This is a genomic window from Pseudomonas poae, from assembly GCF_001439785.1.
In the GTDB taxonomy this organism is placed as follows: Bacteria; Pseudomonadota; Gammaproteobacteria; order Pseudomonadales; family Pseudomonadaceae; genus Aquipseudomonas; species Aquipseudomonas poae.
Genome location: NZ_JYLI01000009.1, coordinates 56255 through 112054 on the forward strand (window position 1 = coordinate 56255; position 55800 = coordinate 112054).

57 protein-coding genes (2 of these 57 only partly in view) are annotated in these 55800 nt (G+C 59.1%); 25 read left to right on the plus strand and 32 right to left on the minus strand.

Annotated elements, in window-relative coordinates; all coding sequences use genetic code 11:
• Positions 1 to 717 carry the end of an ATP-binding cassette domain-containing protein gene (locus TU75_RS12520; RefSeq protein ID WP_003234038.1) on the plus strand. The gene continues 1206 nt to the left of window position 1, outside the view, so 717 of the gene's 1923 nt are visible here — the last part of the coding sequence; its start codon lies off the left edge, out of view; it ends in the stop codon at positions 715 to 717.
• Positions 718 to 804: 87 nt separating this feature from the next.
• Here TU75_RS12520 and TU75_RS12525 read toward each other — a convergent pair whose 3' ends face one another.
• Positions 805 to 1245, minus strand: coding sequence for a universal stress protein (locus TU75_RS12525; protein WP_003234040.1), 441 nt, complete (start codon positions 1243 to 1245; stop codon positions 805 to 807).
• Between the two features lie 106 nt (positions 1246 to 1351).
• On the opposite strand from TU75_RS12525, the gene TU75_RS12530 reads away from it, so the two are divergent.
• From TU75_RS12530 to TU75_RS12560, 7 genes are all read left to right on the plus strand, one after another.
• Positions 1352 to 1789: a hypothetical protein gene (locus tag TU75_RS12530; RefSeq protein ID WP_015371521.1), complete on the plus strand. Its 438-nt coding sequence runs from the start codon at positions 1352 to 1354 to the stop codon at positions 1787 to 1789.
• Between the two features lie 480 nt (positions 1790 to 2269).
• Entirely contained in the window at positions 2270 to 4417 is a 2148-nt protein-coding gene (gene fadB, locus TU75_RS12535; protein WP_060549100.1) for a fatty acid oxidation complex subunit alpha FadB, read from the plus strand.
• A 29-nt stretch (positions 4418 to 4446) separates the two neighbouring features.
• The gene (gene fadA / locus TU75_RS12540; RefSeq protein WP_003234046.1) at positions 4447 to 5622 is read left to right on the plus strand and encodes an acetyl-CoA C-acyltransferase FadA; all 1176 of its coding nucleotides are present in this window, start codon (positions 4447 to 4449) and stop codon (positions 5620 to 5622) included.
• A 97-nt stretch (positions 5623 to 5719) separates the two neighbouring features.
• A complete protein-coding gene (locus TU75_RS12545; RefSeq protein ID WP_003234048.1) occupies positions 5720 to 5956 on the plus strand; it encodes a DUF1653 domain-containing protein in 237 nt (78 codons plus the stop codon).
• Positions 5957 to 6070: 114 nt separating this feature from the next.
• Positions 6071 to 8692, plus strand: a complete 2622-nt coding sequence (topA, locus tag TU75_RS12550) for a type I DNA topoisomerase (protein ID WP_003234049.1) — start codon at positions 6071 to 6073, stop codon at positions 8690 to 8692.
• A 115-nt stretch (positions 8693 to 8807) separates the two neighbouring features.
• On the plus strand, positions 8808 to 9329 hold the full coding sequence (locus tag TU75_RS12555) for a DUF6586 family protein (RefSeq protein WP_060549101.1): 522 nt from the start codon (positions 8808 to 8810) through the stop codon (positions 9327 to 9329).
• A gap of 383 nt (positions 9330 to 9712) precedes the next feature.
• A complete protein-coding gene (locus TU75_RS12560; protein ID WP_003234053.1) occupies positions 9713 to 9946 on the plus strand; it encodes a hypothetical protein in 234 nt (77 codons plus the stop codon).
• A gap of 57 nt (positions 9947 to 10003) precedes the next feature.
• Here the strand turns inward: TU75_RS12560 and sulA are convergent, their stop codons facing one another.
• The gene (gene sulA / locus TU75_RS12565) at positions 10004 to 10477 is read right to left on the minus strand and encodes an SOS-induced cell division inhibitor SulA (protein ID WP_003234054.1); all 474 of its coding nucleotides are present in this window, start codon (positions 10475 to 10477) and stop codon (positions 10004 to 10006) included.
• Between the two features lie 8 nt (positions 10478 to 10485).
• Positions 10486 to 11094: a transcriptional repressor LexA gene (gene lexA / locus TU75_RS12570; RefSeq protein ID WP_003172575.1), complete on the minus strand. Its 609-nt coding sequence runs from the start codon at positions 11092 to 11094 to the stop codon at positions 10486 to 10488.
• Positions 11095 to 11357: 263 nt separating this feature from the next.
• Here lexA and TU75_RS12575 point away from each other — a divergent pair, with 263 nt between their 5' ends.
• Both TU75_RS12575 and nagZ read left to right on the plus strand, forming a co-directional pair.
• Positions 11358 to 12065, plus strand: a complete 708-nt coding sequence (locus TU75_RS12575; protein WP_060549102.1) for a TetR/AcrR family transcriptional regulator — start codon at positions 11358 to 11360, stop codon at positions 12063 to 12065.
• A 135-nt stretch (positions 12066 to 12200) separates the two neighbouring features.
• Positions 12201 to 13211 (plus strand): beta-N-acetylhexosaminidase, encoded by a 1011-nt coding sequence (gene nagZ / locus TU75_RS12580; protein ID WP_060549103.1) that lies wholly within the window; start codon positions 12201 to 12203, stop codon positions 13209 to 13211.
• Positions 13212 to 13534: 323 nt separating this feature from the next.
• On the opposite strand, the gene TU75_RS12585 is transcribed toward nagZ, so the two are convergent.
• Genes TU75_RS12585 through mfd form a run of 3 tightly spaced genes read right to left on the minus strand, consistent with a single transcriptional unit; the run spans position 13535 to position 20277 of the window.
• On the minus strand, positions 13535 to 16240 hold the full coding sequence (locus TU75_RS12585; protein WP_060549104.1) for a DEAD/DEAH box helicase: 2706 nt from the start codon (positions 16238 to 16240) through the stop codon (positions 13535 to 13537).
• Between the two features lie 9 nt (positions 16241 to 16249).
• Positions 16250 to 16816 carry a CsiV family protein gene (locus TU75_RS12590; RefSeq protein WP_060549105.1) on the minus strand — a complete coding sequence of 189 codons (567 nt, stop codon included), beginning with the start codon at positions 16814 to 16816 and terminating at the stop codon, positions 16250 to 16252.
• An 11-nt stretch (positions 16817 to 16827) separates the two neighbouring features.
• Complete coding sequence (mfd, locus tag TU75_RS12595; protein ID WP_003234064.1) at positions 16828 to 20277, minus strand: transcription-repair coupling factor; 3450 nt, start codon at positions 20275 to 20277, stop codon at positions 16828 to 16830.
• Between the two features lie 340 nt (positions 20278 to 20617).
• On the opposite strand from mfd, the gene TU75_RS12600 reads away from it, so the two are divergent.
• Positions 20618 to 22081, plus strand: a complete 1464-nt coding sequence (locus TU75_RS12600) for a glyceraldehyde-3-phosphate dehydrogenase (RefSeq protein ID WP_041931434.1) — start codon at positions 20618 to 20620, stop codon at positions 22079 to 22081.
• Between the two features lie 160 nt (positions 22082 to 22241).
• Here the strand turns inward: TU75_RS12600 and TU75_RS12605 are convergent, their stop codons facing one another.
• A complete protein-coding gene (locus tag TU75_RS12605; RefSeq protein WP_060549106.1) occupies positions 22242 to 22775 on the minus strand; it encodes a chalcone isomerase family protein in 534 nt (177 codons plus the stop codon).
• Between the two features lie 214 nt (positions 22776 to 22989).
• Between TU75_RS12605 and sthA the strand changes: the two genes are divergently transcribed.
• The gene (gene sthA / locus TU75_RS12610) at positions 22990 to 24384 is read left to right on the plus strand and encodes a Si-specific NAD(P)(+) transhydrogenase (RefSeq protein ID WP_003235170.1); all 1395 of its coding nucleotides are present in this window, start codon (positions 22990 to 22992) and stop codon (positions 24382 to 24384) included.
• 42 nt (positions 24385 to 24426) lie between these two features.
• Here sthA and TU75_RS12615 read toward each other — a convergent pair whose 3' ends face one another.
• The gene (locus tag TU75_RS12615) at positions 24427 to 25149 is read right to left on the minus strand and encodes a glycerophosphodiester phosphodiesterase (protein ID WP_015371529.1); all 723 of its coding nucleotides are present in this window, start codon (positions 25147 to 25149) and stop codon (positions 24427 to 24429) included.
• A gap of 44 nt (positions 25150 to 25193) precedes the next feature.
• Positions 25194 to 25772 (minus strand): PilZ domain-containing protein, encoded by a 579-nt coding sequence (locus TU75_RS12620; RefSeq protein WP_015371530.1) that lies wholly within the window; start codon positions 25770 to 25772, stop codon positions 25194 to 25196.
• 94 nt (positions 25773 to 25866) lie between these two features.
• Here TU75_RS12620 and TU75_RS12625 point away from each other — a divergent pair, with 94 nt between their 5' ends.
• From TU75_RS12625 to queF, 5 genes are all read left to right on the plus strand, one after another.
• Positions 25867 to 27117, plus strand: coding sequence for a lipoprotein-releasing ABC transporter permease subunit (locus tag TU75_RS12625; RefSeq protein ID WP_060549107.1), 1251 nt, complete (start codon positions 25867 to 25869; stop codon positions 27115 to 27117).
• A 7-nt stretch (positions 27118 to 27124) separates the two neighbouring features.
• A complete protein-coding gene (gene lolD, locus TU75_RS12630; RefSeq protein WP_167325114.1) occupies positions 27125 to 27808 on the plus strand; it encodes a lipoprotein-releasing ABC transporter ATP-binding protein LolD in 684 nt (227 codons plus the stop codon).
• Between the two features lie 62 nt (positions 27809 to 27870).
• Positions 27871 to 29115, plus strand: coding sequence for a lipoprotein-releasing ABC transporter permease subunit (locus tag TU75_RS12635; RefSeq protein ID WP_060549108.1), 1245 nt, complete (start codon positions 27871 to 27873; stop codon positions 29113 to 29115).
• Positions 29116 to 29139: 24 nt separating this feature from the next.
• Complete coding sequence (gene copI, locus TU75_RS12640) at positions 29140 to 29652, plus strand: copper-resistant cuproprotein CopI (protein ID WP_060549109.1); 513 nt, start codon at positions 29140 to 29142, stop codon at positions 29650 to 29652.
• 66 nt (positions 29653 to 29718) lie between these two features.
• A complete protein-coding gene (queF, locus tag TU75_RS12645) occupies positions 29719 to 30549 on the plus strand; it encodes an NADPH-dependent 7-cyano-7-deazaguanine reductase QueF (protein ID WP_015371531.1) in 831 nt (276 codons plus the stop codon).
• A gap of 52 nt (positions 30550 to 30601) precedes the next feature.
• On the opposite strand, the gene TU75_RS12650 is transcribed toward queF, so the two are convergent.
• Both TU75_RS12650 and pcrP read right to left on the minus strand, forming a co-directional pair.
• Positions 30602 to 30868, minus strand: coding sequence for a DUF4404 family protein (locus TU75_RS12650; protein ID WP_060549110.1), 267 nt, complete (start codon positions 30866 to 30868; stop codon positions 30602 to 30604).
• Between the two features lie 110 nt (positions 30869 to 30978).
• Complete coding sequence (gene pcrP, locus TU75_RS12655; protein WP_060549111.1) at positions 30979 to 31587, minus strand: HAD superfamily inactivated hydrolase PcrP; 609 nt, start codon at positions 31585 to 31587, stop codon at positions 30979 to 30981.
• 195 nt (positions 31588 to 31782) lie between these two features.
• Here pcrP and TU75_RS12660 point away from each other — a divergent pair, with 195 nt between their 5' ends.
• The gene (locus tag TU75_RS12660; RefSeq protein WP_003235188.1) at positions 31783 to 32472 is read left to right on the plus strand and encodes an MlaA family lipoprotein; all 690 of its coding nucleotides are present in this window, start codon (positions 31783 to 31785) and stop codon (positions 32470 to 32472) included.
• Positions 32473 to 32532: 60 nt separating this feature from the next.
• Here TU75_RS12660 and TU75_RS12665 read toward each other — a convergent pair whose 3' ends face one another.
• Positions 32533 to 32829: a PilZ domain-containing protein gene (locus TU75_RS12665; protein ID WP_003235190.1), complete on the minus strand. Its 297-nt coding sequence runs from the start codon at positions 32827 to 32829 to the stop codon at positions 32533 to 32535.
• Positions 32830 to 33106: 277 nt separating this feature from the next.
• On the opposite strand from TU75_RS12665, the gene rssB reads away from it, so the two are divergent.
• Positions 33107 to 34288: a two-component system response regulator RssB gene (gene rssB, locus TU75_RS12670; protein WP_003235192.1), complete on the plus strand. Its 1182-nt coding sequence runs from the start codon at positions 33107 to 33109 to the stop codon at positions 34286 to 34288.
• Positions 34288 to 34770 (plus strand): anti-sigma factor antagonist RssC, encoded by a 483-nt coding sequence (gene rssC, locus TU75_RS12675; RefSeq protein WP_060549112.1) that lies wholly within the window; start codon positions 34288 to 34290, stop codon positions 34768 to 34770. Before rssB ends, rssC begins: the two co-directional genes overlap by 1 nt.
• Positions 34771 to 34878: 108 nt before the next feature.
• On the opposite strand, the gene tal is transcribed toward rssC, so the two are convergent.
• Together tal and dusA are read right to left on the minus strand one after the other, a co-directional pair.
• Positions 34879 to 35805 (minus strand): transaldolase, encoded by a 927-nt coding sequence (gene tal / locus TU75_RS12680; protein WP_003235196.1) that lies wholly within the window; start codon positions 35803 to 35805, stop codon positions 34879 to 34881.
• Positions 35806 to 36053: 248 nt separating this feature from the next.
• Positions 36054 to 37064, minus strand: a complete 1011-nt coding sequence (dusA, locus tag TU75_RS12685; protein WP_060549113.1) for a tRNA dihydrouridine(20/20a) synthase DusA — start codon at positions 37062 to 37064, stop codon at positions 36054 to 36056.
• 103 nt (positions 37065 to 37167) lie between these two features.
• Here dusA and TU75_RS12690 point away from each other — a divergent pair, with 103 nt between their 5' ends.
• Entirely contained in the window at positions 37168 to 38319 is a 1152-nt protein-coding gene (locus TU75_RS12690; RefSeq protein WP_060549114.1) for a site-specific integrase, read from the plus strand.
• Here the strand turns inward: TU75_RS12690 and TU75_RS12695 are convergent.
• The 9 genes from TU75_RS12695 to TU75_RS12735 form a co-directional block, all read right to left on the minus strand.
• On the minus strand, positions 38294 to 38569 hold the full coding sequence (locus TU75_RS12695; protein WP_060549115.1) for a pyocin activator PrtN family protein: 276 nt from the start codon (positions 38567 to 38569) through the stop codon (positions 38294 to 38296). The two genes, TU75_RS12690 and TU75_RS12695, sit on opposite strands and share 26 nt — an antisense overlap.
• A 217-nt stretch (positions 38570 to 38786) precedes the next feature.
• Positions 38787 to 39053, minus strand: a complete 267-nt coding sequence (locus TU75_RS12700) for a hypothetical protein (protein WP_060549116.1) — start codon at positions 39051 to 39053, stop codon at positions 38787 to 38789.
• A gap of 58 nt (positions 39054 to 39111) precedes the next feature.
• Positions 39112 to 39423 carry a hypothetical protein gene (locus TU75_RS12705; protein WP_060549117.1) on the minus strand — a complete coding sequence of 104 codons (312 nt, stop codon included), beginning with the start codon at positions 39421 to 39423 and terminating at the stop codon, positions 39112 to 39114.
• A gap of 62 nt (positions 39424 to 39485) precedes the next feature.
• Positions 39486 to 42284: a toprim domain-containing protein gene (locus TU75_RS12710; RefSeq protein WP_173664762.1), complete on the minus strand. Its 2799-nt coding sequence runs from the start codon at positions 42282 to 42284 to the stop codon at positions 39486 to 39488.
• An 11-nt stretch (positions 42285 to 42295) separates the two neighbouring features.
• The gene (locus TU75_RS12715) at positions 42296 to 42541 is read right to left on the minus strand and encodes a hypothetical protein (RefSeq protein WP_020302910.1); all 246 of its coding nucleotides are present in this window, start codon (positions 42539 to 42541) and stop codon (positions 42296 to 42298) included.
• 70 nt (positions 42542 to 42611) lie between these two features.
• Positions 42612 to 42986 (minus strand): hypothetical protein, encoded by a 375-nt coding sequence (locus TU75_RS12720; RefSeq protein ID WP_060549119.1) that lies wholly within the window; start codon positions 42984 to 42986, stop codon positions 42612 to 42614.
• Positions 42983 to 43285, minus strand: a complete 303-nt coding sequence (locus tag TU75_RS26525) for an ogr/Delta-like zinc finger family protein (RefSeq protein ID WP_082630389.1) — start codon at positions 43283 to 43285, stop codon at positions 42983 to 42985. The genes TU75_RS12720 and TU75_RS26525 overlap by 4 nt, the downstream gene beginning before the upstream one ends.
• Positions 43282 to 43755 (minus strand): YmfL family putative regulatory protein, encoded by a 474-nt coding sequence (locus TU75_RS12730; protein ID WP_014717543.1) that lies wholly within the window; start codon positions 43753 to 43755, stop codon positions 43282 to 43284. The genes TU75_RS26525 and TU75_RS12730 overlap by 4 nt, the downstream gene beginning before the upstream one ends.
• 40 nt (positions 43756 to 43795) lie before the next feature.
• Positions 43796 to 44044: a helix-turn-helix domain-containing protein gene (locus tag TU75_RS12735; protein WP_044483570.1), complete on the minus strand. Its 249-nt coding sequence runs from the start codon at positions 44042 to 44044 to the stop codon at positions 43796 to 43798.
• Positions 44045 to 44082: 38 nt separating this feature from the next.
• Between TU75_RS12735 and TU75_RS12740 the strand changes: the two genes are divergently transcribed.
• The 4 genes from TU75_RS12740 to TU75_RS12750 all read left to right on the plus strand — a co-directional run bounded on the left by TU75_RS12740 (position 44083) and on the right by TU75_RS12750 (position 46956).
• Entirely contained in the window at positions 44083 to 44553 is a 471-nt protein-coding gene (locus TU75_RS12740; RefSeq protein WP_014717545.1) for a helix-turn-helix domain-containing protein, read from the plus strand.
• Positions 44554 to 44861: 308 nt separating this feature from the next.
• A complete protein-coding gene (locus tag TU75_RS12745; RefSeq protein ID WP_141719192.1) occupies positions 44862 to 45935 on the plus strand; it encodes a hypothetical protein in 1074 nt (357 codons plus the stop codon).
• Positions 45932 to 46330 carry a hypothetical protein gene (locus TU75_RS27330; RefSeq protein WP_141719191.1) on the plus strand — a complete coding sequence of 133 codons (399 nt, stop codon included), beginning with the start codon at positions 45932 to 45934 and terminating at the stop codon, positions 46328 to 46330. Before TU75_RS12745 ends, TU75_RS27330 begins: the two co-directional genes overlap by 4 nt.
• On the plus strand, positions 46327 to 46956 hold the full coding sequence (locus TU75_RS12750) for a hypothetical protein (RefSeq protein ID WP_060549122.1): 630 nt from the start codon (positions 46327 to 46329) through the stop codon (positions 46954 to 46956). The genes TU75_RS27330 and TU75_RS12750 overlap by 4 nt, the downstream gene beginning before the upstream one ends.
• 14 nt (positions 46957 to 46970) lie before the next feature.
• Here TU75_RS12750 and TU75_RS12755 read toward each other — a convergent pair whose 3' ends face one another.
• From TU75_RS12755 to TU75_RS12790, 9 genes are all read right to left on the minus strand, one after another.
• Positions 46971 to 48233, minus strand: coding sequence for a phage late control D family protein (locus TU75_RS12755; protein ID WP_060549123.1), 1263 nt, complete (start codon positions 48231 to 48233; stop codon positions 46971 to 46973).
• A complete protein-coding gene (locus TU75_RS12760) occupies positions 48230 to 48670 on the minus strand; it encodes a phage tail protein (protein ID WP_020302917.1) in 441 nt (146 codons plus the stop codon). The genes TU75_RS12755 and TU75_RS12760 overlap by 4 nt, the downstream gene beginning before the upstream one ends.
• 5 nt (positions 48671 to 48675) lie before the next feature.
• A complete protein-coding gene (locus tag TU75_RS12765; RefSeq protein WP_060549124.1) occupies positions 48676 to 52113 on the minus strand; it encodes a phage tail tape measure protein in 3438 nt (1145 codons plus the stop codon).
• Positions 52103 to 52222 carry a GpE family phage tail protein gene (locus TU75_RS26530; RefSeq protein ID WP_082430453.1) on the minus strand — a complete coding sequence of 40 codons (120 nt, stop codon included), beginning with the start codon at positions 52220 to 52222 and terminating at the stop codon, positions 52103 to 52105. The genes TU75_RS12765 and TU75_RS26530 overlap by 11 nt, the downstream gene beginning before the upstream one ends.
• An 8-nt stretch (positions 52223 to 52230) precedes the next feature.
• Positions 52231 to 52566 carry a phage tail assembly protein gene (locus tag TU75_RS12770; RefSeq protein WP_060549125.1) on the minus strand — a complete coding sequence of 112 codons (336 nt, stop codon included), beginning with the start codon at positions 52564 to 52566 and terminating at the stop codon, positions 52231 to 52233.
• A 50-nt stretch (positions 52567 to 52616) separates the two neighbouring features.
• Positions 52617 to 53132 carry a phage major tail tube protein gene (locus TU75_RS12775; protein ID WP_060549126.1) on the minus strand — a complete coding sequence of 172 codons (516 nt, stop codon included), beginning with the start codon at positions 53130 to 53132 and terminating at the stop codon, positions 52617 to 52619.
• 57 nt (positions 53133 to 53189) lie between these two features.
• Positions 53190 to 54359, minus strand: a complete 1170-nt coding sequence (locus TU75_RS12780) for a phage tail sheath protein (protein WP_060549127.1) — start codon at positions 54357 to 54359, stop codon at positions 53190 to 53192.
• A 109-nt stretch (positions 54360 to 54468) separates the two neighbouring features.
• Positions 54469 to 54846, minus strand: a complete 378-nt coding sequence (locus TU75_RS12785; RefSeq protein WP_060549128.1) for a hypothetical protein — start codon at positions 54844 to 54846, stop codon at positions 54469 to 54471.
• Between the two features lie 8 nt (positions 54847 to 54854).
• Positions 54855 to 55800 carry the 3' portion of a phage tail protein gene (locus tag TU75_RS12790; RefSeq protein WP_060549129.1) on the minus strand. It continues 938 nt past the right edge of the window, so only the last 946 of its 1884 coding nucleotides appear in the window; the start codon falls outside the window, past its right edge; its stop codon occupies positions 54855 to 54857.

Genomic DNA, 55800 nt, shown 5'->3' on the forward strand with positions numbered 1-55800 from the left:
GCCGAAGGCCGCGACTTTATCGACATCGACGGCCAGAGTCGCCACGTGCTGAGCTACCTCGGCGATTTCCTGTTCAGCCCCCAGCGTGCGCGCACGCCGGTCAAGGCCTTGTCCGGTGGTGAGCGTGCCCGCCTGTTGCTGGCCAAGCTGTTCAGCAAGCCGGCCAACCTGCTGGTGCTCGACGAACCGACCAACGACCTCGACGTGGAAACCCTCGAACTGCTGGAAGAAGTGCTGCTGACCTTCAACGGCACCGTGCTGATGGTCAGCCACGACCGGGCCTTCCTTGACAACGTGGTCACCAGCACTCTGGTCTTCGAAGGTGAAGGCAAGGTGCGTGAATACGTCGGTGGTTACCAGGACTGGCTGCGCCAGGGCGGTTCGCCGCGTTTGCTGGGCGTGACCGAGAGCAAGTCCGGCAAGGCCGACCTGACCTCCGCCGTGGTTGCACCGGTGGCGGCTGCACCTGCGCCCGCCCAGGACGCAGCGCCAGCGGCCAAGAAGAAACTCAGCTACAAGCTGCAGCGCGAGCTGGAAGCCTTGCCGGGGGAGATCGAGGCCAAGGAACAACAGATCGCCGCAGTCGAGGCAGACATGGCTGACGCGGGTTTCTACCTGCGCCCGGCAGCAGAGACCGCCAAGGTCATCGCCTCCCTGGAGACGTTGAACCAGGAGTTGGAAGTGCTGGTTGAGCGTTGGGCCGAGCTGGATGCCTGATTGATCGGCAGGCACTAAAAAACCCGGTGTTCATCTGATGAATACCGGGTTTTTCATATATGGGAATACAGTGGATCTTCAGTGTTCCTAAGCGCTTTTTACCAATTTCACGGCCAATACGTCGCAAGGCGCACCGTGCAGCACGTCATTGGCGGTAGAGCCCAGCAGCAACGCCAACCCATGACGACCATGACTGCCCACCACGATCAGGTCACAGTTGTGTTCCTTGGCCAGGTGGTGGATTTCCTGGCGCGGCTGGCCGTAGGTGAGGTGGGAGTTTTCCTTGGTTACCTCAGGGTACTTGAGGATCAATCGCTCAAGGCGCTCCTTGGCCTGGTCGAACTGTTGTTGTTGCAGCTGGGACAAGTCCATCGGCACGTCGCCACCAAAGGCCATGGCCATGGGCTCGACGATGTGCACCAGTGACAGTTTGGCATTGCTGGCGACGGCGAATGCGCGGGCGCGCTTGATGACTGGATCGCACTCTTCGGTCAGGTCGACGGCGACCAGGATATGTTCGTAGGACATGGGGCGTTCCTCCAGGGGACTGCGATAAGTTCAGTATGGCTGCTTTCAAGCGGATGCGGTTGCGTCAGGTCAAATCCGCTCATCTGGAAATTCGGGGGTACTTCATATGACGGTCTGGATAGTGGTGTCAATCCTTCTGGTGGTTCTTAGCCCCCTGGCATGGCTGCGCCCGTCGCGTCAGCAGAGCGGGCGCATGGCCCTGCGCATGGAGGCGCGACGCATCGGCCTGGCCATGCAACTGGCGCCGCAGGCGTGGCCGCACTGGCTCAAGCACGAGCCGCCAAGCCCTTGCGCACAATATTGCCGGCCACGACGCGCCGGTGCGCAGGCGGCGTGGAGCTACTGGCAGCTCGAGCCCGGCGTGTGGGTCAACCAATGGCGCGAGGTCTGCGGGGATGAGGCCTTGCTGGCGCACTTTGCAAAGCTGCCGGCCAATGTCTACAAGGTCGAGGCCGACAAGCAGATGATCGCCGTTTACTGGGGCGAGAAGGGCGAGGCGAGCGTACTCAAGGACATTGACGCACTGCTCAAGGCGCTGGCCTGAAACCCTCGCAATAAAAAGCCCGACAGTCATCATCGGGCTGGAGTTGGCCAGGCAGGCCGGTAATTCCGTTTGTCGCGTCGGATATTCATCCTGACGCAGTAAGGTACTCGCTAGCCTAGCGGGCTATCTGATTCTGTACAGCCCTTTCCCGTAATCTCTGTCTTATTGATTCAGTGAATAATTGAATATTCCCTCTGAGCAGGGCTAGGGTTGTGGTTCTGAAATGACTGGAAAGTCGCGTTTTTCCTAGCCTTTGGAGCGATTGACAATTGCCCGGAATTGGATGAAGGTGGCGTACCCAAATCAAACGGGCGTATGAATTGAGTGTTTGTCTGTCAGATGCTTCATACATAACCCCGACTATCGCATTGGCGGGTGTGCCTGGCGGATGGGCGTGAACATTGAGCAAAGCCTCAATGTCCAACCCTAGGCCAGCGTCCAGTGTGTACTGTTCAGCTTCCATATCGTGGAGATCAGTTGATGATTTACGAAGGTAAAGCCATCACGGTTAAGGCTCTTGAAAGTGGCATCGTCGAATTGAAATTCGACCTCAAGGGTGAGTCCGTCAACAAGTTCAACCGTCTAACCCTGAATGAACTGCGTCAGGCCGTAGACACCCTCAAAGCGGATGCTTCGGTCAAGGGCGTGATCGTCTCCAGCGGCAAGGACGTGTTTATCGTCGGCGCTGACATCACCGAATTCGTCGACAACTTCAAGCTGCCCGATGCGGAGCTTGTGGCCGGCAACCTCGAAGCCAACAAGATTTTCAGCGATTTTGAAGACCTCAACGTACCCACCGTTGCCGCGATTAATGGCATCGCGCTGGGCGGCGGCCTGGAAATGTGCCTGGCGGCAGATTTTCGCGTGATGTCGGCCACCGCCAAAGTCGGCCTGCCCGAAGTCAAGCTGGGCATCTACCCAGGCTTCGGTGGCACCGTGCGCCTGCCGCGCCTGATCGGTGCCGACAACGCCATCGAGTGGATCGCCGCCGGCAAGGAAAACAACGCTGAAGACGCCCTGAAAGTCGGTGCCGTCGATGCCGTGGTTGCCCCGGACAAGCTGGCTGAAGCTGCACTGAACCTGATCAAGGGCGCCATCAGCGGCGAATTTGACTACAAGGCCAAGCGTCAGCCGAAGCTGGAAAAACTCAAGCTCAACGCCATCGAGCAAATGATGTCGTTCGAAACCGCCAAAGGTTTCGTGGCAGGTCAGGCCGGCCCGAACTACCCGGCACCGGTTGAAGCGATCAAGACCATCCAGAAAGCCGCGAACTTCGGTCGCGACAAAGCTCTGGAAGTGGAAGCGGCTGGCTTCGTCAAACTGGCGAAGACCTCGGCGGCCCAGAGCCTGATCGGCCTGTTCCTGAACGATCAGGAGCTGAAGAAAAAGGCCAAGGCCTACGACGAGATCGCCAAGGACGTGAAACAGGCCGCTGTGCTCGGCGCCGGGATCATGGGCGGCGGTATCGCCTATCAGTCGGCGTCCAAGGGCACGCCGATCCTGATGAAAGACATCAACGAACACGGTATCGAGCAAGGCCTGGCGGAAGCCGCCAAGCTGCTGGTCGGCCGCGTGGACAAAGGTCGCATGACCGCCGCGAAAATGGCTGAAGTGCTTAACGGCATTCGTCCCACGCTGTCCTACGGTGACTTCGGTCACGTCGATCTGGTGGTCGAAGCCGTCGTTGAAAATCCAAAGGTCAAGCAGGCCGTACTGGCCGAAGTGGAAGCTCAGGTCAAGGACGACACGATCCTGGCCTCCAACACCTCGACCATTTCCATCTCGCTACTGGCTCAGGCCCTCAAGCGTCCGGAAAACTTCGTCGGCATGCACTTCTTCAACCCGGTGCACATGATGCCGCTGGTGGAAGTGATTCGTGGCGAGAAGTCCAGCGAGCTGGCGGTTGCCACCACCGTGGCCTATGCCAAGAAAATGGGCAAGAATCCGATTGTGGTCAATGACTGCCCGGGCTTCCTGGTCAACCGCGTGCTGTTCCCGTACTTCGGTGGTTTCGCCAAGCTGGTCAGCGCTGGCGTGGACTTTGTGCGCATCGACAAAGTGATGGAAAAATTCGGCTGGCCCATGGGCCCGGCGTACCTGATGGACGTGGTCGGCATCGACACCGGCCACCACGGTCGCGACGTGATGGCTGAAGGCTTCCCGGACCGCATGAAAGACGACCGCCGTTCGGCGATCGACGCGCTCTACGAGGCCAAGCGCCTGGGCCAGAAGAACGGCAAGGGCTTCTACGCCTACGAGGCCGACAAGAAGGGCAAGCAGAAGAAAGTGGCCGACCCGTCGGTGCACGAAGTGCTGGCGCCGGTCATCTACGAGCAGCGTGAGGTGTCCGACGAGGACATCGTCAACTGGATGATGATCGCCCTGTGCCTGGAAACCGTGCGTTGCCTGGAAGACGGCATCGTCGAAACCGCCGCCGAAGCCGACATGGGCCTGGTGTACGGCATTGGTTTCCCTCCGTTCCGTGGCGGTGCGTTGCGTTACATCGACTCGATCGGTGTGGCCGAGTTCGTTGCCCTGGCTGACAAATACGCTGAGCTGGGCCCGCTGTACCACCCGACCGCGAAGCTGCGTGAGATGGCCAAAAATGGCCAGAGCTTCTTCGGTTAAGCGCCCCGGACACTAGAGCGAGACTATTTATGAGCTTGAATCCAAGAGACGTCGTGATTGTCGACTTCGGTCGCACCCCGATGGGCCGCTCCAAGGGCGGCATGCACCGCAACACCCGCGCCGAGGACATGTCGGCGCACTTGATCAGCAAATTGCTGGAACGCAACGTCAAGGTTGATCCGAACGAAGTCGAAGACGTGATCTGGGGCTGCGTCAACCAGACCCTGGAGCAGGGCTGGAACATCGCGCGCATGGCCTCGTTGATGACCCAGATCCCGCACACTGCAGCGGGCCAGACCGTGAGCCGCCTGTGCGGTTCGTCGATGAGCGCGCTGCACACCGCCGCGCAGGCGATCATGACCGGCAACGGTGATGTGTTCGTGGTCGGCGGCGTGGAGCACATGGGCCACGTGAGCATGATGCACGGCGTCGATCCCAACCCGCACATGTCGCTGTACGCGGCAAAAGCATCGGGCATGATGGGCCTCACCGCAGAAATGCTCGGCAAGATGCACGGCATCACTCGCGAAGCCCAGGATGCGTTCGGCCTGCGTTCCCACCAACTCGCCCACAAGGCGACCGTGGAAGGCAAGTTCAAGGATGAAATCATCCCGATGAACGGCTACGACGAGAACGGTTTCCTCAAACTGTTCGACTACGACGAAACCATCCGTCCGGATACCACCCTGGAAAGCCTGGCGGCCTTGAAGCCGGCGTTCAATCCCAAGGGCGGCACCGTGACGGCCGGTACCTCGTCGCAAATCACCGATGGTGCTTCGTGCATGATCGTGATGTCCGCGCAGCGTGCCCAGGACCTGGGTATTCAGCCGATGGCGGTTATTCGCTCGATGGCTGTAGCGGGTGTGGACCCTGCGATCATGGGCTATGGTCCGGTTCCGGCCACGCAAAAAGCCTTGAAGCGTGCAGGCCTGACCATCGCCGATATCGACTTCTTCGAGCTCAACGAAGCTTTCGCCGCACAGGCCCTGCCGGTGCTGAAAGATTTGAAAGTACTCGACAAGATGAACGAGAAGGTTAACCTGCACGGCGGCGCAATTGCCCTGGGTCACCCGTTTGGTTGCTCCGGTGCACGTATCTCCGGTACTTTGCTTAACGTGATGAAGCAGAATGGCGGCAACCTGGGCGTTGCAACCATGTGCATTGGTCTTGGCCAAGGCATCTCCACCGTCTTCGAACGCGTCTAAGCGTTGCTTGGCGGAACGCCGGGGCCCAGTGCCCCGGTTTTTGTTTTTTGGCGTTTTGTAATATTTTTTTTAACGAATTTTGTGAGGGGGCCGCAGCATGAAAGTCGAGCCAGGGCTCTACCAGCATTATAAAGGTCCGCAATACCGGGTTTTCAGCGTGGCGTGCCACTCTGAAACCGAAGAACAAGTGGTGTTTTACCAAGCACTGTATGGCGATTACGGCTTTTGGGTGCGTCCCTTGAGCATGTTCCTGGAGTCCGTCGAGGTTGACGGCGAGCAGGTCCCGCGCTTTGCTTTGGTGCAGGCCGAACCCAGTCTTTTTTCAGGGCAATAACGGCAGGTCGCGCAGAATGCTGCGCTTGACCTCACCTTGTCGCCACTATATATAGCGTTGCCGCGTCAGGCGCCAACTGCCTTTCACTTCTCGAATTCAGGAATTTTCCGATCCATGGGCAAATCGCTGGTCATTGTGGAATCCCCGGCTAAGGCCAAGACCATCAACAAGTACTTGGGCAACGAGTACGTGGTGAAGTCGAGTATCGGCCATATCCGAGACCTGCCCACCAGCGGTTCGGCTAGCGCCAGCAAGGAGCCTGCCGCCAAGCGCGGCAAGGCCGCCGCGGGCGAAGGTCCGGTACTCACGCCAAAAGAGAAAGCGCGCAAGCAGCTGGTCTCGCGCATGGGTGTGGACCCGGATCATGGCTGGAAGGCCAAGTACGAAATCCTTCCGGGCAAGGAAAAGGTCATCGAAGAGCTGCGCCGGCTCGCCAAGGATGCTGACACCATCTATCTCGCGACGGACTTGGACCGCGAAGGGGAAGCCATTGCCTGGCACCTGCGCGAAGCCATCGGCGGTGACGACAGCCGCTACAAGCGAGTGGTGTTCAACGAAATCACCAAGAAAGCCATCCAGGAAGCGTTTTCCAGGCCGGGCGAGCTGGACATTGACCGCGTCAACGCACAGCAGGCGCGTCGTTTCCTTGATCGTGTGGTGGGTTACATGGTTTCGCCGCTGCTGTGGGCGAAGATTGCCCGTGGTCTGTCCGCCGGCCGGGTGCAATCGGTAGCGGTCAAACTGGTGGTGGAGCGTGAGCGCGAGATTCGTGCGTTCAACCCCGAAGAGTACTGGGAAGTCCACGCGGACCTCGGCACCGCCAAGGGCAACAATGTGCGCTTTGAAGTCGCCCGTGAAAAAGGCGAGGCGTTCAAGCCGCTGAACGAAGCCCAGGCCATGGCCGCGCTGGAGAAGCTCAAGGCTTCCAGCTACAGCATCGTCAAACGTGAAGACAAGCCGACCAGCAGCAAGCCGTCCGCGCCGTTCATCACTTCCACCCTGCAGCAGGCCGCCAGCAACCGCCTGGGCTTCGGTGTGAAGAAAACCATGATGATGGCCCAGCGTTTGTACGAAGCCGGCTACATCACCTACATGCGTACCGACTCCACCAACCTGTCCCAGGACGCGGTGGCAATGGCACGTACTTATATCGAGAGCGAATTCGGCAAGAAGTACCTGCCGGAGAAACCGAACGTCTACAGCAGCAAGGAAGGCGCCCAGGAGGCTCACGAAGCGATTCGTCCTTCCGACGCCAACACTGAGCCAAGCAAGCTGAGCGGCATGGAACGCGATGCCGAGCGTCTGTACGAGCTGATCTGGCGTCAGTTCCTGGCGTGCCAGATGCTGCCGGCGCAGTACCTGTCCACCACGGTGAGCGTGGGTGCTGGCGACTTCGAGCTGCGTGCCAAGGGCCGTATCCTCAAGTTTGACGGCTACACCCGCGTGATGCCGCAAATCGCCAAGCCCGGCGATGACGATGTACTGCCGGACATGGCTCAGGGCGATACGCTGAAGCTGATCAAGCTCGACCCGTCCCAGCACTTCACCAAGCCACCGGCCCGTTATTCGGAAGCCAGCCTGGTCAAGGAGATGGAAAAACGTGGCATCGGTCGTCCTTCGACCTACGCGGCAATCATCTCCACCATCCAGGACCGTGGTTACGTGGCGCTGCACAACCGTCGTTTCTATTCGGAAAAGATGGGCGACATCGTCACCGAGCGTCTGTCCGAGAGCTTCTCCAACCTCATGGACTACGGCTTCACCGCCGGCATGGAAGAGAACCTCGATGACGTGGCCCAGGGCGAGCGCGACTGGAAGAACGTGCTGGACGAGTTCTACGGCGACTTCAAGAAGAAGCTCGAGGTGGCCGAAAGCCCAGACACCGGCATGCGCGCCAATCAGCCAGTGATGACCGATATTCCGTGCCTGACCTGCGGCCGGCCGATGCAGATTCGTACGGCGTCCACTGGCGTGTTCCTTGGCTGCTCGGGCTACAGCCTGCCGCCCAAAGAGCGCTGCAAGGCCACCGTCAACCTGGTGCCGGGCGATGAAATCGCCGCCGATGACGAGGGTGAATCCGAGTCGCTGGTACTGCGTGGCAAGCATCGCTGCCCGATTTGCAGCACCGCAATGGACGCTTACCTGCTGGATGAGAAGCACAAGTTGCACATCTGCGGTAACAACCCGGACTGCAACGGTTACGAGATCGAAGAGGGTACTTACCGCATCAAAGGCTACGAAGGGCCAAGCCTGGAATGCGACAAGTGCGGCAGTGAAATGCAGCTCAAGACCGGCCGTTTCGGCAAGTTCTTCGGTTGCACCAACCCAACCTGCAAGAACACCCGCAAGCTGCTCAAGAGCGGTGATGCCGCGCCACCGAAGATGGACCCGGTGAAGATGCCCGAGCTCAAGTGCGAGAAGGTCAACGACACCTACATTCTGCGCGACGGTGCCTCGGGGCTGTTCCTGGCTGCGAGCCAGTTCCCGAAAAACCGCGAGACCCGTGCACCGCTGGTGCTGGAAATCGTGCCGCACAAGGACGAAATCGATCCCAAGTACCACTTCCTGTGTGAAGCGCCGAAGAAGGACCCGGATGGTCGCCCAGCCGTGATCCGCTACAGCCGCAAAACCAAGGAACAGTACGTGCAGACCGAAGTGGACGGCAAGCCGACTGGCTGGAAAGCCTTCTACGACGGCGGCAAGTGGAAGGTGGAAGACAAGCGCCAGGGCGCTTGATTCGCTAGTCTGTTAAGGTTGAAAGCCGTCTGTATAGACGGCTTTTGCTTTTTGTAGGAGCGCGTTTGCTCCCGCACTGTCAGCGTCAGGCCTATTCGTTGTGGAGATTGCCGTCATGGCCAACGAACTCTATACCCGTACCAACCAGAAAATTTACTTCGCGGGTTTGTCTCTGGAGGCCCTCGGCCGTGCCGAGCAAGGCAAGGAGATGAATGCTATCGCGCTGGTCCAGGCGGGGCGGGAAGCCGCCTTGTTTCATCTGTATGGTGCTTTGCTGGGGCTGTGCCATGAAATAGCCGGGTACTACCGCCTGCCACAGGCCGGTGCGCCCCGTGCTGAACTGATCATGACCCGAGAAGTGCTGGAGAGCATGGCTATTCCCGAGCTGGCCGAGCTGGTGGAAATGGCCCAGAGCCCGGACAGCTGGATAGCACGCTTGCTCAAGGCCCATGCCGATATGTTCCAGCCGCCGCGTGTGCCTCACGTGCCCAAGGGGGATGTGACACAGCCTTTGATTGTGGCGGTTTCGCTGGAAGACGATGAGCCCAAGCCGTTGAGCCGCGAGGAGTTGGAAAGCTGGCGCCAGGAGTTGAAGGAGCTGGCGTTGCGCTTTCGCGAAGGGTTGAACGAGTGCTGAAACGGCGTCACTGATGCTTACAGATCAAAGCCGTGGGAGATTCCAGCGCCGTCGCGCAGCAAACTGGAGTCTCTGTGGCTAGGGGTTTTTTTGTGTCTATCGGGCTTTTTGTGGCGAGCGGGCTTGCCCCGCGTTGGGGTGCGAAGCGCCCCCACTCCAGCAAAACGCGGTGTACCTGATACGGCTCAGCACCTGGTTTTGGGGCTGCTGCGCAGCCCAGCGCGGGGCAAGCCCGCTCGCCACAGGTGTGTAGTTGCCTGAAATAGCTCATGCTTTTGCACTAAAGCGCCATTCATCAAGCCGTAAAGAAACCTCTTCAGATCCACAGCGACGTCGAGTGGATGACTGATATAATCGCGGCCTTTCGTGGAGAACAAACTTTTATGCCGACGTCCTTTCTGGAAATTGTTGAACTGCCTGACGGCCGCATTGAGCTGCGCCGGGCTGAGGACGAGGGTTCTCTGGTTATTCTGGACTTTTCCGAGGACGCCAAGGCGTTCCTGCAAGGTCAGCACGTGGAAGTGGCGAAAGCCATGTTGAGCGTAGGTGTGCAGATGGCCGGTCGCCTGGCTGAAGGCGAGCCGGAGAAAGACGATGGCCCGAAGGTGCTTCACTGAATCATTGCCAAGGTTAAGGGATTTGTTGTGACAATCCCGCTTGCCACAGAGCCCTGTTTATCCCAGTCGAATATTCAAACTCTGCGCATCTCCCGTGCGAGCAGCACTGATCAGTTGCTGCTTGGCCGTCGCGTTCAAAGGATTCAACCAGCTCACCACCGTATGGCTACGGCCCAGGCGTAACGCTTCGCAGGTTAACTGCTGTGCGCTTTGCAGGCCGCGTGGCTGCAGTAACAGGATACGCTCGCGGTTAAGGCCGGCGTCCCGCAGCCAAGCCTGGGTAAGGCTGGCGGGCGGGGCGATCAACGTCAACCAGCGCGCGTCCTGCTCGTCGCTTAATTCCCGAAGAATAGGCGCCAGCAGGTTCAGGCAGTTCCCGGCAGCACCACGCAACGACAATTCACTGAACGCCTCGGCTTCGGACTCCCACGGGGCCTCGACCGTTTCCTTGAGCAGCGGCGCAAGTGGCTGAGCCATGAAGGCCTCAAAGAGCGACAGTTGTGCCTGTTGTGGTGTGTGCATGAACTGCATGATGCCTCCTAACGGCGTATGACGCCGACACTCAAGCCTTCGATCACCAGGTCCTGATCTTTCAGGTTCACTTCAATCGGGGCGAACTCAGGGTTCTCGGCCAGCAGCCAGACTTTGCTGCCTTCACGCTTGAAGCGCTTGACCGTCACCTCATCGCCGATACGGGCAACGACGATCTGACCGTTACGCGCTTCGCGGGTGGTGTGAACGGCCAGCAGGTCGCCGTCGAAGATGCCCACGTCCTTCATGCTCATGCCATGTACCCGCAGCAGGTAGTCGGCGCGAGGGTGAAAGAACGTCGGATTGATGTTGCAGGATTCTTCGACGTGCTGTTGCGCAAGGATCGGCGCACCGGCAGCGACTCGGCCAATGATTGGCAGGGTCGACTCGTCCGCCTTGGCTTCAAAGCCGGGGATGCGAATACCCCGTGAAGCGCCTGGGGTCATCTCGATGGCGCCTTTGCGGGCGAGGGCCTTGAGGTGTTCTTCAGCGGCATTGGGGGATTTGAATCCCAGCTCCAGCGCAATTTCCGCTCGGGTCGGCGGGTAGCCGTTGTCATCGAGGCAGCGCTTGATAAAAGCCAGAATCTCAGCTTGGCGTGGCGTCAGTTTTAGCATGTTGATCGCTCTGTCTTTTTATACAGTGACTGGGATTATATACAGTGAACTGCGCTTGGCAATCATCCTTTTCCACGCCTCCGCTGGACGGTCATTCCGCAGGCTTCCCATAAGCGAGAGACAGCGCTGCCTACGCCCCGTCAGAGATGTGATTAAATACCGATGAGAAAGGTGACTGCCCGGCCGGAAAACGAACTCTCAGGCTTGACAAGACACACCTTGAAACGTATGTTTCAAACAAGTGTTTGTCAGGCGGAGTAGCCATGGCCCAGTCGGAAACCGTTGAACGCATTCTCGATGCCGCCGAGCAATTGTTCGCGGAGAAAGGATTCGCCGAAACTTCATTGCGCCTGATCACCAGTAAGGCCGGGGTCAACCTGGCTGCGGTGAACTACCATTTCGGCTCGAAAAAAGCCTTGATCCAGGCGGTTTTTTCGCGCTTTCTGGGTCCGTTCTGCGCCAGCCTCGACCGCGAGCTTGAGCGCCGCCAGACCAAGGCCGACCATAAGCCGAGCCTGGAAGACCTGCTGGAGATGCTCGTCGAGCAGGCGTTGGTGGTTCAACCGCGCAGCGGAAACGATCTGTCGATCTTCATGCGTTTGCTGGGCTTGGCGTTCAGCCAGAGCCAGGGCCACCTGCGTCGTTACCTGGAAGACATGTACGGCAAGGTGTTCCGTCGCTACATGTTGCTGGTCAACGAAGCCGCTCCGCGCATTCCGCCCATCGAACTGTTCTGGCGCGTGCATTTCATGCTGGGCGCGGCTGCGTTCAGCATGTCCGGCATCAAGGCGCTGCGCGCAATTGCCGAGACCGATTTCGGCGTCAACACCTCCATCGAGCAAGTGATGCGCCTGATGGTGCCGTTCCTGGCCGCCGGCATGCGCGCCGAGACCGGCGTCACCGACCCTGCCATGGCTGATGCCCAGTTGCGCCCACGCAGCAAAACGGCGCCAGTGCCCGCCAAGGTTTGACCGCTGTGGGTGTGCGTGGCCGCTTGCATCCGCTAAAGTAGCCGCCATGCCGATTTCAGCTATTTATTCACGACCTGTTGTGCTCACTGTCACGGGTGAGGGCGACGGGTTGTGTGCGTTATTAAAGGAAGGTTTATGACTGCTGCCCTGCAGGGTTCTTTGATGGTCGACGTTGCCGGCACATGGCTGACGGCCGAGGATCGCCACGTGTTGCGCCAGCCTGAGGTGGGCGGTCTGATCATTTTTGCGCGCAATATCGAGCACCCACGTCAGGTGCGCGAGCTGAGCGCGGCGATACGCGCGGTGCGCCCGGACCTGCTTTTGGCGGTTGATCAGGAAGGCGGCCGCGTACAGCGCCTGCGCCAGGGGTTTGTGCGCCTGCCGGCCATGCGTGCGCTGGCGGACAACCCCAACGCCGAATACCTGGCCGAGCAGTGCGGCTGGATCATGGCCACCGAAGTGCTGGCGGTTGGCCTGGACCTGAGCTTCGCCCCGGTGCTGGACCTGGATTACCAGCGCAGCGCCGTGGTGGGCACCCGTGCCTTCGAAGGCGACCCCGAACGCGCCGCCGTACTCGCGGGGGCCTTTATTCGCGGCATGAACAGTGCAGGCATGGCCGCCACCGGCAAGCACTTCCCCGGCCACGGTTGGGCCGAGGCGGACTCCCACGTCGCCATTCCCAATGACGAACGCAGTCTGGAGCAGATTCGCGCCAACGACCTGGTGCCTTTCGCGCGCCTGAGTCGGCAATTGGCGGCGGTGATGCCGGCGCACGTTATCTACCCGCAGGTTGACGCCCAGCCGGCCGGCTTCTCGCGTCGTTGGTTGCAGGACATCCTGCGCGGCGAGTTGCAATTTGACGGCGTGATTTTCAGCGATGACTTGTCCATGGCCGGCGCCCATGTGGTCGGCGACGCCGCCAGTCGTATCGAAGCAGCGCTGAGCGCCGGCTGCGACATGGGGCTGGTGTGCAACGATCGCGCGGCCGCCGAGCTTGCACTCACCGCCGCGCAACGGATGAAGGTCACACCCTCTGCGCGCATCGCACGGATGCGCGGCCAGGCGATTGCCTCGACGGATTACAAGCAGGATCCGCGTTGGATGATGGCGATGGGCGCGCTGCGGGACGCGCAGTTGATCGAGTGACAAAAGTGTTTGGCCATGGCTTCAGCTGTAGGAAGCATCTCACTTAATGGTAGGCATCAAGGCGCTGTTTGCGCCCCTGCCAGGTTGAGCACCGAATACCTCTGGGGCAAGCCCGCTTATTGTGGCGAGCGGGCTTGCCCCGCGTTGGGGTGCGAAGCGCCCCCAATCCAGCCAAACGCGGTGTACCTGATACGGCTCAGCGCCTGGGTTTGGGGCTGCTGCGCAGCCCAACGCAGGACAAGCCTGCTCGCCACAGGGCATCTGCGCTTAACTGAACTGCATTATTAGGGCTTGCCCGCTCGCCACAGAACCTCTCTATCCGGTCAGCGCTTTTCCTGCTTATTGGGCAACGGCGCAAACAACGCCTCAATATCCTCATTGCCCAACTGCCAATCGCCGGTGGTGCGACCGTCCAGCACGCCCGCTGCCAGATCCGATTTTTCCTTCTGCAGGTGCTGGATTTTCTCCTCCACCGTGCCTCGCGCAATCATCTTGTAGACGAACACCGGCTTCTCTTGCCCGATGCGGTACGCGCGGTCGGTGGCCTGGTTTTCAGTGGCCGGGTTCCACCATGGGTCGTAATGGATCACCGTGTCGGCCTCGGTCAGGTTCAAACCCACGCCGCCGGCCTTGAGGCTGATCAAAAATATCTTCAGCTTGCCGCTCTGGAAGTCCTTGACCGGCGTACGCCGGTCCCGCGTCTGGCCGGTGAGCAAGGCGTAGGCAATCCCGCGTTGTTGCAGCTCCACTTCGATCAGGCTGAGCATCGAGGTGAATTGCGAGAACAGCAGCACCCGGCGCCCCTCGGCAAACAACTCATCCAGCATCTGCATCAGGCTGTCGAGCTTGCCCGAGCTGCTGCCATGGGCGGGCAGGCTGGCGTCGTTGACCAACCGCAGGTCGCAGCACACCTGGCGCAACTTCAGCAGGGCTTCAAGGATGATGATCTGGCTGCGCGCCACGCCCTTGCGGGTGATCTCGTCACGGACTTTCTTGTCCATGGCCAGGCGCATGGTTTCGTACACGTCACGCTGCGCCTCGTTGAGGTCGACCCAATGAATGATCTCGGTCTTGGGCGGTAATTCGGTGGCCACCTGTTCCTTGGTGCGTCGCAACAGGAAGGGTTTGATCCGTCCGTTGAGGTGCTGCAATCGCACCTCACTGGCACGTTTTTCGATCGGCACACGGTAGTCGCGGTTGAAGCTTTTGACGTCCCCCAGCCAGCCCGGCAGCAGGAAGTGGAACAACGACCACAACTCGCCCAGGTGATTTTCCAGCGGCGTACCGCTCAGGCACAGGCGCTGGCGCGCATTCAACTCGCGTGCCGCCTGGGCCGCCTTGCTGTTGGGGTTCTTGATGTATTGCGCCTCATCGAGGATCAGCACGTGCAAGGGCAGGGCGGCGAGCTGTTCGATATCCTTGGGCAGCAGCGCGTAAGTGGTCAGCAGCAGGTCGTAGTCCTGCAGGCTCTGATCCTTCGAGGGCGCAAAGTGTTTCTTGCGCCCGGCGCCGTAAAGCGCCAGCACCTTGAGTTGCGGCGTGAAATGCGCCGCTTCGTCGAGCCAGTTGGGAATCAGGCTGGTCGGCATCACCACCATGCAGGGCCGGTCCAGGCGCCCGGCGGCTTTCTCCGTGAGGATGTGCGCCAGTGTTTGCAGGGTTTTGCCCAGACCCATGTCATCCGCCAGAATCCCGCCCACGTCCAGCTGGCGCAGCGACTGCATCCAGCTCAGGCCTTCGAGCTGGTACGGGCGCAGCGTCGCATTCAAGCCCTGGGGTGCGACGCAGGTGAAGTCTTTGATGTCACGCAGGCGCTGGGCAAAGTTGCGAATCTTTTCGCCGCCCTCCCATTGCAGCGGCAGGTCCTGCAGTGGGTTCAAGCGAATCGCGTCGGCCTTGGCCAGGCGCAGCGTGGTGGTGCCCGGCTCCTGCAAATAGAATTCGCCGAGGGTGGCCAGTACCGGTTTGAGCCGACCGTACGGCAGCGCCACCTGCAGCGGGCCGTGGCCGTTGGGCAGGCCGGGGATATTCACCAGGATCAGCTCTTCATCGCGGCGCCGGGCCAGTTTCTCCGGGTTGAGAATTTCGGTGTGGGAGCGCATCAGGTTCAGCAGAATCGGTAACAGGCTCAGGCGTTCGCCGTTGACGATGATGCCCAGCTCCAGGTCAAACCAATCGCGCTCGGGCGCTTCGTCGACGTTGGCGTACCAGTCATCCACCGGGCTCAGGTCGAAGCCGAAATCCTCATCGATCTGCAGCTCCCAGCCCTCGGCGCGCAGGCTTGGCGATGCATTGAGGGTGAAGTTCAGCCAGGCGCTGTCGTTGACCATCTCGAACAGCTCGCCGGCGCTCTCCGGCAGCGCCTTGCTCTGGCGCGTGGCGATCTTGAAACCGAGCAGGCGCAAGTGCTCGCGATACGGTTGCTCAAGCTCGGGGTGGCGTTTGATGCGCAGGCTCTGGGTTTCCTGGCGCACGATGATGTCGGCGTTCTTCTGCCCACTCACATAGTTGCCCAGGTAGTTGAACGACAACGCCGCACGGTGCTGGATATAGCGCTGCATCTTGCCATTGCGCGGTTCGAACGCGCTGAACTCGACACTGGCCAGCCACAGGCGCGGCACCGGCAGCACATCCTCCATCACCACCTGTGGCAGCACCACGCGGTTGTCGAGTACGGCCTGCAATTTGCCCAACAGCTCGGCATCCTGCGCCGCCGCCGGGTAGGCCAGGGTTTCCTGGACCTTGAGCAGCACCGCGGCGATGTGTTTGCAGTTGGTGTGGACCGGGCAGGTGCAGCGGCTGTCCACCAGGATCAGCATGCCCTTGGCCGACTCGCGCAACGAGATGGTCTGGCGATAGACGTTGCTGCCCGAGCCCTCGCAACTGGCGATGATGGTGCTGTCGCCGGATTCGACGATGCGCACGCGGTTTTCCAGTGCATACCGCCGCCCGCGCTCCAGGCTTTGCTCCTTGAAGCGGTTGGCCCAAGACGGGGCCAGGGGTTTGGTCAAAGACGGCGTCAGGGACATGGCGCAGGATTAGTCCTGAAGGCCCGGCGGCGGTGCACTGGGAGGCTTGGCGGTCAGCGAAGTGATCTTGATCAGCAGCGCCAGATGGCCGCCGTCCAGGTAGTTGAGCTGGTTGTTCTTGGTGCGCACGTCTTTCTGGGCCAAGTGTTCGCTGGCGATCACGCTGCCGTTGGCGTCGAACTGGTTGATCCAGAAGTCCGCATCGATATCGGTAAAGCGCCCCAGTTGCAAGCGCAACACGCCCTGGAGGGGGAACTGGCCGAACTGTTCGGCGCCGTCAGTGATCGCAATGTTTACCGGCTGTTCACCGAGGTTCTGCTCCCAGGCCTTGTGCGCCAGCACCGTGTAGCTTGAATCGGCGCGCAGCTTGTCGACGACAGTGCCCAGGCGCGGCGGGCTCATCCGCTCGCCCAGGCGTGGTGCGCCGGCATCCCAGTCTTCCGGGGCGGGGCGGCTGTTGATCACCGGTTCCGCGTTCTGGCGCACCAGGATCATTTCCACCTGGTAGGGGCTGTCGGCAAATGCCGCAGGCGCCACGACTACCAGCAACAGGCTCAAGAAGCGGAACAGGCGCATGGGGGCGTCCTTCAAGCGGATTTCGGAATGAGGCGCTCAAACAGCGCCTCCAGGGTATTGAAGCGTTCTTCCGGGCGTTCCATCGGCACCATGAATTTGAACAGCGTAGCCCCTTCGAACTTGTAACGATTGGGCTGGCCCTGGATCAGTTTGATCAGCACCAGCGGGTCCACCGGCGTCTGCGCTTCAAACTCGATGCGCCCACCCTGCGGCCCGGCGTCGACCTTCTTGATGCCCAACTGTTCGGCCTGCAATTTGAGCAGCGTCAGACGCACCAGGTTCTTGGTCGGATCGGGCAGCAGGCCGAAGCGGTCGATCATCTCTACCTGCAGGTCCTTGAGGCCTTCTTCGTCGGTGGCCGAGGCGATGCGCTTGTACAGGATCAGCCGCGCGTGCACATCCGGCAGGTAGTCTTCGGGAATCAATGCCGGCAGGCGCAGGTTGATCTCCGGACCGCCGCCCAACGGTTGATCGAGGTTGGGTTGCTCGCCCTTGCGGATGGCTTTGACCGCGCGCTCCAGCATCTCCATATAGAGGGTGAAGCCCACGGCCTGGATCTGCCCGCTCTGGCCGTCCCCCAGCAACTCGCCGGCGCCTCGGATTTCGAGGTCGTTGGTGGCCAGCACAAAGCCTGCGCCCAGGTCCTGAGTGTTGGCGATGGCTTCCAGGCGCTTTTCGGCGTCGGAGGTGATCTGCTGGCGTGGCGGCGTGAGCAGGTAGGCGTAGGCCTGGTGGTGACTGCGGCCGACACGGCCACGCAACTGGTGCAACTGCGCCAGGCCGAATTTATCGGCGCGCTCGATGATGATGGTGTTGGCGCTCGGCACATCGATGCCGGTCTCGATGATGGTGGAGGCGATCAGCACGTTGAAGCGCTTGTGATAGAAGTCGCTCATCACCTGTTCGAGTTCGCGTTCGCGCATCTGCCCGTGGCCGATGGCGATGCGCGCTTCCGGCACCAGTTCGGCGAGATCGGCGGCGCATTTCTCGATGGTCTTCACGTCGTTGTGCAGGTAGTACACCTGCCCGCCGCGCAGCAGTTCACGCAGCAGCGCTTCTTTCACCGTGCTTTTGTTCTGCTCCATCACGAAGGTGCGCACCGACAGCCGGCGCGCCGGCGGCGTGGCGATGATCGATAGATCGCGCATGCCCGACACCGCCATGTTCAACGTGCGCGGAATCGGCGTGGCGGTGAGGGTGAGAATGTCGACTTCACTGCGCAGGGCCTTGAGCTGTTCTTTCTGACGCACGCCGAAGCGGTGTTCTTCGTCGATGATTACCAGGCCAAGGTTCTTGATCTTCACGTCGTCCGACAGCAGCTTGTGCGTACCGATGACGATATCGATTTTGCCCTCGGCCAGGTCGGCGATGGCGGCGTTGACTTCCTTGGCCGACTTGAAGCGGCTCATCACTTCCACGCTCACCGGCCAGTCGGCAAAGCGGTCGCGAAAGCTGTTGTAGTGCTGCTGGGCGAGCAGGGTGGTCGGCACCAGGATGGCCACCTGACGACCGCCGTGCACGGCAATGAAGGCTGCGCGCATTGCCACTTCGGTCTTGCCGAAGCCCACGTCGCCGCACACCAGCCGGTCCATCGGCTTGGGCGCGAGCATGTCGGCGCGCACGGCTTCGATGGTGGTTTGCTGGTCCGGGGTTTCTTCGAAGGCGAAGCCTGCGCTGAAGGTGGCGTAGTCGGCCTTGGGATCGGCGAACGCATAGCCCTCGCGCGCGGCCCGCCGGGCATAGATATCGAGCAGTTCGGCGGCCACGTCGCGCACTTGTTCGGCGGCCTTGCGCTTGGCTTTCTGCCAGGTCTCGGAGCCGAGGCGGTGCAGCGGCGCCAGCGCGTCGTCGCTGCCGGTGTAGCGGGCGATCAAGTGCAGGCTGGCCACCGGCACATAGAGCTTGGCGCCTTCGGCGTATTCCATTGTGAGGAATTCGGCGGCCTGGTTATCGATCTCCAGGGTCTGCAGGCCGAGGTAGCGGCCCACGCCGTGGTCGATATGCACCACCGGCGCGCCTTCGCGCAACTCGGTGAGGTTCTTGATCACCGCGTCGTTGTTGTGATCGGCGCGTTTTTCGCGGCGGCGACGCTGCATCACGCGCTGGCCGAACAGCGGGCTTTCGGCGATCAGCGCCAGCGCCGGGTCGTCCAGCAGCAAGCCTTCATCCAGCGGCGCAATGGTGATCGCCAGGCGTTCCTGGCTGTTGACGAAGTCCGGCCAGCTGTCGACGGTTTTCGGCCGCAGCTTTAGGCGCTCCAGCAGCTCCAGCAGCACTTCGCGGCGCCCGGCGGACTCGGCGGTAAACAGCACGCGGCCCGGGAAGTCGCCGAGGAAGTTGGACAGCGCTTCCAAAGGTTGCGTGGCCTTGGCCTGGATGGACAGGTCCGGCAGGGTCGCGGCCGGGAAACGCTCGCGGCCGCTGCCGGCGTCCACGTCCTGTTGGCTGGCGACTACGCGCGGCCAGTTTTTCAGGCGGGCGAAGCAGTCTTCCACCGGCAGGAACAGCTCGGCGGGCGGCAATAGCGGGCGGGACGGGTCGACGCGGCGCTCCTCATAGCGGTTGCGCACGTCGTTCCAGAAGTTTTCTGCCGCCTGCTCGATACCCGGCAGCGAGAACACCTGGGTGTCCTGGGGCAGGTAGTCAAACAGTGTGGAGGTTTCGTCGAAGAACAGCGGCAGGTAGTACTCGATACCGGCCGGGGTAATCCCGCTGCTCAGGTCCTGGAAGATCGGGCAGCGGCGGAAATCGACGTCGAAGCGTTCGCGAAAGCGCGCCTTGAAGCGCGTGACCGCGTCTTTTTGCAGCGGAAATTCCCGGGCCGGCAACAGTTTGACCGAGTCGACCTTATCGATGGAGCGCTGGTTTTCCGGATCGAAGGTGCGCAGGGTCTCGATTTCGTCATCGAACAGGTCGATGCGGTACGGCAACTTGCTGCCCATGGGGAACAGGTCGATCAGTGCGCCGCGCACGGCGAATTCACCGTGCTCGTATACCGTGTCGACGCAACGATAGCCGCTGGCTTCCAGGCGCGTGCGCATCTGTTCCACGTCGAGCTTCTGGCCGATGTCCAGCACCAGGCTGCTGCCCAACAGAAACTTGGTCGGCGCCAGGCGGTGCAGGGCGGTGGTGATCGGCACCACCAACACGCCGTGGGCTAGCTCCGGCAGGCGGTACAGGCTGGCGATGCGCTGGGAAATGATGTCCTGGTGCGGCGAAAACAAATCGTAGGGCAGGGTTTCCCAGTCGGGAAAATGCAGCACCGGCAAATCCGGCGCGAAGAAGCTCAGCTCCTGCTCCAGCCGTTCGGCGCTTTGGCTGTCGGCGGTGAGCAGCAAGGTAAAGCGCTTGGCTGCGCTGGCAGCCTCGGCAATGGCCAGGCTCAGGGCGGCACCGGGCAGGTTGCCCCAGTGCTGTTTACCTGCCGCGGCAGGGAGGAGCGGTAGACGCAGGACGGGCACGGAAGGTTGAGCTCCAAGCGTTGCGACAAAGTCGGTAATTGTAACGGCCAGAGGTGCCGCCTGTCAGTTGCTGACTGTGCCTGATGCGGTTTTCGGGAAATGTAGTGGCTAAGACAAACAATGCTCGGTTTTGACTCAATATGTAGTGCCGAAAACCAAGGATATTTCGGAGAGTTACGGACAAGTCAGCGCTGATGCGCGACTGGTGGCCTTCTGAAGCCCGCGTATTTCAAGGGCTGTAGCGGGGCGATGGTTTTTTGCAAGGGATTTTTGTTCGCCCTGGCGCATTGCTCATCGCGCACTCGGACGACATAATGTAGCCCCTTTTTTCAGCCCCTACATGTGGAAGGTTCCCGTGACTCAGAAGCCCGACCAGTGTCTTGGTGAATGGATCGACCGTGAAGCACTCGCAGAAGCGATGATCCCGCTTATCGGTCAGCTGTACCGCAATAACAATGTGGTGAGCTCGATCTATGGCCGCAGCCTGATCAACCAGTCTGTCATCGCGATTCTCAAAGCCCACCGCTTTGCGCGTCACCGTTCCGCCGACGACAGCGAACTCTCCGTCCACGAAACATTCCCGCTGCTCAAGGCCATGAGCGAGCTCAAGCTCGGCGCCGCCTCGGTTGACCTGGGCAAACTGGCCTACAAATTCCGCAAGGAAGGCGCCGGCCGCAGCGCCGAGCAGTTCGTGCGTGAAGAAATGGCCGACGTGGTCGGCCAGCAAAGCGCTGCCGCCCGCAAGGGCACCGATGTGGTGTTGTACGGTTTCGGTCGGATCGGCCGCCTGCTGGCGCGCATCCTCATCGAAAAAACCGGCGGCGGCGACGGCCTGCGCCTGCGGGCCATCGTGGTGCGCAAAGGTGCCGACAACGACCTGACCAAGCGCGCCAGCCTGCTGCGTCGCGATTCGGTACACGGTCCGTTCAACGGCACCATCGTCATCGACGAAGAAAACAGCACCATCACCGCCAACGGTAACCTGATCCAGGTGATCTACGCGAAGAACCCGTCCGAGGTGGATTACACCCAGTACGGCATCAAGGACGCCCTGCTGGTGGACAACACCGGCGTATGGCGTGATGCCGAAGGCCTGGGCCAGCATCTGGCCTGCCCGGGTGTTGACCGCGTCGTGTTGACGGCGCCCGGCAAGGGCAAGCTGAAGAACATCGTGCACGGCATCAACCATGGTGAGATCACTGCTGACGACAAGATTGTCTCCGCTGCGTCCTGCACCACCAACGCCATCGTGCCGGTGCTGAAGGCTGTGAATGACAAGTTCGGTATCGTTAACGGCCACGTTGAAACCGTTCACTCGTACACCAACGACCAGAACCTGATCGACAACTTCCACAAGGGCGACCGCCGTGGCCGCAGCGCGGCGCTGAACATGGTCATCACCGAAACCGGCGCCGCCACCGCTGCGGCCAAGGCCCTGCCTGAGCTGGCCGGCAAGCTGACCGGCAACGCGATCCGCGTGCCGACGCCGAACGTGTCGATGGCCATTCTCAACCTCAACCTTGAGACTGCCGCCAGCCGTGAAGAAATGAACGAGTACCTGCGCTACATGGCGCTGCACTCCGATCTTCACAAGCAGATCGACTACGTCAACTCCCAGGAAGTGGTGTCCACCGACTTCGTCGGCTCGCGCCACGCCGGTGTGGTGGATGCCGAGGCGACCATCAGTCAGGACAACCGCGTTGTGCTGTACGTGTGGTACGACAACGAGTTTGGCTACAGCTGCCAGGTGGTGCGCGTGATGGAAGACATGGCTGGGGTTAACCCGCCGGCGTTTCCGCGTTAAGCATTAGCAGTAGATGAAAAAGCCCCGACTGGTTCGGGGCTTTTTTATGGCTGTGGGTTTTGTGTTGCCTGTGAGGGTCTCATCGGGAGCAAGCCTCTTCCCACCTATTGATGGGTGAATGCATTCAAGTGTGGGAGCTGGCTTGCCTGCGATGAGGCCTTCAATTCAGCAGCTTGCTACGCAGACTGTCGGACAACCCCTTGGGCCCCAGCCAGATGCCCAGGTAGGCCTTCGCCAACGCCTCATCGCGACTGCTGAACACCACCTTGCCGTTGATCTCCAGGTTCAATCCCCGTCCCGGTCGAACGTCCAGTGCATAGCGATCACCGCTGCGAATATTCCGAAAACTGGCGTGCAACTTATCAAGCTCCGGTTTTAACCGGGTGCTGGCCTGCTGGCGCTCCAGCGTAGCCGTGGCTGCCTTGATCACATCATTGCGGTCAATGTCGCGAAAGTAATACAGCTCCAGGCGCAGCGCTTTCTGCTGGTCCCAGGCTTGTCTGGCGCTTGAGTCCGGTGAGGCATACAGCGCCGCCGCATACACGTCTGCCCAGAGATAATTGAGCACCGCCTGGTTTTTCAGCGCCAGCCCCTCGACCTGCGGCGGGAAAGCCGCTTGCCTGAGCCGGTCGGCGTCGTTGGCGTGCGCGGTGATCGACAGCATGAGCATCAAGCAGATAAAGAGTTGTCGCATAATGGCCTTTCCTGAATTCAGCGCTGATGTGGGTGCTGTAGTATGGCAAGACTGGCCTACGACGCGACCAAGGGTTAATGTGCGCGGCGGTGAGCCTTCTATAGACTGTGCCCCGGTTCACACACTTGAGCCAAATTGTCCTTCATGACCGCTGGCCGCGGCATGATTTAGCCAGGCGTCCAATCGTACGCCTGGCCTGTTCTGAGGAGTACGCATGGCTGTCTACAACTACGACGTGGTGGTACTGGGTTCCGGCCCGGCTGGAGAAGGCGCGGCAATGAACGCCGCGAAAGCGGGGCGCAAGGTGGCGATGGTCGACAGCCGTCGCCAGGTCGGCGGCAACTGCACCCACCTGGGCACCATCCCGTCCAAGGCCTTGCGTCACTCGGTCCGCCAGATCATGCAGTTCAACACCAACCCGATGTTCCGGGCGATTGGCGAACCGCGCTGGTTCTCTTTTCCGGACGTGTTGAAAAGCGCCGAAAAAGTCATTGCCAAACAAGTGGCCTCGCGTACCGGCTTCTATGCGCGTAACCGCGTCGACCTGTTCTTCGGCACCGGCAGCTTCGCCGACGAGCAGACCGTCGAAGTGGTCTGCGCCAATGGCGTGGTCGAAAAACTGGTGGCCAAGCACATCATCATCGCCACCGGTTCGCGCCCGTATCGCCCGGCGGACATCGATTTCCACCACCCGCGTATCTACGATAGCGACACCATCCTGAGCCTGGGCCATACCCCGCGCAAGCTGATCATCTATGGCGCCGGCGTGATCGGCTGTGAATACGCCTCGATCTTCAGCGGCCTGGGTGTGCTGGTCGAGTTGGTGGACAACCGTGACCAGTTGCTCAGCTTCCTCGACTCGGAAATCTCCCAGGCGTTGAGCTACCACTTCAGCAACAACAACATCACCGTGCGTCACAACGAAGAGTACGAGCGGGTCGAAGGCCTGGACAATGGGGTGATCCTGCACCTCAAGTCCGGCAAGAAGATCAAGGCCGACGCCTTGCTGTGGTGCAACGGCCGTACCGGCAACACCGACAAGCTGGGCATGGAAAACATCGGGGTCAAGGTCAACAGCCGTGGCCAGATCGAAGTGGATGAGAACTACCGCACCTGCGTGCCCAACATCTACGGCGCCGGTGACGTGATCGGTTGGCCGAGCCTGGCCAGTGCGGCGCACGACCAGGGTCGTTCGGCCGCCGGCAGCATTATCGACAACGGCAGCTGGCGCTATGTGAACGACGTGCCGACCGGGATCTACACGATTCCCGAGATCAGCTCGATCGGCAAGAACGAGCACGAGTTGACCAAGGCCAAGGTGCCTTACGAAGTGGGCAAGGCGTTCTTCAAGAGCATGGCGCGGGCGCAGATTGCCGGTGAGCCTCAGGGCATGCTGAAGATTTTGTTTCATCGCGAGACGCTGGAAGTGCTCGGCGTGCATTGCTTCGGCTACCAGGCCTCGGAGATCGTGCACATCGGCCAGGCCATCATGAGTCAGCCGGGTGAGCAAAATACCCTCAAGTATTTCGTGAACACCACGTTCAACTACCCGACCATGGCTGAAGCCTATCGCGTAGCGGCCTACGACGGCCTCAACCGGCTTTTTTGAGCGGCTCCGGCCGGTGGCCTGAGCCGGCCGGGGAGACCGATTTCAGTAATTCCCGAGGGTGGCAGTGGCCAAACCGGGAAAGTCTGTAATCAGGCTATCTACGCCGAAGTCGGCGAGCCTGCGCATCAGCGCAGGTTCGTTGACCGTCCACACCGACACGTGCAAACCCTGGCGCTGGGCTTTTTCCAGCCGCTCGGGGGTGCACAGCGTCCAGTTCAAGGCCAGGTACTCACAACCGTAGTTGTGCGCGACCTTCAACGGGTCGAGCCAGGCGTACTCGGCCACCAGCCCGCGTGACAGGTCCGGGGTGAGGTCCACTGCTGCTTTCAACACCTCCCGCGAGCTTGAGGTGACAGTGACCTTGTCCATCAAGCCGAAACGTACCGCCATCTCGCGGATTGCCAGTACCGTAGTCGCGGCGCGGGTGCGCGAGGCGCTTTTGACTTCCAGTTGCCAGTGATCGAAGTCGCACTGTTCGAACAATTGCTCCAGGCGCGGGATCGGGCATGGCTTCACCCAGCCGGGTCCGCCTTTGCGCGCGTCCATTTTCATGAGATCCGCCGCTGAATACTCGACCACCTTGCCGCGCCGGTCGGTGGTGCGCTTGAGCGTCGGGTCGTGGATGACCATCAGCTCGCCGTCCATGGACAGGTGCAGGTCCAGTTCGCAGCGACGTACGCCGTGCTTGAGGCATTCCTGAAAGCTGGTCAGGGTGTTTTCCGGTGCTTCGCCTTTGGCACCGCGATGGCCGTAAATCAGGGTCACAGTTGCTCCTTTGCGCCAGCGTTGCTGACGGTGTGAATACGCATTCAGAAGTCGTCGCTTTGTTCTCGCGCCAGGCGGCGTTCCTGGGCCTGTTTCTGCAGGATGTAGCGCGCCAGCAGTTGGCGTTGGGCATCGGTCATGGATTCGAATTCCGTGACCACCTCAAAGCCGTCGCCCTGTGGCGTACAGTGGGTGACCCGCGCACGCAGCAGCAGGCCGAGCGCCTGGGGCATCAGCACCAGCTTGACCGCCAGGTGCGAATCGGTTGTCAGGGGGGCAGGGTGATGGAAGTCGATGCCGCCTTCGGAGATGATTACCGGCTGCGGCGCGCCGACTTCATCGAGCAGGCCGCGCGCCATGATCTGGCTGAGCAGGTCCAGGCGTTTGTTCTGCACGCGCAGGAAGGCGGCGAGGGTGCGATCCTTCTCGCTCAGCTGACGCAGCAGGTGCTGGGCTTCGAATTCGCTGAGGTGCAGTTCGCTGAGCAGGTTGAACAGCGGTGAATCATCCAGCAACACTTCCTTGCCCGCCGCTTCGGGGGCCGACAAGGTTTTGATTTGAAGTGCGATCATGTCGTCGATACGGTAGTATTCGCGGCGCTCTTCTTCATCTAATGTCGACATGGCGAACCCCAGTTAGCGGCAATGGTCTGAGTGTAAAGCTGCTGACCAGCCCCCGCCACCGGGACGTCTTCTTTTCCTCCGAACAAGCCCCGACATGTTCAGACCTCTCTTCGTATTTATCGGCACGCGTTATACCCGTGCAAAGCGTCGCAATCATTTTGTGTCGTTCATTTCCCTGACCTCGATGATCGGTCTCGCCCTGGGCGTGGTCGTGATGATCGTGGTGTTGTCGGTCATGAACGGCTTCGATCATGAGATGCGCACCCGCGTGCTGGGCATGGTGCCCCACGCCACCATCGAGGGCGATGCGCCGATCAGCGACTGGCAAAGCCTGGCCGCCAAGGTCAAGCAGAACCCCAAGGTGCTGGCCGTAGCGCCCTTTACGCAGATGCAGGGCTTGCTGACCCATGACGGCAAGGTGCAGAAAATCCTGCTCAATGGCGTCGACCCTGCCCAGGAACGCAACGTGTCGATCATCGACAAGTTCATGTTGCAGGGCAAACTTGACGACCTGGCCCCCGGCAGTTTCGGCATCGTGATCGGCGACAAGGCTGCGGCCAAGCTCGGTGTGGGTGTCGGTGACAAGCTGACCTTCGTCGCGCCGGAAGTGACCGTGACCCCGGCCGGCATGTTCCCGCGCATGAAGCGCTTTACCGTGATCGGCACCTTCCACGTCGGCGCCGGCGAGATTGACGGTTACCTGGGCCTCACCAACCTCACCGATCTTGCGCGCCTGCATCGCTGGCAGCCGGATCAGGTACAAGGCCTGCGCCTCAAGTTCAACGACCTGTTCGACGCACCGCGCGGCGCCTGGGAAATCGCCCAGCACCTGGGTGAGTCCGAGTACTACGCCCGCGACTGGACTCGCACCCACGGCAACCTGTACCAGGCCATCCGCATGGAAAAAGCCATGATCGGCCTGCTGTTGCTGCTGATCGTCGCCGTGGCCGCGTTCAATATCATCTCCACCCTGGTGATGGTGGTGAACGACAAGAAGGGCGATATTGCGATCCTGCGTACGCTCGGCGCCACGCCGGGGCAGATCATGGCGATCTTCATGGTGCAGGGCACCGTGATCGGCGTCGTTGGCACCCTGATCGGCACGGCGGTCGGGATCCTGGCCGCACTCAATGTCAGCGCCGCGATTGCCGCGCTGGAAAAAGTGCTCGGTCACAAGTTCCTCAACGCCGACGTCTACTTTATCGACTACCTGCCGTCGCAGGTTCAGGCCCAGGACGTGTTGATGGTGGGCGGCGCCGCGTTGGTCCTGAGTTTCCTTGCCACCCTGTATCCAGCCTGGCGCGCGGCACGTACCCAGCCAGCACAGGCCTTACGTTATGAGTGAATCGGGCATGAGTGAAAAAGCAATCCTGAGCTGCCGCAACCTGGGCAAATCCTACGAGGAAGGCCCGGAGTCGGTGGTGGTGCTGTCCAACCTGCAGCTTGAACTGCACCCGGGCGAGCGCGTGGCGATCGTCGGCAGTTCCGGCTCCGGCAAAAGTACCTTGCTCAACCTGCTGGGCGGCCTCGATACGCCGTCCAAAGGCAGCGTTTGGCTGGCGGGTGAAGAACTGTCGGCCCTCGGCGAAAAGGCCCGTGGCCAGTTGCGCAACCGCTCGCTGGGCTTTGTGTACCAGTTCCACCACCTGCTGCCGGAATTCACCGCGCTGGAGAACGTGTGCATGCCGCTGCTGATCGGCAAGACCGCGATTCCCGAAGCACGCCAGCGCGCCAAGGCGTTGCTTGAGCGCGTCGGCCTCGGCCATCGCCTGGAGCACAAGCCTGCCGAGCTGTCCGGCGGCGAGCGCCAGCGTGTGGCGATTGCCCGCGCGCTGGTAAACAACCCGGGCCTGGTGATGCTCGACGAGCCTACCGGCAACCTCGACTCCCACACCGCCCAGGGCATCAAGGACCTGATGCTGGAACTGAGCACCCAGATGCGCACCGCATTCCTGGTGGTGACCCATGACATGAGCATGGCCCGTCAGATGGACCGCGTGCTGCACCTGCAGGAAGGTCATCTGGTCGCCATCTGACCTGTTTCAGGCCCGGTGCTTCACGTACCGGGCTTTTTCATTTTTTCAGACGGTGCCCGCTAATGTTCAGACCGTTATCGATTTTCATCGGCACGCGCTATACCCGCGCCAAGCGCCGCAATCGTTTTGTCTCGTTTATCTCGATGACCTCGATGATCGGCCTCGCCCTGGGTGTGCTGGCAATGATCGTGGTGCTCTCGGTGATGAATGGTTTCCAGCGTGAAATGAGTTCACGCATCCTCGGCATGGTGCCCCACGCTACCATCGTCGGCGTGAAGCCGATGGACGATTGGCGGCCGGTGGCGGCGGCGGCGATGAAGAACCCTGAAGTGACCGCTGCCGTACCCTTCACCCAGATGGACGGCATGTTTTCCTACAAGGGCGCCATGCAGCCGATCGAGATCAGCGGCGTCGACCCGGCGCAGGAAGGCAAGGTGTCGATCGTGGCCCAGCACATCGTGCGCGGCAAGCTGGACGACTTGAAGGCCGGCGAGTTCGGCGTGGTGATCGGCGACATCACCGCGCGGCGCTTTCGCTTGAACGTGGGCGACAAACTGACCCTGATCGTGCCTGAAATAAGCACCGCCCCCGGCGGCATCACCCCGCGCATGCAACGCTTGAACGTGGTGGGTATCTTCAAGGTCGGCGCCGAGCTGGATGGCTCCATGGCGTTGATCCATATGGCCGACGCCGCCGAGATCCAGCATTGGCAACCCAATCAGGTGCAGAGCGTGCGCCTGGCAGTGAAGGATCTTTACGCAGCGCCCAACGTCTCGGCCGATATCGCCGCCAGCCTCGGCTCGGGCTACAAGCCGGATGACTGGACCCACACCCAGGGCAGCCTGTTCAGCGCGATGAAGATGGAAAAGACCATGATCGGCCTGTTGTTGCTGATGATCGTCGCCGTGGCGGCGTTCAATATCATTGCCACCCTGATCATGGTAGTGAACGACAAGGGCGCGGATATTGCGATTTTGCGCACCATCGGCGCCACGCCACGGCAGATCATGGCGATCTTCATGGTGCAGGGCACGGTGATCGGAATTGTCGGCACCCTGATCGGCGGCGTGTTGGGGGTGATTGCCGCGCTCAATGTGAGCGCGCTGGTGGGCTGGCTGGAGCGAGTGAGCGGGCAGCATATCTTCAGTTCTGATGTGTATTTTGTCAGCAACCTGCCCTCGGAGCTGCAAGGTGGGGACGTGCTGCTGATTTGCACGGCGGGGTTTGTGTTGAGCTTTTTGGCGACGCTGTACCCGGCGTACCGAGCGGCGAAAATCGAGCCGGCGCATGCCTTGAGATATTCCTGATTCGATCATGATGGGAGCGTTGAAATGAGCTTGCGTACATCCTTGTTATTGGCGGGCTGCCTGATGGCGTTGAGTGTCGAAGCGCTGGCCGATGCGGCGCACGGCTACGCCTTTGGTCATCCGGCTGCGGCAGATAAAGCCACGCGCAGTGTCGAAGTGACCCTGCAGGACATTGCCTTCGCGCCCAAGTCCCTGAATGTGAAGGCCGGTGAGACCGTGCGCTTTGTGCTGGTCAACAAAGGCCAGTTGCTCCACGAATTCAACCTGGGCGACGCGGCGATGCATGCCGAGCATCAGAAGGAAATGTTGCAGATGCTGGCCAGCGGCATGCTCACGTCCACGGGTATGGCCAAGATGGATCATGCTGCCATGGGCCATGGCGCGATGAAACACGATGACCCCAACAGCGTGCTGGTGGAGCCGGGTAAAACCGCCGAGCTGACCTGGACCTTCGCCAAGGCCACCGGCCTTGAGTTCGCCTGCAACCTGCCGGGTCACTATCAGGCGGGCATGGTCGGCCAGCTGACCGTTGAGTGAGGCGATGATTAAGGGCGGGCGCAAAGGCTGGTAGACTGGCGCGGTTTATTTAGCCAGGTTTCCGTCATGCATCCCGCCGCCGAACACTCACCGCTGGGCAAGTCCAGTGAATACATCAGCACCTACACCCCTTCATTGCTGTTTCCGATTCCGCGCGCCGCCAAGTGGGCCGAGCTGGGCCTGAGCGCCGAGACGCTGCCGTACAAGGGCGTGGACTTCTGGAACTGTTTCGAACTGTCCTGGTTGTTGCCGTCGGGCAAGCCAGTGGTGGCCATCGGCGAATTCAGCATCCCGGCCGACTCGCCGAACATCATCGAATCCAAATCCTTCAAGCTGTACCTCAACTCGTTGAACCAGACCGCATTCGCCGACACCCAGGACCTGCAAGCCACGCTGCACAACGACCTGAGCTTTGCCGCCGGCAAACCGGTGAGCGTGCGGATCCGCAGCCTGGCCGAGGTCGAGGCCGAAGGTGTAATGGCGTTGCCGGGCGTGTGCATCGACGCGCTGGATATCAGCGTCAGCAGCTACGAGCATCCGCGCCCGGAACTGCTGCGCTGCGACGATTCGCGCGTGGTGGAGGAGAGCGTGCACAGCCACCTGCTCAAATCCAATTGCCCGGTTACAAGCCAGCCGGACTGGGGCAGCGTGGTGGTGGACTATCGCGGTGCGGCGCTCGATCACGCCAGTCTGCTGGAATACCTGGTGAGCTTTCGCCAGCATTCGGACTTTCATGAGCAGTGCGTGGAGCGGATTTTCCTGGACCTGCAGCGCTTGCTCAAGCCTGAGAGGTTGACGGTGTATGCGCGCTATGTGCGCCGTGGCGGGCTGGATATCAACCCGTATCGCAGCACTGAGGAGGTGGCGTTCCAGAACGTGCGCCTGGCGCGTCAGTAGAGTCAAATGTGGGAGGGGGCAAGCCCCTCTCACAGAGGGTGTTGTGTCTGAGTCAGATGCCGATGTTGCCCAGGGTGATCATGATGTTGCGCAGGGTCCCGGAAATAACCGGGTGATCGGCGTCGAACTCGATGGCCGCCTGATTCACGTCGTCGGAAATGCTCGGCGTCTGAGTGGCCGGGTCAAGTCCAAGTTGCGTTTCAAACTTGGCAAGCAGGGCTTCCAGCGCTTCACGCTTTTCGGCCGACAGTGGCGGATCCTGTTCCAGTTGCTCGCGCAGAATGTTGACCTGTTCTTGCAGTTTTTCGCGGGCAGGCATGGTGTTCTTCCTTTTATCGATAGGCACTGGCATAGACCGCGGCGCGCCGCGAAAGGTCTACGGGCTGATCGGTAGATTAATCCACTGCGGCCCGCCGTGCATGCTCTCGATCAGGGCTTCTCGCCTTTGAGCCGGCGCAGGCTGATGTCCGCCAGGCAGGTGCCGAGTTCACCGAGGTGGTCGATTACCGAGTGCACACCCAGCCCATACAGGGCGATGGTGGCCTTGCCGCGCTTTTGTTCGCGTTGCTGCTCGGTGAGTGCCTGCCACTGCGCGGGCGCCAGGCCGCACAGTGAGCCACAGGAGGCCAGCCCGATGGTCCACAGGCCAGCGTTGAGGCCCGATTGCAGCAGGCGCGGCTCGCCGCTGACCAGCACGCAGCCTTCCAGGCGTTCGATGTTCAGCTCCATCAAGGCTTGCCAGCACGCATGGGGCGCGGGCCAGCGAATGGAGGAGGGCGATGTGGCCTTCAGCCAGGCGGGCAGCGTGGCCGCCAGGGGAGCGGTCACTGCGGGTGGCAGTTCATCCAGCCAGGCGCAGGGCACGCCTTGTTCCTTCAGGCTGCGCAGACTGTTCAGTGCGCCGGGGGTGGCTTGGGAATCGGAAGCCGGCGCGTCGCTGCGCGCCTGGGAACCGAAGTCCACCAGGCACCCACTCAGACCAAATAGCACGGCAGTCAATGACGGGGCGGCGGCGACGGCAATCTCGGCATGTGGCATCAGAACATCCCTGAAATAGCTCTGACGCTATCGAGTCGGCATGACAAGTAAATGACACCGAGGCTGATTGTGAGAAATTTACGCATTTTTTGTAAGACGTTTCCATGTAGCTGCCTAAATCGGCACTTCCGTCATATACTGACGGCCAAATTCAGGGCATAGCGCCCATGACAGATCATTCAAGGAGCAAAAGCTATGCGCTGGAGCCAGTACTTCGCTCAGCTGTCGGTGTGTGCCACCGTACTATTCGTACCGTTTGCTGCACAGGCTGCATCGGAAGATGATCCATGGGAAAGCGTCAACCGCCCCATCTTCACCTTCAACGACACCGTTGATACCTACGCCCTCAGGCCAATCGCCCAAGGCTATCAGTTCATCACTCCACAATTCGTGCAGGACGGCGTGCACAACTTCTTCCGCAACATCGGCGATGTTGGCAACCTCGCCAACAACGTGCTGCAGCTCAAGCCGCACAACGCCGGCGTGGACACCGCCCGGTTGCTGGTCAACACCACCTTCGGCGTGCTGGGCTTCGTCGACGTCGGCACCAAAATGGGCCTTCAGCGCAGCGATGAAGACTTCGGCCAGACCCTCGGTTACTGGGGCGTGGGCAGCGGTCCTTACGTGATGCTGCCACTGCTCGGCCCGAGCACCTTGCGTGATGCGCCGTCCAAATACGTCGACAGCTACACCTCGCCGTACCGCTACATGAATGACATCGACTGGCGCAACAGCGTCTTTGGCTTGAACCTGGTCGATACCCGCGCCAGCCTGCTCGACAGCGAAAAGCTGATCACCGGCGACAAATACACCTTTATTCGTAACGCTTACCTGCAGAACCGCGAGTTTAAGGTCAAGGACGGCAAGGTGGTCGACGACTTCTAAGTCGAGACGTTTTGAAACGAAAAAGGCGACCAGATGGTCGCCTTTTTTGTGCGCAACGGTTTAGCGCATCTTCAGGATCTTGAGCCCCAGTTGCTGTTCCTCGCCTTCCGTCTTGGCCCATACCACTTCGGTATCGGCCTCCAGGCCCTTGAGGGCGGCGTGCTCCGAGTCGATGCGTACGGTCAGTTGGTCACCGACATTGAACTGGGGAGGTGCCTGCACCTGCATGCCGGAACTGGAGAGGTCCACGCAAACCCCGGCAATTTCCTGCCCGGCGTGGATCAACGACACATCGGCATCCACTCGCATGCGGATGAAATCGCGTTTTTCAGCGTAGTCGCGCTCGTGTTCGCTCACAGCTTCCATCCTTACTTTGTGTTGTGGTGGTAGCTGTTCTTATAACTCCCGGTGATTTGCGGTGTAAAGAGGCTCGGCGACCATCGGCGTGAGCTTGAAACCCCTGACGGATGGGAGTACCGTCTGCGCCTTAGAAGGGCACCTCTGCTTTACAGTTGTGCGTGGGCAAAACGCCCGTGCTTTGTAGGACAGAGAGGCTAGAAAGCGAATCCAGTAGTGTGAGCCCGGCCATTGTCGCGCTGCCTACGCCAACCTAATTCTGGCGCCGTTTGCCCACATGCAAAAAACCAGTGCCACGCTGCTGATAATCGATGACGACGAAGTAGTGCGCGCGAGCCTCGCGGCCTATTTGGAAGACAGTGGCTTCAGCGTCCTGCAGGCCAGCAATGGCCAACAGGGTCTCCAGGTGTTCGAGCGCGACCAGCCCGACCTCGTGATCTGCGACCTGCGCATGCCCCAGATGGGCGGCCTCGAGCTGATTCGCCAGGTGTCCGAGCGCGCGCCGCAGACGCCAGTGATCGTAGTATCCGGCGCCGGTGTGATGAACGACGCCGTCGAGGCCTTGCGGCTGGGTGCCGCTGATTACCTGATCAAGCCCCTGGAAGATCTGGCCGTGCTGGAGCACTCGGTGCGCCGCGCCCTCGACCGTGCGCGCCTGCTGCAGGAAAACCTGCGCTACCGCGAAAAGCTCGAAACCGCCAACCGCGAACTCGAAGCCAGCCTGAACCTGCTCCAGGAAGATCAGAACGCCGGTCGCCAGGTGCAGATGAACATGCTGCCGGTGAGCCCCTGGACCATCGACGACTTTCAGTTCGCCCACCAGATCATCCCTTCGCTGTACCTGTCGGGGGATTTCGTCGACTATTTTCGTGTAGATGAGCGGCGTGTGGCGTTCTACCTGGCCGACGTTTCCGGCCACGGGGCTTCCTCTGCGTTTGTCACCGTGTTGTTGAAGTTCATGACTACACGGCTGTTGTTCGAGTCCAAGCGCAATGGCACGCTGCCGGAGTTCACCCCTTCGCAGGTGTTGGGTCACATCAATCGGGGCCTGATCAGCTGCAAGCTGGGCAAGCACGTGACGATGGTGGGCGGCGTGATCGATGAAGAAACCGGTCTTTTGACCTACAGTATTGGCGGTCACCTGCCGATGCCTGTTCTATACACTCCAGACAGTGTGCGTTACCTGGAAGGCCGTGGTCTGCCGGTGGGCTTGTTCAATGAAGCCACCTACGAAGACCACATCCTGGAACTGCCGCCGACATTCAGCCTCACGCTGATGTCCGACGGCATCCTGGATCTTCTTCCAGAGCCTACACTCAAAGAGAAAGAAGCTGCCTTGCCCCAGAAGGTCAAGTCAGCGGGCGGCAGCCTGGATGGCCTGCGGCAGGTTTTTGGATTGGCCACGCTGGGGGAGATGCCGGATGATATCGCCCTACTGGTGTTGAGCAGGAATCTTTGATGAGTACCGGAAGAATCCAATTCGCCGAGCAGGACGGAACCTTCGTCCTCAAATTTGTCGGTGAAGTGCGCCTGACCTTGTGTTCAGCGCTGGATGCGACGATTGAGCGGATCTTCACTGCGCTGAACTTCTCGGCGATCGTGATCGATCTGACCGAAACCCGCAGCATCGACAGCACTACGCTAGGGCTGTTGGCCAAGCTGTCCATTCTGTCGCGGCAGAAGGTTGGCCTGTTGCCCACTGTCGTCACTACCCACGACGATATCACCCGGCTGCTGCAGTCCATGGGCTTCGACCAGGTGTTCAATATCGTCGACCGCCCCATCCCTTGCCCGGAATGCCTCACCGATCTGCCGTCCCAGGACCAGTCCGAAGAGATCGTGCGGATCAAAGTGCTGGAAGCGCACAAGATCCTGATGGGGCTCAACGAGTCCAACCGCGAAGCCTTCCACGACCTGGTCAACGCGCTGGAACGCCACTAAGCCCCAGCGCTGAAACCCAATCCAACGGTGGCAGTTCGGCTTGGAATCAGCGATCACAAAAAAGGGCGGCACCCTCACAGGTGCCGCCCTTTTTGCTGACGCCCGTTTTTACAGCTTGGCCGTCAACAACGCTTCCAGCTTCTCCTGGTCGCGAGCAAACTGACGAATCCCCTCCGCCAGCTTCTCAGTCGCCATCGCATCTTCGTTGGACTCCCAACGGAACTGCGCTTCAGTCATGTGCACCCGCGCTTCCCCGGCGTGCCCTGGCGACAGCTTACGCTCAAGCTTGCCTTCATCGGCCGCCAGCTTCTCCAGCAGGTCCGGGCTGATGGTCAGGCGATCACACCCTGCCAGCTCTTCGATCTGGCTCAGATTACGGAAGCTTGCGCCCATCACTACGGTCTTGTAGCCATTGGCCTTGTAGTAGTTGTAGATGCGCGTGACCGACTGCACGCCCGGGTCATCGGAGCCGGTGTAGTCGTTGCCGTTGGCCTTCTTGTACCAATCGTAGATACGACCCACGAACGGCGAAATCAGGAACACCCCGGCCTCGGCGCAGGCCACGGCTTGAGCAAACGAGAACAGCAGCGTCAGGTTGGTCTGGATGCCTTCTTTTTCCAACTGCTCGGCGGCGCGAATGCCTTCCCAGGTAGAGGCAATCTTGATCAGCACACGGTCGCGTCCAACGCCGGCTTTGTCGTACAGATCGATGATACGGTGCGCGCGCTTGAGCACGGCATCAGTGTCAAATGATAGACGGGCGTCCACCTCGGTGGAAATACGGCCCGGCACCACTTTGAGAATCTCTTGACCCACCGCTACCGCAAAACGGTCACTTGCCAGGCCGACATCGCCGTTGCAGTCCTGCACACATTCGTCCAGCAGCTTGGCGTAGCCAGGGATCGACGCGGCCTTGAGCAGCAGGGAAGGGTTGGTGGTGGCGTCTTGCGGCTTGAGCTTGGCGAGGGTGGAGAAATCGCCGGTATCGGCTACCACGGTGGTGAATTGCTTGAGTTGTTCCAGCTTGGAAGTCATGAGCGTGCTCTGTCCTATGGGTCTGATGACATTACCCGAGCGCCTGCAGGCGCTCAAGGGCGCAAATGCGTTCGATCGTTTGCGAGGGCAACAACCTGAAAACCGCCGTTTGAATGGCGGGTCCTGCTAGAGGTTTGGAGGCCGTAATCCATGTCAGGTTCAACCCGATTATCAGATGCCACCCCCGATCAAAATGTGAGAGGGGGCTTGCTCCCGATAGCGCCAACCCAGCCACCGCACATTAACGATCAACGACCTTCCAGCAGCTCCCCTGCCTGATCCAGCAACGCCAACGGATCCGCGGCTTTATGGATATCCACCGACAACAATTGCCGAAACTTGCGAGCCCCCGGAAAGCCAGTGCCCAATCCCAGCACATGCCGAGTAATGTGATGCATCGTCCCACCACTCGCCAGATGCTCGGCAATATAAGGCCGCAACAGCACCAACACCTGTGCCCGACTGATCACCGGCGCCTCACTTCCAAACAAGCGCTGATCCACCTCGGCCAGCACATAGGGATTGTGATACGCCTCGCGGCCGAGCATTACCCCATCAAACGTCTGCAAATGTTTCTCGCACTGTTCCAGTGTCTTGATCCCGCCGTTGAGAACAATCTCCAGCTCGGGAAAGTCCTGCTTCAACTGTGCCGCCACGTCATAGCGCAACGGCGGAATGTCACGATTCTCCTTGGGCGACAACCCCTCCAGAATCGCGATCCGCGCATGCACGGTAAAGCTCGTGCAGCCCGCATCCTTTACCTGCCCGACGAAATCACACAGCTGAGCGTAACTGTCCCGGCCATTGATGCCGATACGGTGCTTGACGGTCACCGGAATCGACACCGCATCACGCATCGCCTTCACACAATCGGCCACCAGCGCAGGATGCGCCATCAGAATCGCCCCGATCATGTTGTTTTGCACCCGATCACTGGGGCAACCGACGTTCAGGTTCACCTCATCGTAACCGGCAGCCTCGGCCATGCGAGCACACGCGGCCAGGTCGGCGGGAACGCTGCCACCCAGCTGGAGCGCCAGAGGGTGCTCGGCTTCGCTGTGGCGCAGGAAGCGCTCGTGATCACCATGGATAATCGCCCCGGTGGTGACCATCTCGGTGTAGAGCAGGGCGTGTTTGGAGAGCAGCCGCAGGAAGTAGCGGCAGTGGCGATCGGTCCAATCCATCATGGGGGCAACACTAAAGCGCCGAGACAGCGTAGGCCTTGCGTTTACGGGGCTAAAGCTCTGTTTATCTAGCATTTTACTCAACGTGTTCTGGGCGTGTTTTCGGGCGTTTTCAAGCGTTTTTAAAGTCTCGGTGGTACGATGTACCACTTCAAAACTGACGCGTACCACTTTCAATATGGCGACTATCAGGGCAAGAAAACTGGCGGATGGGACTGTGAGCTACACGGCACAGATCCGCATCAAGCGCGACGGAGTGCAAGTCTACCAAGAGAGCCAGACCTTCGCCCGAAAACAGGCTGCTCAGGCTTGGGCACGCAAACGCGGGTCGGAGCTGGATGAGCCTGGTGCGATCGAGCGCGCAAACCGCAAGGGCGCCACGCTGAAAGATATGACCGATCGCTACCTGGTCGAAGTTGAGAAAGCCAAGCCGCTGGGCAAGACCAAGCGCGCCACACTCAATGCAATTGGCGAAACTTACCTGGGCAAGTTGACCGATACGGATATCAACACCCAGTGCCTGGTCGATTATGCACTTTGGCGAATGAGCGGGGAGGGAGGTGGCGTTCAGCCACAAACCGCTGGCAATGACCTGGCGCACCTGGGCGCAGTGCTGGCAATTGCCAAAGACGCATGGGGCTACCAGGTCGATCCGCTCGCCATGGGCGGTGCACGGCGTGTGTTACGCAAGCTGGGCTACAACTTGAAAAGCCGTGAGCGTGACCGCCGACCGACATTGGATGAGCTGGGACGGGTGCTGACGCACTACCAGGCCATGCAGGTGAGGCGCCCGACGGTCATAAATATGCTGAAGGTCGTGGGCTTCGCCCTGTTCTCCACGCGTCGGCTCGATGAAATAACCCGAATTCGCTGGGCAGATGTAGACGAAGCCGGCCAGCGGGTGCTGGTGCGCGACATGAAAAACCCAGGGCAGAAGATCGGCAACGATGTTTGGTGTTACCTGCCGGACGAGGCGTGGCACATCCTCCAGACGATGCCGAAGGCCGGCGAAGATATCTTCCCCTACAGCCCAGAGTCGATCTCCACGTCCTGGGCGAAAGCCTGCAAGTTTTTGACTATCGCGGATCTGCACTTTCACGACCTCCGGCATGAAGGTGTCAGCCGCCTGTTCGAAATGGACTGGGATATTCCGCGTGTGGCGAGTGTTTCCGGCCACAGGGATTGGAATTCAATGAGGCGTTACACCCACCTTCGCGGTCGGGGCGACCGCTATGTGGGCTGGGAGTGGCACGAAAAGATTCTGAGGGCGCCCGTCCAACTGGGCGCCGCATCGCAGAAGTGGCTCAAACGACGTGTTTTAACCCGTTAATCTGGCTGTGCTCTTTAACTGCTGCTGCGCGTTGCAGGTCCAGGTACGCGGCCAGATCGGTGAGATGGACGCCCCTGGCCGACTTCTGGCTGGGCTCCAGGCGGGTGATGGGCAACTTGATCTGACCACTCATCACCTTGCGCTGGAACATGTCCGGCGTCAGGTGCGTGAAGTAATCCCGGCACACCACCTCCAGAGAGATAATCGCTTGGCCGTCGTACTGAGCCATCAGGATAAATGCTGTGTTCATGACTATCCTCATAGATGCGCGTATCGACACCGTTTTTTCTGCTTGGCTGCTTCACGCTCTGCCATAAATGCGGCCCATTCCGCCGTCTTGCTCTGCTGGCGAATTCGACTACATGCCTCGTGCTTTCCCTTTGAGCGGGCTCTGCCGCAGATATCGCAGCGGCTGGGCAAGTCCAGCCGGTAACCGGCTAACGGCGGGCGGGTGCGAGTGCTTGAACTCATGGCTGGCCCCTCATAAACATTCTTGTGAGTGCATTGGGTTGGCCGTCGGGTGTCAGCTTGTCCAGGGGTTGAGTAACACTCCGGCCGTTGGCAGTGCGTAGTGTGGCGACGTTTTCATAAACTCCTTCAATCACACCTGTACGAGCGCTGAGGCGGTATTCTCGACCACCGCCGCTCATTGCGACGTAGCTGACCGTGTCGCCGACAGCGAGCGGGGTTGTGGTAGCCTCTGCGATGCCGCCTTGGGGTTGATTCACTTGCATGGTGCTTCTCCTTTGGGTGGTCGGTGTCGAGGGGTTGCAGCCCCTCGGCACCACCTTCTTACTGGCTTTCGCCGGTTGTTTTTTGCTTGCGCACCAGGTGCACAAGCACATTTTCAAGTTCGGCAACCTCTTCGCTTTCTGTCTGCCACAGCAGGACGGCCACGATTTGCTCGGGGCTGCACTCCAGCACCAGAATTTCAAAATCGGTTGCCGCGCTAACTTCTAGAATTTTGACCAGGTCGTCAGGCGCATAGGCCTCGGCGTGAATGACTTTTGAGCTTTCCCCAAACCAATCCCTCAGTTCTTCGATATGTCTGTGACGGTTCGTTGCGCCGTTTTGGCCGCCGCTTGCGATGACTTGTACGTGCATGGTGCTTCTCCTTTGGGTGGTGTCAGACGTTGCAGCGCCTGGCGGGTATTGCCGCTGATGAATCAGGCCTGGAAGTGCCAGCACTTCACGATGGGTTGCTTCGTGACGACGGCGTTGGTCTTGCTGGCCTGGTGAGCCCGTACCGCGCTGTCGGTCGCCTTGTTGACGTCGAGCAGCTTCCGCGAGCGGGAGTCTTTCAGGCGTTCGCGCAGCTCGCTGACGTCAGCGATTTTTTGCCGGTTTTCTGCGGCGCATTTCACGAAGTCGTTGAGGTTGATGGCGATGATGTGGTCTTTCTTACTGTGGTTGACCACCGGGCCTTCGGCGTCCAGGCCTTCCAGGTATTCGTAAACCTCCCAGAATTCAGCAACCACCGGATGGTCGGAGCTGATCGAGGCCTGGCGCTCAATTGCCATGCGGATGATCTGCGAGCGGGTATGCTCGACCTGTGCGTCGGTGAGCGGTACCACCATGCACAGGCAGTCCAGCAGGGCGAGCATTTGGGCGTGGTTCTTGTTGATCCGCTCCACGCGGATGTAGCCGCGCAGCTTGTTGCCGCAATGGCTACATTCGCTGTGCTCGTCTTTGAATGGGGTGTCGCAGGCAAAGCAGTGGGAATGCAGGTTGCGCAACTTCGCTTCGTAGCCCGCAACCCGCTGGCCGAACAGCTCCATCACCTCCAACTCTTTGCGCACGGCCTGCAACACAAAGTTGCTGAGTGTCGAACCTTCCAGCGCATTGAGCCGATCTGCCGCCGCACGGCTTTCAGCGGTGACGTTCGGTCGTACAAAGTGCAGTTTGACGATCCGGGTCATGATCGCCTCGGAAGCCACTACGGGTGCGTTCTGGCTGATGGCGATGGTGCCGCGAAATGGTGGTTCGTAGGTTTCGTTACCAGCGGTTTTCACGCCCTTGGTCGCCAAGGTGCCGCCGCCGTAGTAATCCTTCAGTTCGTCCCATTCGAAGGTTTTGGCGTGGGCCTTGTCGTCGCCGCTGCGGTCTGATTCCAGCAACACGATGGGCATGCCGGATACCTGGCCCATCAAGCGGCTGCGGCCGGCCTTGGTGGATTTGGATGGGTCAAACCCTTCGTATCCGTCGCGGCCCGCGAGTTTCCATAGCAGCGTGAGCAACGTGGTCTTGCCGGCGCCGGCCTCGCCAGTGGCCTCAAGGAAGGGAAACGACTGATACCGGCCGCGGATCTGTTCGGCGAACAGCGAGCCAAACCAGAAGGTCAACGCCACGATGCCCTGGGCACCAAAGCACTGCCAAAGAAGCCCTAGCCACTGGTCATCGTATTTTTTGCCATCCTTTTCAAGATCGATCTTCACACCCTTTTGCAGAGTCTTGAGTTTCAACTTGCCCATCTCAAAAAACTCTTCCTCGTTGATGTGGATCACCTGGCCTTCGCGGATGGCGACGTCGTTGAACACGTAGCAGTGGTATTCCTTGCTGTAGCCCACGTAGTCGATGGTCTGAACGGTCTTGATGCCGAAAAGCTGGTCTTTCATGAGTTTGTCCAATTGCTGTCCACTGCCGGTGAACACGGCTCCGGCACCCATGCCGAGAAGTCTTTTCTTGAATTCGCTGGCAGCGGCGACCTGACCACCCGTGAAAGTGTTTTTCACTGAACCGCCGTCGTGCGGGAAGTCGACGCGGAAGAAGTACCAGGACTCGTCGGTAATTTCGTTGCGCTGGAAATAGAGGGCTTTGGGGTAGCAGTTGGCGATCTCGACGACGCAGCCGGCGACGTTCAGTGCCTTCTCCCGAAGTTGCTTTTCATTGAGTGTCTGGGCTTCGTGGCCATCGCCCTTTTCGAGGGCCTGCTTGGCGCTGTTGTATTTCGCCAAGTCCAATTTCCACCAGTACAGGCGGGAGTCGAAACAGAAGTGGAATTCCTCCCGTTCACGCCACTGGTACATGAGCAATGCCTTGTCGCTGGCACTTTCTGCAATCAGCAGGGCGCCCTGGTGGCGCGCTTTTTTCAAGTCCTTTTCGATGCGATCAGCGCGGGCTTTTTCGTCGTCGATAAATGCCCAACGTTGATGCAGATCGTTCCAGTCAACCTTGCGGGCGTCAGGCTGTGACACCTGAGCAGCCTCGCAGGTAAAACCGAGTTCGCGGGCACGGTTGACCCACATACGGGTGTACTTGTGAGCGCCTGGCTCGTTATCCAGAGCCCAAACCAGCTTCGGGGTTTTACCGCCGCGAGCGGTGATCAGGGCCTTGAGTGATTCCTCTGGAAAGGCGTTTGAGGACAGCGCCGCAACCGCAGAGATACCGTTTTGAGCGAGCGCTATGGCGTCAAAGATGCCTTCAACGATCCACAGCTCATTTACTTCCAGCAGATCCACGCACGGCGGGCACCACCAGTGCCCCCTGTAGCTCTTGAGGGGTTGGAAGCGGGCCTTCTTCTTACCGAACCGTGATGGTTGGTCAATCAAGCGCTCCCAGTACCCGCCGTGTTCCAGGGGGAAGCGCACGGTGGCAGAGCCAATATTCAGATCGCGATCAAAGTAGCTTTCCTGGGTGTACCAGCCCTCTATCAGCTCAACGCGGAAACCTCGGGCAAATGTCAGGTAGGCCTTTGCGCTGGCGGCAGGCTCGTCTCGGGTGGCCGGTGCACGCTTGCTCCAATCGTCGAACAGGTCCGGGTAAAGCTCTTTGGTGGGAGCCATGTACCGGCAATTTTTCTCGCGGCCACAGCGGATGAACCAGGGTTCATCGTGGCGCGAAAACAAACGTTTCTGATTGCACTGCGGGCAGGTGCCCTTACGCATGTAATGCGTGCCTTTCATGTGCTGAAGGCCGTAATCAGACTCCAGGCGCTGAAGCACGTCAGCGCGGATCTTGTCTTCCATGGGCTTGCGAATCACTGCACATGCTCCGCAGCCGTAACAACGAGCTGTTTTTTCAGCTCGCTGCGCGTCTTGCAGATGCCTGCCAGGTAGGGCAAGTCCTCAAGCACCTTCGGCGCTCGCTGACCACTTGGCACATTCCGGTAGCGGTCGGAGTACCAAATATCAGCCATGGTGACTTCGTACTGACTGGTCAACCACAACAGGTAGTGCTGCGCCTGTTGTTCGTCCAGCTCCAGTTTTATGGTGATTTTGCTCATTTCGGCCACCAGTAAGTTGCAAATTACCCCTACCCACGTGGTGCGGGCATCAAACAGGGAGGGTTTTGGATTAGTGCGGGAGGTTGCGAGTCAGCAGCAGGCGTGTGGGGAGCAAGCGTGCTGAAACGGGATGTCGCTGTTGGGTGCAGTTGTCGAGCAGCAAGATCACCGGGCGGAAAGGGCCGCTGGTGGGATGGATACCCAACCAGGCCACACGCTTGCAGGTCATGCTTTCGAACTCGGCCACCGCCAGTTCAGCGATCCGCTGCACCAGGTGCGTGGGCACTTCAAGCGACTTGGTCAAGTACCGTGTGCAGTTCTCTAAAAGCTGGCTGTCGCCGGCAAGATGCTCGCAACGGTGACGGTACAGATAGGCCACGGCCGCTTGTTGCATCGCGGCACGGTAGTCACTGGCGGGGTTGGTAGTCAGGGTGATGGCGTTCATATAGGTGCGGCCTCCATTTCCAGTTGATCCAGCAAATCGGGTTGATCGGTCTTTGCCGTGAGGTTCTGTCGAGCAAGGAGGCGCACTTTGGTGGGCGCCATGGGCAGAACGGTAAGGGGGCGCTCGATGCCTGATGGGCTCAACTGGTACTCCCAAACCAAAGAGCCGGAAAACGTGGCGCCGCACAGCAGGTTGGTGCATTCCGAATACATTGAGCGGAAGCAAGGCGTCTGCCCCTCGGAGGTACGTATGCGCATCGAGCTGCCGCAGCAGGGACAGACCAGCTTGTAGGTGCTCAATGCTTTGGCCCCCGGCTGTGCAGCAGAATCGTTGCCAGGACTTCGGAGTGACGAGCCGCCATGTAATGGCTGTGAGCGCGCAAGATCGCCTCGGCTTCGTCCCGCTCGATGACGCCGTCGTCCAGTGCCTTCGCAATGATCTGGTCGACCACACCGCGCTTGGCTGCTGCACGCACTGAACGGTTGTAGAGGTCCACGTTGTCCAGTGTTTCAGGCTTGGCAAGGGGGACGAACATGCCGCCGTACATCGCTGCGATGTATTCCGGCAGGTAGGTGGTGCCCATGTCCTGCTCCAACAGATGTATCTGTTCATCGCTCAGGGGGCGACTGCCGGCGTTTTCGTAGATGTGGTTATCGAACTTCTTGAGTTCGTATCCAAGGCGGGCTGCAGCGCATTCCCGGCCACCTTCGTAGTCGTTGATCACTGCGCTCATTACCTGGCGCTTGGTCGCTAGAACTGGGCGTTTCATCTTCTGGTTTCTCCCTGGAGTCATCGCCCCTACAGTCGTTTCATACAGCCGGTGCTGAGTTTTGCTCGGCGCTTTCCGCGAGGATTCCCGGCAATATTTCTTTGCCGATCATCCGAGACAGGTCTCGTAGGATTTGGAACGTCAACCTGCCACGGGGCAGCTTGTTGTTTCCCGCCCAACGCTGAACCACTTGCGTCACTGTGCGCACCTCATAGCCATGGCTTAGGGCGAACTGACGGAAGTTACTGCCACGCTCGATCAGTCGTGCTTGGATCTGGCGTTTTTCCATGGCTTGGCTCATGGTTCGAGTGTTCCTAGTTGGTTAAGATGTACCTGTTTGTTCGCAGTATACGCACCAAAACGGGTGCGTCAATTGGAATTCATGAAAAAATGAGTATAGCCGCTCGCCTGCGCAGCGTTATCGACGACAGAGGCATGTCTATTAAGGAGGCCTCAGAGGTAGTGGGGATCCCATACAGGACGCTCCAAAACTACCTTCTGGGTGAGCGGGAGCCCAACGCGAAGGCCATGGCTGCCATTCGCACTCATTTGGGTATAAGCCTGGATTGGTTGCTGACAGGCGAAGGCTCTATGTGTCTGGGTGTTTCGGCCGAATCATCGGATGCGCGGACCGTTAATCAGCAGGAGGAGGCCATCCTTGAGCTCTTCCGGTCGCTTGGAGAGGCAGGTAAGCGGGAGATACAGAGCGCTGCTGAGGAAAAGAAACGCTTAATGGATGTCGAGCAGCGCCTCAAGGATTTGACTGAAGCCCTTGCCGATACCAAACGGCCAGCATAATCTGTACCCATTAAGAACGGATCGACCAGGCAGGAAGGTAGAAGGTTCGGTCTTGAGGTAGCTGCGGAGATGATGTTGCAAGAGGGCAGCCATCAGCGCTGCCAATCTGACCACAAGGAGAGTGTCCAATGCTTAGCTTGAATAATCATATAACCAGTATTGGTTTATCTGAACGGTCAGTTTGCATATCAAAACTCGCTTCGACATTAAATATCTTCAGCTTCCAACTTAGCGCTCATGCTTTATGGGATTTATCAATCCAATAAAAAACGTTTTTTGTACTTGTGGTTTTGTTCGGGGAGAACATTGTGGCCAAAGCGGAGCTTCTTATAAAGGATTTAAAGTCCAGGGCTGGCATAAATATCGCTCAGGCAATATTAAGAGCGGCTAAGTTGCCAACGGCGAGAAGTTGGACAGAGCTTGAGGCGATTATTATTCAAGCTATAAATAAAAACCCCGCTATATATGATGCCCTCGTCGCAGCCCTGAGAGTTCAGCTAGTCTGTGATATGAAGGCTACATCCTATTTTTCAATTGAACCTGAAAAAAAGCTAGCAGTTAAGGAAGCATTGCTCGCGGCTAAAATTGAAGATACAAGCTTTTCAAAGGCATTTCCTCTGTCTATCCCAGTTGAAGAGTTGCAGAATGATGATGGTGTCCTGAAAGCTATACACTCATTTTCAGATGATTTTGGTGTGGGGGTGATTTTTTCGCGAAAGCGTGTATTTAGCATCTCCGAAGAATACAGTCATGAAAAGTTTACTGACTCCATGCTGGAGCAGTTTCCTAATCATGATAAGATCATTGCGATAAAAAATTATTATCATCAGACGTTTGATGTTGTCTATCTTAATTATGAGTATAGTGTTTTAGAGTTGCGCGCCGATATCACCAGAAGTGACAGTCTTCTGCAAACTGTTAAGCAGCAAGAGAAATCATGTACGGATCTGCGAAACCTAACTCAGTTGTTTTTGCTGAATAGCTTGAAAGAGAAGGTGATAGGTGCACCAAGAAACCTATTTCCTCTGATAAAGAAAATATATACAGATCCATCTGGAGCTATTAAAAAGCTAGGCTTTTCGACCGTCACGGGATCTATTAAGACCGAGACTATGAAGGGTGGAGTGGATTTAAGGCAGGAGCCGTTTCACTTAAATGGTGCCAAGGCGATTAACCATGAAATGACTTTGTATGAAGTGGCAATTATATGGCACCGTATTGATATAGATAGCGTCAATTCAAAGCCTGAATTGTATGTTCCTGGCACGCATATGAATTCAGTTTCACTTGAGCCCCGTTGTGATTTTGCTATACTCAAAGGCATACGATCAAATTGCGACACAAATTTTGTGTTGAAAAAAATGGCGTCTTTCGAGAAATGATTAATATCAACCATTTATACGAAAAAATTCGAGCCGAGACGTCACCTCTCGGGTTGGATGGTTTTTGCTATAAATTGGTTGATTTGGTTTTGAGTTCTCCAACTAATCACCCTGCATACACATATGCGGCACTTACCGATGCTGTTGGTGGGTGTGATATTGAAAGTTTGCAGCGTGCAATAAATTATTTAAAATCTTCTCCCATAAACCTGTTTGTGCAGCAATACCAATATATGGATATTGAGGGCGTGCCCTACGATATAAGTCGAGAAGCTTTGCAGGCTGCGATATTAGATGACGCTTTGTGTCATCCAGAAAACGGATTTCAAGATCGTGATTTTCGTGAGCGTGTTTATGTTCTATACGTCGCCGATAAAACGGTGCTTCAGTTATGAATGTAAGTGATATTTTACAGTTGCCAGACAACAGTTCTGTTAAGACATCTTTTCTTCAGGATGTAGTTACAAACTATGATTCTTTTTGTGACCTTGTAGAAAATAGGGTTTTGGATGTCGCGCTTGAGCTAGAGCGCAATAAGCCTTTGTATCATGAGATGGGTGAGGATCAGCTTACCGGGATTTTCGTTATTTCTTTAAAGATCTCAGGTTTAGATGCGGATCATGATACGTTTAGAAATGGGCATGTGGATTTGCTTGTTAAGAATGGTCGTTATGAATGGATGGGTGAGGCAAAACTAGATAACGGGCCTGCTTATTTAATGGAGGGCTTTCGGCAGTTGTCCGATCGTTATACTGACGGAAATCCTACGAGTAGTAGAGGTGGTTTGTTAATTTACACGCAAAAACAAAATAAGACAGTCTTGATGGATAATTGGCTTGCCCATGTCTCTGGGAATTATGAAGTTCCGGTGGAATGCGTGGAAAGGTGTCAGGAAACTTTATCATCTCGTACCAAGCATACTCATCATGCCACTGGGATAGATTACAAGATTAGGCATATTGCAGTTTCGCTCTACTACAAACCGACGGATAAGAGTGCTAGGAATAGTAAGGCAAAGTAAGTCGTCTAGCGGTCTTACGATTTTGTCAGTCGCTTATATTCTCTTTCGGTTGCGCGCTTTGCAGTTTTTTCACTTGCATATAACCACCGCAACCGCCTCGGCTTCGTCTGATCCCCCGCTGTAACTGTCTTTTCCTTCCCGGTTTTCTGATCGCGGTAGTAAGCGATTATCCCCGTGTAATCACCCTGGTTCTCTTCCGCCAGATCTTCAACGTTGTCCTCCGGCAACTTGCTCTCCAGCTCCAGGCTGACGGTGTAGCCGCCATCCGGGCTCAGATTGTGTTGCACGTTGCCCCCGTACCAGATGATCTCGTCGATTTCCGCTTTAACGCCCTGGAGCGTATAGGTCAGTTCGGGGATCAGATCCGGCCGGCCCATCGCGAGCGTGTAGCTGAGCGTGGCACTGCCGCGTTGCAGGCGTCGAAACTCGGCCCTTGCAGCCCTCAGCGCAGATTGCTGGTCGCTGTAGGTATGGCGCAGGTCTTTAAGGTTCTCGCCACCGCCGGCAATCGCTTCCTGTTTCTTGGCGCTGTGTACGTCGTAGAAATAGGCGCGCACACCGTCGTAGCTGTCGCGATCCGCCTGCAGGTAGCGGTGCTGATCGCCGTCGGCGCGTGTGAGGGTAATGTGGGGCAGGGGAAGCCCACTGGCGGTCTTGCCGCCGCCTGCAGGGATGCACAGCAGGCACCCGGCCTTGACGCTGGCTACCGCGTCGAATTCTTCGCCTAGGCGGGTGATCAGGTTGGCGTCCGATTCGTTGGCTTGGTCAAGCTGCAGGATCGGCAACGCACCGAGCGCGCCAGCCACGGTGGAGGTGAGGTTGTTTCCCATGGCAATATCGCCGATGACTTTGCCCAACGTAGTGTTGCTCCAGCTGCGCTCGCGCTTGGTCTTCAGCCCTTTGCGAAAATCTGCTGACCGAGCGCGGATGCTGAGTACATCCGGCGCGCCGCTGTGCTCTGTCTCGTCGACGGTGTAGGTGCCCTTGTCCACCAGGCCGGTGTCGCTCCAGCCCAACCACAAGCGAAGTACTGCGCCCTTGGGCGGTATCGACAGCATGCCGTCATGGTCGCTCAATGTGATCGTGAGCTGGTCGGCCTCGACGCCACGGTTGTCGGTTAGATCCAAGCTCATCAGCCGCGGACTGACCTTCATGGCGATATCGTTGCCGTCCACCGTGAGACGGAAGGCCGGCACAGGATAGGCGGCATCCCGGACGAAGCGTTCCGCCGTATCCACGAGGTAACCGGTGACTTTGGACAGCGCGGCCTCTATCACAGCAGCCCCCGCAGAATGTTGAGCCCGGTGCTGGTAGCGGCACCGAGCAGGTCGATACGGTCATCATCGGTACGCTTGAGCGTGAGGGTGAACTCAATACGCCGTGGCGTGCCGTCTCTGAAGAACACGGTTTTGGTCTCGCTCAGGCTCTCGATCACCCACAACCCGTAAATCCGACCGGTGCCCTCGACCATCGGCCAGGCCTTGCCGGTGTTCGCCATCAACCGCAAAGCATCCAGGCTAAGCACGCTGCCGGCCAGCTCCGGGAGGATGATGCCGGGGAGGGTAATGGTGTCGTCGCCACGGCCGACAAATTGCAGCGCGGGTGGTGCACCGACGCGACTGTTGCTGGCATGGCGCCAATTGGTTTGGCGCTGCAGCTCTTGGTAAGCGAGGGTCGATAGGCTGAACACGAACATGCCGAGGCTGAGCATCATGGTGATTAATCCCGGTCCGATAACTTGCTGCGCTGACGGGCGCGTTTCTCGTTTTCAATCTTGTTGAGCATGCCGCGCAGGCTTTTCTCCATGGCTTGCATGTCCATGCCAGGCGCAGCAGCGATAGTGATCTGGTAGGTGTCGTGACTGTCGTAAACCGTCGATGTGCCCGCGCTGCTGATCGGTGGGCGATCATCGACAGCCAACGCCGGCATGGCTGTTGCGCTTAGCGCCAGAGTACCGGCGGCTGTCAGTTGTTTGCTCATGCTCGACAAGGCGTTGAGCGGCCCTTTCTGTCCACCCTCTAGGCCTTTTGTCAGCCCTTCCATGGTGAAACCGCCCAGTTCCGCGAACACGCGGGACGGGCTGTGGATGCCTAGCTTTTCCTTGAACCAACCGATGCTGGAGTCACCGATTGAGCTGATAGCGCCCTTCACAGCGCCGAGCCCTGCGGTCAGGCCATTGACCAGACCGTTGACGATCATGCCGCCGAACTCGGTGAATTTCCCCGGCAGATCTACGCCGAAGTAATTCATCACCCCGGCGAACGCCTGGTAGAACAAGCCAAGCGGACTAAAGTTGGTGATCAATTGCAGGATGCCGGCGAGGCCCCGGTCAAAGCTGGCTTTGATGGTGGTCCACACGTTGACTGCGCCGGTTGCGATAGAGCCGATGCTTTGCAGCAGGGTCATGATCATGTTGCCGATGGCCGCGCCAAATCGCTGGCCCATCGACTGTGCTGCACCGCCGACGTCTTCGACCGGTTTCAGCAGGTCGGTGAACCAACCGATCACTCCACTGATGCCGGAGGAGATCATGCTGAACAACGGGCGGACAATGCTGCCAAGCAGGCGCAACGCGAAACCGATAATCGGGATGGAGTAGGCGGCTTTCGCCAGGCTGATCAGCAGCCCGCCGAACTTACCAAACCCGGCAAGGACCGGCAGCAGGGCTTCAGTGAGTCCCTGCCAGAAGCCGAGGAAGAATCCTTTAATCGGCTTCCAGTATTTGTAAATCAGCGCTGCAATGGCGAATAGGCCAGCGACAGCGGCGATCAGCCACCCGACCGGTGTAGCAAGTATGGCTGCGCCTACCGCGCTAATTGCGCCGCCGAGCATTGGCAATACGCTGACCGCAGCAATCCGTGCGGAGCTGACTAGCGTAGGGATAACGCTCATCATGCCGCCAGCGGCACGACTGGCTGTGACCGTCTTCCAGATTCGGCCCATTCGGCCGACCTCGGTACCGGCGCCGGCGGCAGCAATACGGGTGCCGATCAACTGAGCTTTGAAGCTGCCCAAGCGAATGCCAAACAGCGCCATGCCATACCGCAGTACTGCGAAGGGGCCGAGCATGCTTGCCATGGTCAACGCCAAAGTACCGAACACCAGAGCCGCCGCTGCTACGGCGGCGACAACTTTGACCAAGCCCGCGGCCAGCTTCGGATTTTCCCGTGCCCAGGTGCCTACCCTGTTTGCGATTTCACCGGCTGTATTGATCAGGTCTTTCAAGTCGGCGGCAACTGCTGCACCGAATTCAGCCATGGCGTTGGTGAAGCTACCCTCAGCGGCGTCCATGACGTTGGTGAGGGTGCCGAGCTGTTCGTTAACGCGGGTGCGCAGATCGGCCTGGACTCTCAGCTTTTCCTGAATTTCCTGATAGCCGGCCAGCCCCTTGTTCATCATGGTGTTCAAGGTGGTCATTGTTTCAGCGTCGTCGCCAAAGAGCTTACTGATGACGGCTGTACGGTCGGTATCGTTCAGAACCTTCAGCTTTTCGACTTGCGCGTACAGGTTCTCCAGGCCAGCAAAGTTGCCTTTGTCATCCGTGAATTTGAGAGAGACGCCCTTGTTCGCGCCTGCTGCGATGCTGTTGGCTTTATCGACTTTGTCTTGATTCAAACCTGCCTGGAAAATTTTACGAAAAGCGTTACCTGCTGAGCTGCCGTCCATGCTGGCCTGGTCCATCATGATGAGCAGTGGTGCGAGTTCTTTAGCTGCATCAATGCCCGACTTCTTGATGACATCCATGACAGGTGAGATTTTGCTGAAGCCCTGAATCATGTTGCTTGGATCCATACCTGCATAGAAGCCGCGCTGGATGGTGTCCATGAGCCCCATCATGTCTTTTTCAGTGGTCCGCGTGGCGTCCTGCATTTTGGCTGCAAACTCAGCCGCCTGAGTGGCTTCCATCTTCATTTGCACGCCGAGATATGCTGCTGCCTCCCCGGTGCCGCCCAGGATGCTTTGGGCACTGATGCCCTGCCGTCGAAGCATCGTCATCATGTTCTGGAAGTCGGCCGTGGTACCTGGCAGCCGGTCGCCGAGCTTGGTGGCCAGGTCCGTGATCTTCTGGAAGTCGGCGGAAACCTTGCCGGTGTCGTCCATCATCGACACCTTGAGCTGCGTGGCAGAGTCCTCATTCGGTGCAAAGGCTTTGATTGCCGACACCACGGGCCGGCTGGCGGCGTACCCCACGCCAAGCCCGGCGGCACCAGATACAGCAACACTACCGGCCAAACCCTGAGTTTTATCGTAGGTAGCTCGGGCCTTCGCCAGGCTGTCCTGCTTGCGCTTCAACGCATCCAGGTGGTCCATCTGCAATTTCATGGCCTGGGTGGCGGTGTCGATATCGCGCTTGAGCTTCAACTCGTGTGCGCCCAGGGCATTGGTGCTGATGCCGGCGTTTTTAAGCTGCACGCCGAGGTTGCCGAGTTTTACTTGCTGCTGGCCGTACTGCTCGCCCAAGCGTTTCGACTCGGCGGTGTGCTGTTTCAGTAGCGCGAGCTGGTCCTTGAACGGGGTTTCCAGGCGGCGGATCTCGTCGCGCAGACTGGCATGGCCTGCACGACTGGTGCGCAACTGCGCGTTGTTCAGGGTGAACCGGTCAGCCAGGGTCTTTTCCTTGGCTGCGAGCTGGTCCAGTTGCGTTTTGCGCTCCCGCTGGGCGGCTGTGAGGCGCGTGTATTCGTCATGCTGCGCTCGGGTCAGGGCATTGCCCTTCTGCATCACGGCATTGAGCACGGCGATCTGGCTGGCGGATTGGCGGTGTTCGTCGCCCATCAGCCCCAGGGCATTGCGTGTCCCGGTGAGTTCGCGCTTAAGGTCGGTCTGACTGGTTTTGAGCGCGTCAACCTTCTGCCTGGACTTGTCGAACAGCGCCTGGGTCGGCGCGAGCTGCTGCCGGACTTTGGCCGTCTCGCGGGCGAGTTCGCCTACCTTGGTGTTGTTGGCGGCGAGCGCCTCGGATGTCGTGCGGGTTGCGGCCTGCAGTTCACGCCATGCGCCTACGTCGCGTTGCTGGGTGTTGAGTTCTTTCAGGCGGTCACGAGCAGCCTTAAGGGCGCGGGCGGTTTCCTTGCTACCGCCCGTGATTTTGTTCAGCGGACCTGTGGCTTTGTCGATGGCGCTGAGCAGCACCTGAAGTCTCAGATCATTCGCCATCGTTGGAACTCCGCACCCTGGCGCGCTCGCGCCAGTCCATCAGGTCTTGCAGGCCCAACTGATCCATATCAGCAGGTGCCCAGTGGAAAACCACGGCCAGATCGGCCATGGCGTCTTCTATGCGACGAGGGATGCATCCGTCTTCGCCGACTTCTGCAACAAAAAACCAGAGATTTTGCTGCTCAGGGCCAACAGGTCGGCCGGGTCCATGCCGGCGACTTCGATGGCGGTAAGGCTCGGAGAGCTGATGCGCGGCAGTACCTTGATCAAACTGCCGACGTCCATCTGCAGCAGCTCCACCAGGCTCACGCCGCGCAATTCGCCGGAGTTTGGCTTACGCAGGGTGATGCTCTCGATGCTGGTGGTGCCACGACGGATCGGCGTGTCGAGGGTGACGGTGTTGTCGTCGGCCAGCTGCTGCACGTCGGGCTGTTCGGTGGTTTCGTTCTTCATGGGAGTTGCTCCTGGTGATTAAAGTGTGAGTCCTGATCGAGCGTGCGGGATCAGATGCCCATGCCGGTGCGGTGCTTCTCCAGCATGTCCACGCCATTGACCTTCTCGACGAAGTTGAGCAGGTCGATTTCGATGATTTCTTCGCCATCCACGGTCAGCTTGTAGTAGCTGCAGGTGGTGGTCATGGAGTGCTCGGTGTCCTCACCAGGCAGGGCATCACCCATCTCGATGGTCTCGTGGCGACCGCGCACGACGACTTCCACGTTGCTGACTTCGCCCGTGTCGTCTTGCTGGTAAGGGCCAGAGAACCGCAGGGCCACGCTGGAGGCGTTGACCGCGCCGAACTGGCGCAGAGAGATCAGATCGAGGCCACCGGTCTTCCATTCGAACTGGATGCCGTCGTCGGACATGCCCAGGTCAGCTTTGACCGGGCCATTCATGCCGCCGCCGCGATAGGCTTCCATCTTGCGGCCGAGGGAGGGCAGGGTGAGGGACTTCACCAAGCCGAGGTAGCTGTTGCCGTCATTGAACAGGTTGAGGTTTTTGAGCTTGCGAGGCATTGCCATGGCGGTGTTCTCCGGGATACGTGTTCAGGGTGAACTCCCCTCGCGGGGAGGCCCGGTTTAGCTGTTGATGCCCTTGGCGAAGTCGATCAGGTAACGGTCGGTGATTCGCTGGCGGAAGGTGAGGTCTTCGAGGGGTGGCACGGGGGTGTAGTCGTAATCCACCCAGAGCTTGCCGGCCTTGAGGGTGTCTTTGGTGTTGATGTCGTCCGGGTACCAGCAGCTGCCGCCGATCAGGTAGCCCTGGGACTTCAACTCGCGCATCTTGGCGTTCACGCCTTCGACTAGGTCGCGTACCAGGGAGGCGTGCATCGGGCGGTCGATGGCCCACATGTGCGCTTCGGCCATGGTGTCCGCGAGGATCTGCGCGGTGCGGGTGTAGTTTTCGAAGGCGAACAACGGATCATCGCTGCAGGTGCGGCTACCCCAGAAGCGGAAGCCGTTGGCGTTGATCAGGGTGGTGACGTCGTTGCTGTTGAGGTAGTTGGCGTCGGTGGCCGGGTTCTGCAGATCCCAGAACACGTCAGCGCTGATGCCGGTGACGCCGCTTACGGCCACGTTGGACAGGGTTTTGTGCCAACCTGTCTCCTGATCGATCTTGGCGCGCAGGCCCAGCGCACGGGCCACTGCCGAGGCGGTGGTGGTCTTGTTGGCGACGGTGTCCCAGTTCTGGAAGTCCGGCCAAATCACCATCATTTCGCGGGCGCCGAAGTTCGCGCGGTAAGCGACCACCTCTTCCTTGGTTTTGCAGCCCCAGGCGCTGACGTAAGCAAAGGCGCGAAGGTCTTTGGCAATGGCTCCGAGGGCGGTGGCCACCTGCAAATTGTCCAGGCCAGGCACGCCGAGAATGCGTGGCGCCATACCCACGCGGGACTTGGCGGCGAGCAGCGCTTTCATACCGGTGTATTGGCCGTTGGGTGTGGTGCCCCCGATCAGGGCACTAGTGGTGGCCGCTTCGTCGGCGCCTTCCTTGACTCGCACCACGATGACGTAGGGTTTGGTCTGGTCGGCGATACCTTGCAGGCTCGCGGCCAGGGTGCCCTTTACGCCGGCTTTGCCCACGGCGGTCTGCACGTTGGTGAGCAGGACGGGCGTGTCCAGGGGGAAAACGAGAGGGTCCGCATCTTCAGCCGTGCAAACCATGCCGATAACTGCGGTGGGAATAGTGCGAATGGGGCGGGTGCCGTCGTTGAGTTCGATGACCCGCACGCCGTGGAGATAATCGGCCATGGGTTATGCCTGCGCTGTGATGGAATGACAGTGCAGAGGTTGCCGCGCGCGCGCCGGCTGGGCGAGCGCGGCACCTTGTAGGGAGGGCGCTTACAGGGGCGGAAAATGGTTAGCGGATTTGGTCGGCGATCCAGACTGGGGGAACTGGTCGAGCCTCTTTGTCTGGAAAAAGCTTTATGGCCGGCCAATCGCGCAACGCCTGGACATAGTCCAACAGCTCGCCGGATTGTTCTGTAGTCAGTGTTGTGGGACGTGCCGAGTCCACCTCATCACGGTGACGCTCACGCAACCATTTCACGCTTTCGATTTCGGCTTCACGCCATGCCCTCTCCGGGATCGCTGGATCAACCGTGAAAGCGGGCTCAGGCTTTCCGCCATCAGCCAACCACTCTTCAAAGTCAAGCCAATATCGGTGGCCCTTTGGAACCGTTGCGCCATCTGATAGCCGGAGCACAGTATTGGGATCATTGGTGAGTTGGTACGCCATGTCGACTCCTAAAGTTCAGCGTCAGCTGTTGCATGGATGTAATAGGTTTGAGCAGGAACTCCAACATCGCTGTTATCGACAGATACGGTCCGTGTTCCAATGATCAGTGCCCTTGCATTAGCGCTTGAAATTGCATTGCTGCCTGATCGCCATTGACCGTTAGTGCCATCCCCCATCGGCCGATAGAGGCGCACGCTTGGAACAGCGCGCTTTTCAACCTTGAATTGCCACGCAGCCACCGGCTGACTAGACGAGTTCGTCTGTCCTTGATAAACAACGCTGATTAATGCCCCTGATACATCAACCCCATCGATAGGGGTAATGTTTTGTGAAAACGTTTTTTCAAAGTATCGCTGACACATTGCCAGCTCTTGCTGGAGGGGACGCTTTTCAAATTCGGTAGCAACTGAGCCTGCTTCTAACTGCGCAGAGGCCAGCACAATGGTGTGTGCAGCAGATACCTTAGAAACAATAATTAGCTCGATGTAATCATTGTTATTGTAACCCTTGGTCTTTCCAAGTATGGAGCTAACATTGAAAGTTACTGTATGTTTTTTGTAGTCCCGAGTTACTTCTATATCTTGGAAGTGATCAACATCGAGCGATACGTTACCACCTGTACCAAATGTTTGACGCAGAATAATTGTGCACGTTTGTTCGACTGTGGAGTTCAGATAGAAAGACGCCGTCAATGTCTGACCGGCGCCGGTCTCAACACCTTCAATTCGTTGTCGAATATTTGAGCCGGCCGACCCGGCTGTAAAGCTGGCACTCAGCGCCCATTTCGCGCCATTAAAGCCCTTACCTAATGTGAACGGTGTCTTATCCCATTGCGCGGTAACGCCCGCAGGTACGAAAACCATCCAACGATCAGCCGTATAAAGGGCGTTAGCGACAGTAACCGCACCGCTACTACCACGCTGCCAAATATCCAGATTGCCATTGATCAGCAGA

Excerpts from the sequence above, each read along its gene's own strand:
- rssC (WP_060549112.1), top strand. The coding sequence starts at position 34,288 with ATGAGTACCGGAAGAATCCAATTCGCCGAGCAGGACGGAACCTTCGTC.
- nagZ (WP_060549103.1), top strand. The coding sequence starts at position 12,201 with ATGACTGCTGCCCTGCAGGGTTCTTTGATGGTCGACGTTGCCGGCACA.
- TU75_RS12590 (WP_060549105.1), bottom strand. The coding sequence starts at position 16,816 with ATGCGCCTGTTCCGCTTCTTGAGCCTGTTGCTGGTAGTCGTGGCGCCT.
- TU75_RS12705 (WP_060549117.1), bottom strand. The coding sequence starts at position 39,423 with ATGCACGTACAAGTCATCGCAAGCGGCGGCCAAAACGGCGCAACGAAC.
- TU75_RS12740 (WP_014717545.1), top strand. The coding sequence starts at position 44,083 with ATGTACCTGTTTGTTCGCAGTATACGCACCAAAACGGGTGCGTCAATT.
- TU75_RS12730 (WP_014717543.1), bottom strand. The coding sequence starts at position 43,755 with ATGAAACGCCCAGTTCTAGCGACCAAGCGCCAGGTAATGAGCGCAGTG.
- TU75_RS12650 (WP_060549110.1), bottom strand. The coding sequence starts at position 30,868 with ATGCCTGCCCGCGAAAAACTGCAAGAACAGGTCAACATTCTGCGCGAG.
- TU75_RS12660 (WP_003235188.1), top strand. The coding sequence starts at position 31,783 with ATGCGCTGGAGCCAGTACTTCGCTCAGCTGTCGGTGTGTGCCACCGTA.
- TU75_RS12715 (WP_020302910.1), bottom strand. The coding sequence starts at position 42,541 with ATGAGCAAAATCACCATAAAACTGGAGCTGGACGAACAACAGGCGCAG.
- lolD (WP_167325114.1), top strand. The coding sequence starts at position 27,125 with ATGAGTGAAAAAGCAATCCTGAGCTGCCGCAACCTGGGCAAATCCTAC.
- dusA (WP_060549113.1), bottom strand. The coding sequence starts at position 37,064 with ATGCTAGATAAACAGAGCTTTAGCCCCGTAAACGCAAGGCCTACGCTG.
- TU75_RS12575 (WP_060549102.1), top strand. The coding sequence starts at position 11,358 with ATGGCCCAGTCGGAAACCGTTGAACGCATTCTCGATGCCGCCGAGCAA.
- TU75_RS12545 (WP_003234048.1), top strand. The coding sequence starts at position 5,720 with ATGAAAGTCGAGCCAGGGCTCTACCAGCATTATAAAGGTCCGCAATAC.
- TU75_RS12710 (WP_173664762.1), bottom strand. The coding sequence starts at position 42,284 with ATGGAAGACAAGATCCGCGCTGACGTGCTTCAGCGCCTGGAGTCTGAT.
- TU75_RS26530 (WP_082430453.1), bottom strand. The coding sequence starts at position 52,222 with ATGGCCGATCTGGCCGTGGTTTTCCACTGGGCACCTGCTGATATGGAT.
- pcrP (WP_060549111.1), bottom strand. The coding sequence starts at position 31,587 with ATGCCACATGCCGAGATTGCCGTCGCCGCCGCCCCGTCATTGACTGCC.
- TU75_RS12775 (WP_060549126.1), bottom strand. The coding sequence starts at position 53,132 with ATGGCAATGCCTCGCAAGCTCAAAAACCTCAACCTGTTCAATGACGGC.
- fadA (WP_003234046.1), top strand. The coding sequence starts at position 4,447 with ATGAGCTTGAATCCAAGAGACGTCGTGATTGTCGACTTCGGTCGCACC.
- TU75_RS12735 (WP_044483570.1), bottom strand. The coding sequence starts at position 44,044 with ATGGAAAAACGCCAGATCCAAGCACGACTGATCGAGCGTGGCAGTAAC.
- TU75_RS12600 (WP_041931434.1), top strand. The coding sequence starts at position 20,618 with ATGTGGAAGGTTCCCGTGACTCAGAAGCCCGACCAGTGTCTTGGTGAA.
- rssB (WP_003235192.1), top strand. The coding sequence starts at position 33,107 with ATGCAAAAAACCAGTGCCACGCTGCTGATAATCGATGACGACGAAGTA.
- TU75_RS12695 (WP_060549115.1), bottom strand. The coding sequence starts at position 38,569 with ATGAACACAGCATTTATCCTGATGGCTCAGTACGACGGCCAAGCGATT.
- TU75_RS12525 (WP_003234040.1), bottom strand. The coding sequence starts at position 1,245 with ATGTCCTACGAACATATCCTGGTCGCCGTCGACCTGACCGAAGAGTGC.
- TU75_RS12780 (WP_060549127.1), bottom strand. The coding sequence starts at position 54,359 with ATGGCCGATTATCTCCACGGCGTGCGGGTCATCGAACTCAACGACGGC.
- TU75_RS12760 (WP_020302917.1), bottom strand. The coding sequence starts at position 48,670 with ATGATGCTCAGCCTCGGCATGTTCGTGTTCAGCCTATCGACCCTCGCT.
- TU75_RS12700 (WP_060549116.1), bottom strand. The coding sequence starts at position 39,053 with ATGCAAGTGAATCAACCCCAAGGCGGCATCGCAGAGGCTACCACAACC.
- copI (WP_060549109.1), top strand. The coding sequence starts at position 29,140 with ATGAGCTTGCGTACATCCTTGTTATTGGCGGGCTGCCTGATGGCGTTG.
- TU75_RS12555 (WP_060549101.1), top strand. The coding sequence starts at position 8,808 with ATGGCCAACGAACTCTATACCCGTACCAACCAGAAAATTTACTTCGCG.
- fadB (WP_060549100.1), top strand. The coding sequence starts at position 2,270 with ATGATTTACGAAGGTAAAGCCATCACGGTTAAGGCTCTTGAAAGTGGC.
- TU75_RS12625 (WP_060549107.1), top strand. The coding sequence starts at position 25,867 with ATGTTCAGACCTCTCTTCGTATTTATCGGCACGCGTTATACCCGTGCA.
- TU75_RS12635 (WP_060549108.1), top strand. The coding sequence starts at position 27,871 with ATGTTCAGACCGTTATCGATTTTCATCGGCACGCGCTATACCCGCGCC.
- TU75_RS12770 (WP_060549125.1), bottom strand. The coding sequence starts at position 52,566 with ATGAAGAACGAAACCACCGAACAGCCCGACGTGCAGCAGCTGGCCGAC.
- TU75_RS12605 (WP_060549106.1), bottom strand. The coding sequence starts at position 22,775 with ATGCGACAACTCTTTATCTGCTTGATGCTCATGCTGTCGATCACCGCG.
- TU75_RS12750 (WP_060549122.1), top strand. The coding sequence starts at position 46,327 with ATGAATGTAAGTGATATTTTACAGTTGCCAGACAACAGTTCTGTTAAG.
- sulA (WP_003234054.1), bottom strand. The coding sequence starts at position 10,477 with ATGCAGTTCATGCACACACCACAACAGGCACAACTGTCGCTCTTTGAG.
- tal (WP_003235196.1), bottom strand. The coding sequence starts at position 35,805 with ATGACTTCCAAGCTGGAACAACTCAAGCAATTCACCACCGTGGTAGCC.
- TU75_RS27330 (WP_141719191.1), top strand. The coding sequence starts at position 45,932 with ATGATTAATATCAACCATTTATACGAAAAAATTCGAGCCGAGACGTCA.
- lexA (WP_003172575.1), bottom strand. The coding sequence starts at position 11,094 with ATGCTAAAACTGACGCCACGCCAAGCTGAGATTCTGGCTTTTATCAAG.
- TU75_RS12690 (WP_060549114.1), top strand. The coding sequence starts at position 37,168 with ATGGCGACTATCAGGGCAAGAAAACTGGCGGATGGGACTGTGAGCTAC.
- TU75_RS12765 (WP_060549124.1), bottom strand. The coding sequence starts at position 52,113 with ATGGCGAATGATCTGAGACTTCAGGTGCTGCTCAGCGCCATCGACAAA.
- queF (WP_015371531.1), top strand. The coding sequence starts at position 29,719 with ATGCATCCCGCCGCCGAACACTCACCGCTGGGCAAGTCCAGTGAATAC.
- topA (WP_003234049.1), top strand. The coding sequence starts at position 6,071 with ATGGGCAAATCGCTGGTCATTGTGGAATCCCCGGCTAAGGCCAAGACC.
- TU75_RS12620 (WP_015371530.1), bottom strand. The coding sequence starts at position 25,772 with ATGTCGACATTAGATGAAGAAGAGCGCCGCGAATACTACCGTATCGAC.
- TU75_RS12585 (WP_060549104.1), bottom strand. The coding sequence starts at position 16,240 with ATGTCCCTGACGCCGTCTTTGACCAAACCCCTGGCCCCGTCTTGGGCC.
- TU75_RS12785 (WP_060549128.1), bottom strand. The coding sequence starts at position 54,846 with ATGGCGTACCAACTCACCAATGATCCCAATACTGTGCTCCGGCTATCA.
- TU75_RS12530 (WP_015371521.1), top strand. The coding sequence starts at position 1,352 with ATGACGGTCTGGATAGTGGTGTCAATCCTTCTGGTGGTTCTTAGCCCC.
- TU75_RS12560 (WP_003234053.1), top strand. The coding sequence starts at position 9,713 with ATGCCGACGTCCTTTCTGGAAATTGTTGAACTGCCTGACGGCCGCATT.
- TU75_RS12720 (WP_060549119.1), bottom strand. The coding sequence starts at position 42,986 with ATGAACGCCATCACCCTGACTACCAACCCCGCCAGTGACTACCGTGCC.
- sthA (WP_003235170.1), top strand. The coding sequence starts at position 22,990 with ATGGCTGTCTACAACTACGACGTGGTGGTACTGGGTTCCGGCCCGGCT.